The sequence below is a fragment of the Acinetobacter sp. ANC_7654 genome (assembly GCF_056779855.1).
In genome coordinates this window covers 345,763-403,433 of the sequence record NZ_JBWYIR010000001.1, presented here as the reverse complement: position 1 = coordinate 403,433, position 57,671 = coordinate 345,763, and the positions used below count along the sequence as shown (strand labels likewise).

Sequence of the window (57,671 nt, the reverse complement as noted above, 5' to 3'; positions counted from 1 at the left end):
ATGATGAATGGAATTTCAATTTTGCATCGAGAAAGTAAATGACGACCTTAAAAAATGATCGTTTTCTGCGTGCCTTATTACGTGAACCTGTGGACTGCACGCCAGTTTGGATGATGCGTCAGGCTGGTCGATATTTACCTGAATACCGTGCGACACGCGCAACTGCGGGTGATTTTCTTTCTTTATGCAAAAATAATGACTTTGCTTGTGAAGTGACTTTACAGCCGCTTCGTCGCTATGACTTAGATGCAGCCATCCTATTTTCAGATATTTTGACTATTCCTGATGCTTTGGGCTTAGGACTATATTTTGAAGCAGGGGAAGGACCAAAATTTAAGAAAACAGTCCGTACTGAGCAGGATGTAGCCCAATTACCAAAAATTGATGCTAAATCGGACTTAGACTATGTCATGAATGCAGTGTCGACAATCCGATCAGCATTAGGTGGCCAGGTACCGCTAATCGGGTTTTCTGGGAGTCCATGGACACTCGCGACGTATATGATCGAGGGTGGGTCGAGTAAAGATTTCCGTTACACCAAGCAAATGATGTATGCACAACCTGAAGTTTTACATGCCTTGTTAGATCATTTGGCTGATTCAGTCATAGATTATTTGAACGCACAGATTGAGGCAGGTGCGCAGGCGATTCAAATTTTTGACAGTTGGGGTGGTGCACTTGCACATCGAGAATATCAAGAATTTTCCCTCAATTATATGCACAAAATCGTGAAGGGTTTAAATCGTGAAAATGAAGGCCGCAAAGTACCAGTAATTTTATTTACCAAAGGTGGTGGTCAATGGTTAGAACCTATGATCGCAACTGGCGCAGATGCGTTTGGACTAGATTGGACAACCCCTTTAAATGTTGCACGTCAAACTGTTGCTGGTCGCGCTGCCCTACAAGGTAATTTAGACCCTGCAACATTATATGGCTCTCCTGCGAGTATCGAAAAGTCAGTAAAATTAATGCTCGATGATGCATATGCTGCTGGTGAAAAAACGGGTTATGTTGCAAACCTTGGACACGGTATCACCCAATGGGTAGATCCTGCGAATCCTAAAGTTTTCATTGATACGGTACATGAGTACAGCGCAAAATATTTAGGCTAAGCATTTAGGATGAATGTGTGAGCTTTTTAAAATCATTATTTGAGTTTCATTATAAGGCAGCATCCGCTGCCTTATTTGGTATTTTATTACTGCTAGCCTTTGCTTTGACGGCTTCGATAGGGCATCAAGAATATTATGGATTGTACCGATACGACTACCTCTTGATTTATGCAATGGTTATTCAGGTCTGTTTACTGCTTTTAAAGTTAGAGTCTTGGGCTGAAGCCAAAGTTATTGCAATTTTTCATATGGTGGCCATGGTCATGGAGATTTTCCTGACCCATCCACAGATTGCATCATGGCAATATCCGCAACCTGCGGTATTTAAGATTATGACCGTACCACTTTTTGCGGGATTTATGTATTCTGCCGTAGGCAGTTTTTTTGCTCGTTCACTCAGGCTCTATCGCGTAGAAATTGAGAACTTACCTAGTTTTTTCAATATGATGAGTTTAGCGATCTTGTCCTATTTAAACTTTATGACGAAGTTCTTTATCCCAGATATACGATACTTATTGTTTGCATGGAGCGTATTGATATTTTGGAAAACTAAAATAACGTTCAAGCTTAAATATCATGAAATGACCTTGCCAATGCTTCCTGTGCTTTTGTTGTTGGCATTTATTATTTGGATTGCTGAAAATATCAGTACTTTTTATCAAATTTGGTTGTATCCAACGCAAGTGGAACAGTGGCATATGGTGGGATGGGGGAAACTTGGCTCTTGGTATCTCCTATTAATGCTGAGTTTAGTATTGGTGTTAAAAATCCTAGGTGAACGGAATTCACAGGGTTTGTGGCGATTGAAGGGCGAATAAGTTAATTCATCAAAAAAACTCGATACTTGATGGCATTGGTAAGATTTGTTTTGCGTTCTTGGCTTGATATCGCTATGTTAAAGAAGTTCGTAAAAGAACAAAATTGAAACAATAAAGAACACTTGAGTACATCAAGTTTGGAGTGATGTTATGTATAAAAAATTAGCTTTAGCTGCGGTATTGGCAGTAGGATCAACAGCTGCATTTGCTGACCGTGATGTGGGTTGTGGTATCGGTTCACAAGTTTGGGCAGGTCAGTCTGGTAAAGTTGCAAAAATCTTAGCAGGTACGACCAACGGTTTATTTGCTAACCAATTATTCGGTATTACTTTCGGGACGTTAGGCTGTAGTGGTACAGGTACAGTAACAGCACAAGCAGTAACATTTACAAATGAAAATTCCGAAGCTCTTGCACGTGATATGGCGGTAGGTGAGGGGGAAAGTCTTAACGTCCTTGCAGAGCTTCTGAATATTAAATCTGAAGATAAAGCACGTTTCTTTGCAGTATCAAAAGAAAATTTCTCTGAAATTTATTCAGCGGACAATCAAGATGCATTCCAAGTCCTTGCATCTCTTCAAACTGTTATGTCTCAAGACGAAGTTTTAAAAGCTTACGTTTAATTGCGAAAACCCTGTCTTATGGCGGGGTTTTTTTGTTTCATCATTATTAAGTTCATTTTATGAAATTTGCTTTTTTTTCTGCCTTGATTGTCAGTAGCTTTCTGACACATGCATATACTTCTCCAGTTGAACAATATATTGCACAAGCACAACACCATCAGCTTGATAAAAATAAAACTTGGCAAAGATTAATGTATGCACATCAAGCGAAGAGTGAAGTCAGCTATTCAGGATTTTTTTTTAGTGCAAATGGTGCAGATAATTTAGAAGATGAGCTGAATGCAAATATTCGTGAATTATTTATAGATCGAGGACAAGATCAATCCATTATATGTCGTTTCCCAGCTCGCTCTGCATGGTTAATAGAACAACTGAAAATAAAACAAGAGGAGCTTCCTAAAGCAGATTGTCCTGCTCTAGAGGAATGGATTGGACAGATTAAACCGTATCAAGCAACATTGATTTATGCGACAGATTTCATGGGAAATCCAAGTTCGATGTTTGGTCATACCTTGCTACGTCTTGATCCTAAAGATCAAAAAGAGCTTAATCTTATTTCTTATGCAGTCAACTACGCTGCGACGGTCGAAAATAGTGATAGTTTTTCTTTTGCTTGGAAAGGCTTAACGGGTCAATATCCAGGTGAATATTCGTTAATGCCCTACTATCGAAAAGTAAAAGAGTATGGTGATTTCGAAAGCCGTGATTTGTGGGAATACGAATTAGCATTAAACCCAGAAGAAACCACACGTTTAGTACAACATATCTGGGAGTTAAAGCATGTCCAATTTCCCTATTATTTTATAAGTGATAATTGTGCCTACCGCTTATTGGGACTCATTGATTTGGTAAAACCCGATGCCAATCTACAAGCACAGTTTAGTCATATTGCAATTCCAGTCGAAACCATCAAAGCGGTGCAGCAGCAAGGCCTCATTAAAGATACTGTTTATCGCCCAGCACTTGAAACGCAGTTACTTCATCAAGCAAAACAACATGGTAATGACTTAGCACATTCGGCACATCAATTAACGCTGGTGCAACCAGCACAAATGCGTGAATTTTTAGCTCAATTTACGGCCAAGGATCAGGCGCGTATTCTTGAGATGGCATATGATCATTTGTATCTACAGCTCATTTCTCAAAAAATCGAAGCGAGTATTGCGCAACCTAAAATACGACAAATTTTGAGTTTAAGAAGCCAACTCCCTGTTGAAAAACAACGTACTGAAGTGGCAAGACCACGAATTGACCCTGTGGATGGGCATCATGCTCGAAAAACATCGATTGAATTTGGACGAGTGCAAGACGATACGTTTGTGCAGATCAACCATCGACAAGCCTATCACGATTTATCTGATCTTCAGGGGGGATACCGACTTGGAACGCAGTTGAAATTTCTTGAGGGGAGTCTTGAGTTTCGGAATGATCAACTCAAGTTGGCTGATTTGGATCTTTTAGAAGTGAATTCTTATAATCCAATTACGCCTTTTAAGACGCCGTTGAGTTGGGGATTTGGATTCGGTTGGAAACAACTCTCAATTGATGATTCTGGAAATTTCAGTGATACCGAGCAACATGGTGTTTTGAATCTATCAACACAGTTTGGATATAGTTGGGCAGATGCAGATCGTGAACACCTGTGTTATGCGCAGATGCAAAATCATATTCAAGCTGGAAAAAGTTTAGAAAAGGGTTGGAGATTGGGGCTAGGGCCAACTGTAGGTTGCCAAAGTTTATGGTCAGATCGAGTGAATAGTTTAGTGCAAGTTGAAATCCCTTTTTGGGAGGATCAGCAGGCTTGGCAGCTCGGACTAAGATCCTCACTTCATTATGCACCTAACTCGCAAAGTGCTATCTCTATTCACTGGAATTATCAATTACAAAAACAGCATGATTGGCATCAAACTAGTTTGGGATTTACGCGCTATTGGTAAATATACAGTACTAGGAAGTACTGTGCTGAAAGGTGAAGCTTGTTTTTAAACGATTACATTCACATAGTACTTTTTTACTTGCTCAACGACTTCAAATGTGCCAATGAATCCTGGTGGGATTACACCTGCTTGACCTGCCGAAACTTCGATAAAGTGATTTTTGTTTTGAGTGTGGATGCGAACTTTTCCTTCTATAATTTGAAAGAATTCTTGTTTATTGTCGGCAAATTGAATATTCCAAGCACCAACTTCACATTCCCAAATCCCACATTCCATATGCTCGTGTTCATAAAGACTGTAGGTGTGACGTTCGGGATTGCCTTGGACGAGACGATCAGGACGCGGGAAGTCGACTGATTTTTCTGCGTGTTGTTGACCTTGACCTGCAACATGAAGAGATGTCATATATTCACCTTAAGAAATTGAGCCTTGGAATACGGTCTAAAAAAAACCTCAACAGGGTTGAGGTTTTTATGAATTAATAACTTTCTGGAACAGCGCTCAGAAACTCGCGACGTTCATCTTTGTTAGTTTTAAAGTCCCCAACAAATGATACTGTACGAGTGGTTGACTCTTGTTTGCCTACACCACGCATCATCATACACATATGTGCTGAATCAATGACAACAGCTACGCCTCTAGCACCAGTCACTTGAGCCACAGCTTCAGCAATCTGTTGAGTTAGATTTTCTTGAATCTGTAGACGACGGGCAAACATTTCAGTAATACGTGCAAATTTAGATAAACCTAAAACTTGACCTTCTGGTAAGTAGGCAATATGCACACGTCCATAGAACGGCAGTAAATGATGTTCACAAAGCGAATAGAATTCGATGTTCTTGACCAAAACCATTTCACGGTTGTCTGAAGGGAAGACCGCATTGTTGGTCACTTCTTCAAGCGTTTGGCTATAACCTGACGTCAAATACGAAAAAGCTTTAGCAGCACGCATTGGTGTATCTTTAAGACCAGGACGAGTAAGATCTTCGCCAACGGCAGTTAAAATGTTGGCGTAGGATTGCTGCATAGACATATGACGTGTTCACTTACACAGATGTTGAACAAGGACGGCATTGTATCAGAAAACGATTACAATGCCGTATATTCAGAAAAAATTCCGATTATTGAGTAAATTTTGGATTCTTTTCTGCACGTTTAAGCAGAACTAAGACCGCGCCAGTGCCACCTTGTTTTTCAGGCGCACTGACAAAAGCCAAAACATCACGATGTTGTCTGAGCCAACTATTAACATAGGTTTTTAAAACAGCTTCAGGGCCTTTACCATGAACAATTTTAATGACGTTTTGATTTTGCTCTTTCGCTATCTGAATAATTTGCAATACAGCTGAACGTGCTTCTTCTACGGTACAGCCATGCAAATCAACTGCTTCAAACCAACGTAAATTTCCAGCTTTCAGATCTTCAAATACTTTGTGTTGTAAGGTCGCAATTCGATAACTGAGACTAGCCTGACTGCCAACTGGATTGAGCATGGCTTGAGTATCAGACATCACAGTTTCATCAGTATGCATTGGACCTTCAGCAGCAGCACGTTTTGCTAAGGTTTGAGCATCCAATTTCTTTTTGGCTGGTTTCTCAATTTTTGCAATATTGCCATGATCAATTTTTTGAACACCTTGCATTTGCTGACGAAAGAGTTCTAAATCTTCCTCATGCTCTTGTTCAACCGTCTTTTCAATAGGTTTAGGAGCTTCAACACGAGGAGCAGGATTACTGATTTGTTTCTTAAACTGTTTCAGTAAATTAAATTGATCTTTTGATAAAGAAGAATCATGTTTACTCATAACGTGCTTGTGACTTTAAAGTGGAAGAGGAATGAATGTGATTATAATCCGAAAATCCCTTAACTTTGTAGTGAGAAGTATTTAAGTTGATTTTAAGGTGTTGAATTAAGTGGAGATAACTTAAGGGATAAAGCAAAAAAAAGAGATTGATTATTAATCTAATTTATTTTGAATTTGTTCTAGCTATTGTTGTTGGCATTAATGGAGGCAAGAATGGATTCGGAAATCCATTCTTATGAGATTGAATTATTTTTAGTCGAACAATTTACCGCAGAATATTAGAGTTAAATATTCTGAGGTTCGCCAAACAATGCGGTAAAGGCATGATCAGGACGAGGCTGTTTCATAAAACTTTCACCCACAAGGAAAGTGTGAATGTCATTTTCTTGCATCATGGTGACATCCGCTGAGGTTGCAATGCCGCTTTCCGTCACTAATAAACGAGATGGTGCAAGTTGTTTTTTTAGACGAATTGATGTGTTCAAATCAACATCGAAAGTTTTTAAATTACGATTATTAACGCCTAATAAACAACGATCTGATAATTTGAGAGCACGTTCTAGTTCATATTCATCATGCACTTCAACCAGTACATCTAAATGATGTTCAAATGCAGTTTTCGACATTTCCTCAAGTTGTTGATCTGAAAGACATGCAACAATGAGAAGGATACAGTCTGCATGCAATGCGCGAGCTTCAATCACACCATAAGGATCGATTAAGAAATCTTTTCTTAGTGCAGGCAAATCACAGTGAGAACGAGCAATATGAATGTTCTCATCGGCACCTTGGAAGAAATCAATATCTGTAAGTACTGATAAACATGCCGCACCTGCTGATTGATACTGTTCAGCTATTTCAGCAGGATGGAAGTTTTCTCGAATAATGCCTTTAGATGGAGATGCTTTTTTGATTTCAGCAATGACAGCAGGACGTTTGTGCTGTAGTGCTTGAGCAAAACCGCGAACAGGGCTAGCGGCTTGAGCGAGTTCTTCGACGTCCTTATAACTACGTTGTTTTAATCGTGCAGCAAACTCTTCTTGTTTACGGTCAACAATTTTGCCAAGAATAGTATTCGCGATATCTAACATAAGAATGTCCTGACTTAATTAAGCTTCATAATGTTTTATTGTTTTTGTGAATTCAGAAAGCACATCCATCTTTTCAAGTGCCTGACCACCATAAATGATGTCATGTGCTAATGCCACACCTTGTTTATAACTCGAAGTTAAACCTGAGACATAAATACCAGCACCAGCATTTAATGCAATCATACTGGCCGCTTTTTCACCTTTCGGTGATTTTTTCTTACCTAGTGCATCTTTGATCAGTGCCAAACTTTCAGCAGAGCTATCAACAGATAAATGCGTCAATGTTTGAGACTCAATCTCTACATCCTCAGGGAGGATTTCCCATTCAGTAATTTCACCATTTTTTAACTCAGCAACATAGGTGGATGAAGCAAGACTGATTTCATCTAGCCCATCTTTAGAGTGAACAACCATGACGTGCTCAGCACCAAGTTGCTTAAGAACTTCAGCAATAGGTCGACATAATTCTGTTGAGAACACGCCAATTACAAAGCGCTTTACACCAGCCGGATTCGTAAGCGGGCCAAGTAAGTTGAAAATGCTTCTGAAGCCCAATTCTTTACGAGGACCTGCTGCATACTTCATTGCTTTATGATGGTTTGGAGCAAAGAGAAAACCCACACCCAAATCGCGGATACAGCGTTCAGTCTGTGCCATATTTAGGTCGAGATTAATACCAGCTTGTTCTAATAGATCTGACGAGCCTGATTTTGATGACACACCTCGGCCACCGTGTTTGGCAATCGTTGCACCTGCAGCTGCAATTACAAAACTTGATGCAGTTGATACATTAAACAGGTTTTGTCCATCACCACCCGTGCCAACAATATCGACTAAGTATGGAAGATCACTGACATCAATCTTGATCGCATATTCACGCATCACGCGTGCAGCAGCAGTAATTTCGTCAATACTTTCGCCTTTTAAACGTAAACCCATCATTAATGCACCGATTTGTGCATCAGTCGCTTCACCATCCATAATGGTGCGCATAACAGCTTCCATTTGAGGCTGTGTTAATTCAATATTTTTCGTAATGTTGTTTAATGCTTGTTGAATATTCATGTCTTGCTCTTACGCATAAATTTCTAAGAAGTTTTGGAAAATTTTGTGGCCATGTTGGCTGAGTATCGATTCTGGATGGAACTGAACACCTTCAACGGGAAGGGTTTTATGTTTCACACCCATAATTTCTTCCATAGAACCATCTTCTTCATTGGTCCAACACGTCACCTCTAAACATTCAGGTAAAGTCGCTTGATCAATGACTAAAGAGTGATAGCGAGTCGCTGAGAATGGAGAGGGTAGATTGCTAAAGATCCCTTGATCAGAGTGGTACATGTCAGATAAACGCCCGTGCATTACTTTTTTTGCACGAACAATATCTCCACCAAATGCTTGCCCGATACTTTGGTGACCTAAGCACACCCCAAGCAGTGGAATCTTGCCTGAAAAGTGTTGAATCGCTGGGATTGAAATACCTGCCTCAGAGGGAGAGCAGGGACCAGGTCCAATGACGAGATATTTTGGTTGCCATCGCTCAATATCCTCCAAAGTCACGGCATCATTACGGACCACTTTTACTTCCTGATTTAACTCGCCAAAATATTGGACGATGTTGTAGGTAAAAGAGTCATAGTTGTCGATCATCAGAAGCATTTTAAGCTTAACCTCTTGAAATTTATAATTTAACTTAATTTAGCTTTGTTATTCACATTGATAAGATGCATCACAGGGTGTTGACTGCATCCTTGTCTAGTAACTCAAAGCGATTAAGTGGCAGTTATCATAGCAGATTCTTTTATCAGCGCAGGTTAAATTTTGGGGTTCAAAACATCAGCAATATTGATCACTTAAATCAAATTAATGTGTGAATGAATGGTTCTAGGTGAATAGCGCTAATAAATGAAATATTGATCTGAATCTAAAAGCTCATACGTGTTATTCATAAGTTTTTTTAATCATTGTGTTTGATGAGTGAGATTTGTGTTAAAAACAAACAAACAAAATGCACTCAGTAAATTTATAATTTATAAGATTTAGTCTCGCGGTCGTTCACTTTTACATCATTTATCTAAGATATTTAATTTTACTGAACTAATATGATGCACAAAATTTAGATTTATCATGGCTCGATGTGTATTAATAAAGTTATGATTGAGTTGGATTATTTGTCTTCCAAATAAAAATAAAATATTAAAATTTTTTATTTAATGATATATAAAACAATGTGTTAAACGCATGTGTCTGAAAATTTGATCCATTTTTCTAATTTATAAAAATTTATAAAATATATCGTTTGGTAAATTAGGTAATTAAATCCCTGAATAAACTTGACTTTAAGTTTAATAATTAAACGATCATGCTCTGAGATGCACCATTTTGATACAGGTTGTAAATAAATATTTTTTATTGCGATGAACTGTGCCTGAATATGGTGCATTTAGTTTTAAGCACAGTATAATAGTCGCAAAGCAAAGTGAATAAAGCTGTTAATCTGATAAGGATTTCAAGATTTTAGCTTTGCTTTTAAAAGTTGGTACGGTAATTGCTTTAAAACTACCAACTACTAACACGCACTAAATGTGCAACAAAAAATCATCGGAGCAAAATGAGCATGGCGAACAAGGTCCTACAACTCATCCAAGAAAGTGGCGCAAAATGGGTAGACTTCCGTTTTACGGACACTAAGGGTAAAGAACAACATGTTACTTACCCAGCAGATACTATCGATGAAGATACTTTTGAAGATGGTAAAATGTTCGACGGTTCTTCAATTGCTGGTTGGAAAGGTATCGAAGCGTCTGACATGATCTTACGTCCAGATGCTGAAACAGGTTTTATCGACCCGTTTTTTGCAGAGCCAACTGTAGTGGTGACTTGTGATGTTATTGAGCCATCTACTGGTCAAGGTTATGACCGTGACCCACGTTCAATTGCTCGCCGTGCAGAAGAATATTTAAAATCTACTGGTATTGGTGATACTGCTTTCTTTGGTCCAGAACCAGAATTCTTCGTATTTGACGAAGTTAAATGGGACATCGATATGTCTGGTGCTCGCCATACATTAATCGCTGAAGAAGCTGCTTGGTCTACAGGTAATTCTTACGAATCAGGTAACTCAGGCCACCGTCCACGCGTTAAAGGTGGTTACTTCCCAGTGCCTCCAGTTGATTCTCACCACGATATGCGTGCAGAAATGTGTGCGAAAATTGAAGACATCATGGGGCCAGGTCGTGTAGAAGTACATCACCATGAAGTTGCATCTTGCCAATTAGAAATTGGTGTGAGCTTCAACACAATGGTTCGTAAAGCTGATGAAGTACAACAGTTTAAATATGCTGTTTGGAACGTTGCTCATCAATATGCTAAAACTGCAACGTTTATGCCTAAACCAATGGTTGGTGATAACGGTTCTGGTATGCACGTTCATATGTCAATTTCTAAAGACGGCAAGAACTTGTTTGCTGGTGATGAATATGCAGGCCTTTCAGAAATGGCATTGTATTTCATTGGCGGTATCATCAAGCACGCACGCTCATTAAATGCGATTACTAACCCTTCTACAAACTCGTATAAGCGTTTAGTGCCACATTATGAAGCGCCAATTATGCTTGCTTACTCAGCGCGTAACCGTTCAGCTTCTATCCGTATTCCATACGTTTCTAGCCCGAAAGGTAAACGTATTGAAGCACGTTTCCCAGATCCAATGATGAACCCGTACTTAGGTTTTGCTGCATTGTTAATGGCGGGTATCGACGGTATTCAAAACAAGATTCATCCAGGTGAAGCTTCAGACAAGAATTTGTATGATCTACCTCCTGAAGAAGAAGCAAAAATTCCTACAGTTGCACACAGCTTGGATATGGCTTTAGAAGCTCTTCAAGCGGATCACGATTACCTTCTTAAAGGTGGCGTATTCACTAAAGAAATGCTTGATGCTTACATTGAGCTTAAAACTGAAGAAGTTCGTCGTCTTAATACGACAACTCACCCAGTTGAATTTGATATGTACTACAGCCTGTAATTCGTTCACGAATTTCGCTGTAAAAAACCCGCGCAATGCGCGGGTTTTTTTGTGTTTTGAGTTAAAATAAATGTAGTCAAATATGAGAAATATTTCATGGCAAAGCCACGTAAAAAGCACACGGGATTTTTTCCTTGGAATGATCCAAGTGACCACGAAAAAGGATTTAAGCTCAATTTTTCTGAAGTGACCTATTTGGAAGTTGGCAGAACCATGGAAGGCTATAAACAGGCACAATTTCTTGAACTGAGAAATCCTGATTTGGCTTTACAATTTGATTATCCAAATGAATTTTATATCAGTGCCGAAGGTTTTATTTTAGTAAAAACAGCGCAAGGTAAATTTGAAGTGATTGCAAAATCAGACAGTGCTTGAATGTGTGTGTCTGCGCCTAAAAAATAAGATTTATTCCTTGTGATCATCCAAGTCATATTTGAGTAAGTTTTCACGCTCATAAGGTGCATCCTCAGCAGGATATCTTAAATTTTCAATATTTTGGCTCTTGGCGATAGACCATATAATACTCTCTCCAGCGGGGATATTAGAGCTGAAATTCTTATATAGTGGATTAGTATAAGCATCTGTTGCATTGATTATTTTCCAACCTTTGCTTTCTAAGGCTAGAATGATCTCGCCTAGAAACTGTCCATTAATCGCATTCGTATGGAGTAACAATACATGTTGAGGAGAGTGTTGAAGGGTTTGCAATGCGAGTGAGTCATAATATTCAGCTCGATCAAGAAGATGATCAATATAAGCACGCTTCAATCTTTTAATGTGTGACGTTTTTCCTGCTTTTAGATACGCTAGATATTTTTGATTATAAAACCAGTCACTTGCATCAATACTGACACCACCATGCTGGTAATGATTTTGTTTTAACCAGTTTTGGACTTGATCTCTTTTCGCAATATTATTGCCTTCTTTGAGATAGGGATATCTAAAAATTTTCCTATAGTTTTTTAAATCATGAAAAACCAATTCATTAATTTTAATGCTCTTGATGTAGTCTTTCGCCAAAATTTCAGGTTTATTTAAATTTTCGTGAAAAGCACTGTGATTGCCAACAATGTGTCCGTGTTTATCCCATTGACGTATTAAGTCTTTACCCGCATTGTCACCGATTTTGATGTAACTTGGGAAAATGATCGATTGAATATTTTTGGATTTTAAATGCGCTAGTATTTGTTGATTAATGTGTGGAGCAGTAGGATCGATAGTTGGATTTAATCCATCATCAAAACTCAGTGCTAATTGACGAGCATGAGCTTGGGAAAGAAATAACAGTGATATAAATAAGTACAAGCTAAATTTAAGCATGTTTAATGAAGTTGTTTACGAATGAATGTTTATAGCATTTTTTGGGGGAGTGCAGTATGAAATGTGTGAGTGTGATGCCTTAAACTAAACCATAGGTTTGGTGCATTCGTTCTAAAGCTTGGGTACACTTGAGAGTATAAAATAATGGTAGTCTGAAATATGCTTGAAAGCCGTCAATTTAATGATCAGGAAAAATTAATGTGTCCTGAGTTAAAAAAATGGTTGTACGCCTCAGGCTCACTTACCCAACAACTGACAGATTTAGCTGATGGAATATTTAAAGTCCAACGAATCCAAGAGCGATTTCAACGTTTAAATTTTCATGATGCCAGCTGGATGGGTGTATCTCATCAGCATACTTCTTGGGTTAGAGAGACTCATTTATTTGGTTCTGAGTGTGAACCGTGGGTAAAAGCGAAATCTATTTTCCCAATTACTAGTCTTCAAAAAAAAGCACGTCTCTTTCAACATATTGGAAATCAGCCTATAGGTCGATTCCTCTTCCAACGCACAGAACCGCAATGCCAACGTCGCGTGATCCTACTTGAGGATGGATGGACCAGACAGAGCTGTTATACTTGGCATGGCTGTAAATTTATTGTCCAAGAAACATTTTTACCAGCATTTGAACGTTTTATAAAAACTCATTGAGCTAGACTTTATGGCAACCGCACAAGCAATCACCTGGCGCGAGCGTTTAAGCGCTTATTACTATTTATGTCGTTTCGATAAGCCAATTGGTACTGAGTTAGTCCTGTGGCCCACCTTATGGGCGCTGTGGATTGCAGCTGGTGGAATACCTGATTTAGTGACACTGCTTGCCATCGTATGTGGCACTATATTTATGCGTGCAGCGGGTTGTGCCATTAATGATTTTGCTGATCGTAAAGTGGATGCACACGTAGAAAGAACCAAAAATCGTCCATTAGCCACAGGTGTGATTTCTGCAAAAGAAGCAGTTTGGGTGTTTATCGCACTGGTTGCTGCAAGTGCTTGTACATTGTTCTTCCTGCCTATTGAAACTTTTTATTGTGCCTTAATTGGGCTGGTACTTGCTTTCATCTATCCATTTATGAAGCGCTATACACATTTACCTCAAGTGGTACTGGGGATGGCATTCTCATGGGGTATACCGATGTCATTTACTGCAATGGGTAAGCCTTTGGATTGGACATGTTGGCTACTTTATTTCGGTAATTTGGCTTGGACTGTAGCTTATGATACTCAATATGCGATTACGGATCGCGAATATGATTTAAAGATTGGGGTTAAGTCGACGGCCATTTTGTTTGGAAAAAATGATATTAAAATTATCAGTTTATTGCAGGCGATTAGTGTCATTTTAATTGGTGCTGCACTATGGCTTGAACAGATACTTGTCCCTTTTGGATTAATCGCATTAGTGCTCGTGGTAGGTGATTTCATCTATCAATGGACCAAAACACGTGATAAAGATCCGCAATGGTGCTTCTGGGCATTTAGACATAACCGATGGGTAGGGGTGATGATCTTTATGGGGATTTTTATTGCATTAATTTAATCTTAACATTAAATAAAAATAAACTAATTAAGCATCCTAGTCGGATGCTTTTTTTTATGTTTAATTAAAAGTACTCATGGAGAGTGATAATAATGAATGGAAAGAATTATGAAGAGTACAATTAAAAAAACGGTTATCGCAATGTGCTGTACGGCAGCATTACTCTTAACAGCTTGTAATAGTGATGATGATAAAAATATTTTTCAAGAAAAAGTGTTTGTTGCTGAGAAAGCTTATCAAAAAGATAGTCTAGAGCAAGCTTCCAAAATCCAAATTATGACTTATTTAATGCCGAATGTTCTGGGTCAGAAAACTAAGGCTACAGCAATGGTCATGTTTCCTAAGACTGCTCAGCCAGCAGCAGGATGGCCAGTGGTGGTATGGGCACATGGAACAACTGGTGTTGGAGACGAATGTGCACCAAGCAATAATGTACTCAATTCGAATTTTGAAATTTTAGCGAACAATCTTCTTAAAGAAGGTTATGTCATTGTAGCCCCTGATTATGAAGGTTTGGGGGTTAAAGGGATTCATCCTTATCTTCATCTATCTAGTGCTGCACAATCTGCGATTCATGCAATAAAGTCAGTTCACCAAGCATATCCATCACGATTAAATAAATCTTGGATGTCTGTCGGCCAATCCCAAGGTGGTCATGCATCATTAGGAATTGCACAATATGCCAATAATGATCCGTATTACAAAGGGGCTGTAGCGACTGCTCCAGCATCCAGTTTGGGTTACATTATTACCCAAGTCGCACCAAATGCCATTTCAGCGATAGAAAGTCAAAATAGAGATTTGGCAATCGCTATTTATTCAGAGCTATTAGCTTATGCTGCTTATACAGGCGTAGGGATTAAAGCATATGAACCTAGATTTTCATTAGCAACGATATTCCAATCTAGGTCTCAAGCTGTGGCAGAGAAAGCTGAGGGGGCGACTGGTGAAAATGGCATATGCTTGATGCCATTAATTGATGAGTTTAGAACAGATATTAAGACTTATTTGGAATCAAATTCAACACAAAAAGTAATGGACTATCCTGGGTTAAAGGTTGGTTTTGAAAATGATCCAGTGGTGAGTAGTTTTTTAAGTAATAATCAGCCTGGAACTCAAAAACTCATGAAACCGGTTTATGTGGTTCAAGGTGAAAATGACACCGCTGTCCCATATCAAGTAACACAACAATTAGTAAATCAGTTAAATGGATTGGGGACTCAACCTCCAATTGTATTAGATATTGTGGCAGGAGCATCGCATACACAAGCGATTGTTGAGAAAAATGATGAGGTTGTTGATTTTATTAAATCGTATTTACCGGTGCGTTAAACGTGACTAGGTCAGCTAGGGTGTTGCATCTTAGTTGACACTTAAAGCTAAAGTTTTTTCTATGACTTTATTCTGTTATATTGCCTCGGACTCAATGACTCAGGTTTTGTCGATGACTTCATCAAAAAAGAAATTCACCACTAAATTTATTTTATTGGCAAGTCTAGGCCCCCTTATCCCGTTGCTTATCATTGCGATTGCTTTTTTTGCAGTAAAGAGTGATGCAAAAAACAAAGCAGAGTACGATCGTTTACGTGCAGAACAAGCCGCGCGAATTGAAGCTAGAGAAAAACAAGAGCAACTTGAGCAGAATGCTTCGTCTGTAGCGGAGCCTTTGAACTAATTATTTTTTAGCAAGAATGTCTTTTCTGAGACTTTGAATACTTGGGATACCGTTATAGCGAAATACTCGATATCCTGCTTCATAAAACATTTGATCGCGTTCAGCATCTTCTTGTTCCTTACCAAGATGACTGGGATCATCGAGCTCGATAATGGCGATAACTTTAAGCTGATCATCCAGTAAGACAAAGTCAGTCACTTTTCGATTAAATTTAGCTCGAATCTTTAGACTGGGGTTTGTGATTAAAGCGCTAAAAGCGACTTGAGCAAGCACATGGTATTGCGGAAAACTCTCTTTTAATCTAAAAAACATTTTACTTTCAAATGCGGTAATAATGCGTTTGGGGTAAAAGCGTTGTGGCTTTTTAAATAATTGTTGAAAGATAATGGTGAGCAGGGCAAGGGTTGCAATAACACCAATAATTAAGAAAGTAATTTGACTGGATTGAAACACAGGAATTCGTAAATAAAAGCACATATAAGAAAAAACCCACTCGATTGAGTGGGTTTTTAGAATCTTGGCTCTCCAACCTGGGCTCGAACCAGGGACCTGCGGATTAACAGTCCGTCGCTCTACCGACTGAGCTATTGGAGAATCTGGTACGCATTCTATGAGTCAAATGAAGAGAGGTCAAGCCTTAACATTGAAAAATATTAGAAATATGAATCAACTGATTTAAATTTAATCTAAGTGAAACGATCTATAGCTTTTTTAATAAATGGACATACTCTGCTTTGCTTTTCAGTGGATTCGCTTTACGGCATAAACTCATAAGTTCCATCATGGTTTGTTGTGATGATTCCACATTTACCTCGTTTTGAATTTTTTTAATCAGGAGTGTGTGTTCAGAGGATAATTCTGAAGTGCAGTGATACAGACGTTCATACATAAGTGCAGGGGCTACTTTATTATGTTCAGATTGCTGAGTGCATTGAAATATAAAGATGAGACTGCCAACAAGTAGAGACCAGAAAATCAGTGATTTAAGCCAAGGTGTATTCATTTTAGACTTTTTTATAAAATTAGAATAATTCTATAATAAATCAAAAAATTTAGGCATAAAAAAACCCAAGTCATTATGCTTGGGTTTTTAGAAACTTGGCTCTCCCACCTGGGCTCGAACCAGGGACCTGCGGATTAACAGTCCGTCGCTCTACCGACTGAGCTATGGGAGATTAGATTGGCTCTCCAACCTGGGCTCGAACCAGGGACCTGCGGATTAACAGTCCGTCGCTCTACCGACTGAGCTATTGGAGAATCTGATGCGCATTTTAGGGTTGAAATTACTAGTCGTCAACCAATTATTGTAAAGAAATGAATAGTTTGATTTATTAATACTCAAATTGATGTAAATAACAAAAAAACCATCCTAAAAGGATGGTTTTTTTAAACCTAATAAGACGGTTAAATCTTATTTTTCTACGCCAGCTTCTTGACCAGCATATTTTGCGTTAGCGTAATCCCAGTTCACTAAGCTTTCTAAGAAAGTAGAAATATACTTAGGACGAGCGTTACGGAAGTCGATGTAGTAAGCATGTTCCCAAACATCGATCGTTAGTACAGCTACTTTACCATGAGCAAGTGGAGTATCAGCATTTGAAGTTTTCATGATAGAAAGTTTACCATTTACTTCATCAGCAACTAACCAAGCCCAACCTGAACCGAATTGAGTTGTAGCAGCAGCAGCAAATTCTTCAGCAAATTTTTCGTAAGAACCGAAAGCTTCGTCGATTTTAGCAGCTAAAGCACCAGTCGCTTTACCGCCACCGTTTTTAGCCATACAGTTCCAGTAGAATGTGTGGTTCCAAACTTGTGCTGCGTTGTTGAAGATACCCGCTTTAGAAGCATCACCAGCAGAAGCTTTGATAATTTCTTCAAGCGTTTTACCTTCAAGATCAGTACCTGCAATAAGGTTGTTTAAATTAACAACGTAAGTATTGTGGTGTTTGTCGTGGTGGTATTCTAAAGTTTCTTTGCTGATGTGTGGAGCAAGATCTTCGTAACCGTACGGAAGAGCTGGTAAAGTAATCGTTGTCATGTTTTAAGTTCCTTGCATTGTGCTGGGTTTTACATCGAAGTGCACTTATTGTAATAGATTCTCACCATATTTTGCGCATTACTTATAAATAAGAATACAGAATAAAGCGTGAATTAATACGTATAAGCTCACTCCAATTTAAAACGCGTGGTTAAATCAAATTAAATAGGATTATTGAGTTCAACGTAATGATATTCAAGACCAAATTGTTCACAAATTGCTTGACCTAGTCGTTGAACACCATAACGTTCAGTCGCATGATGTCCACATGCGTAATAATGCACATCTAATTCTAAAGCTTGATAAAAGGTACGCTCACTAACTTCACCTGAAATATAAGCATCGCAATTTTGTTCGGCAGCTTTAGTGATAAAGTCTTGAGCACCGCCAGTACAAAATCCAACTTTTTGAATACTTGGTTTATCAGCCATCAAATGTATCGCATCATAATTAAGTTGTTGTGACACAAAAGCTTTGAACTCATCTGGGGTCATTGCATTTTTTAAATAGCCGATATTTCCAATGGGATGACGTTCACTCGGATCAAGTGCTTCAATTTGATCAAGATGAAGTAAATCTGCTATCGCAGCATTATTTCCCAAGCTAGGGTGGCTATCGAGAGGTAAATGATAAGCTAATAGTGAAATATCATGTTGAATGAGTGATTTAATTCGCTTGCCACGCATTCCTGTAATCGGAGATGGCTCACCTTTCCAAAAATAGCCATGGTGAACCAATAAAACATCAGCTTGCAGCTCGATTGCAGCATCAATGGCTGATTGAGAAGCCGATACAGCACAAACAATTCGCTTTACTTCTGTTTTACCTTCGATTTGCAGACCATTGGGAGCGTAATCTTTAAATTCATTGGCCTTTAGGGTCTGATCACACCATTGGATAATGTCGTTTAGCTTTGCCATAATGTTCTTAAGTCTGTGAAAATATAAAGATCAAAGCATATTTTTAATCTTAACTAAAGCCGAACAAAACTATTTTCACAATTTTAGGTATATAAATTTTTTTTGATTACAATATGCAGTCATAAAATACTTTTGTCATCAATAAATTAAAATTCTCAGAGGATATTAAAGTGCGCCGGTCCTTTACATGGTTACCATGGGTGTTACTCATCATTGTCATTATTAGTTTTGTCACATGGCAAAAACTAAATCAACCAAAGCCTCAAATAGCAGCTGATGGATATAAAATGCCAGCTGAAAAAGTAGAACCTTTGGTGGATACGACACGTTCTGGGGGAGTAGTGTCATACAATGCTGCGGTAAAGGTCGCAGCACCTGCAGTCGTTAATATTTTTACAACACAAACTGTAAAAAAAGTGGATCATCCGATTTTAAATGATCCTGTTTTTAGAGAATTTTTTGGTGGTCAATTACCTGAACGTTTTGGACAAGAACCAAATGAAAATAGTTTGGGTTCGGGGGTGATTGTTCGGCCTGATGGTTATATTCTGACTAATAATCATGTGATTGCACAGGCTGACCAGATTGTTGTGGCTTTGTATGATGGTCGTCGAGCAGAAGCCAAAGTAATTGGAACAGATCCTGATACGGATTTAGCAGTCATTAAAATCGAAATGGACAAACTGCCAGTGCTTCCTTTCAAACTGAGTGGAAATGAAGTTGGAGATGTTGTACTCGCAATTGGTAATCCATTTGGCGTGGGACAAACAGTTACGCAAGGGATCATATCTGCGACAGAACGTTCGGGATTGGGTATAAATTTCTATGAAGATTTTATTCAAACCGATGCTGCTATTAATCCAGGTAATTCTGGGGGAGCACTCATTGATGTTGCAGGTAATTTGATTGGGATTAATACTGCAATTTTCTCGCAATCGGGTGGTTCTTTAGGAATTGGTTTTGCTATTCCTGCTAAAGTCTGCCAGCAAGTTCTGAATTCAATATTAAAAGAAGGCAGAGTAATTCGAGGGTGGCTAGGTATTGGTTTGGCGAATCCGACGCAACCCGATGTATTACAACCTCGTGAGAAGGGTGTAATTGTGAGCAGCGTCTATGAGTCTGGTCCTGCAGATAAAGCTAAGATTAAAGTCGGTGATCGGATCATGAAAGTAAATGATCAGGAGATCAACAATCCATCACAATTGATTAATTATGTTGCAATGCAATCACCGAATACCTCTGCAAAAATTGAGATTTTACGTGAAGGTAAGAGCATCAATACTGAAGTGGTTATTGGTGAACGACCAGCTGAAACCAGCGATCGTAATAGCCAGTATATTCCATTACCTCGTCGTTAAATTAACAAGCCCCAGTAATATGGGGCTTTTTTATAATTCTTAGATTCTATATTGTTTCATACCTTTGAATGAATCTGAATAAATCTGCTATTTAATAATTAAATACGGTCATGCATTCCTAAGTGACGGTGAGATAGAGTTTTAACACATGCAAAATTGAATTCACTCAACAATGATTAAACAGTGTACGAAACAAAAAAAGCCAGTGGTTCACTGGCTTTTTTTGAGAATAAAATTAGCTTTCCTGTTGAATACCCGCAACCAACCAATCTTGACTAGAACCTGCTGGTTTAACGAAATGCCAAACTTCAGCAAACGGTTGTGGAAGGCTATTTAAGTCTTCACTTACCGTACCCGTGAAACGAACGCTGACAACGTATTGACCATTTTCAGTCGCAGAATCAACAACCATAGCATTCAGATTTGAAAACTCAGCTACGTCTTGATCTTGGTTACCCATAATATCGTTATACATCGATTGATAAAGATCAGGCGTCAAATAACGTTGAATCTCAGCAATATTACTTGCCGTATTCATTGATTGAATATGGTTGAAGCGTTGGCGTGCAATGCGTAAGAAAGCAGCTGGTTCAGTTCCGTCAGGTAGCTGACTTCCACTAGACATTGTTGCTGCACCAAAAGGAGCTTGTGGTGCTTGACCAAATGGCGCTTGAGATGCAGCTGTGCCACCGCCCACAGATTGACCAAAAATATTGGTATTGTCATTAGACACTGAAGGGCGAGGTGCAGCAGTTTGACCAAACGGTGCAGATTGTGGACCTGAACTGTTTGGTGCATAAGGGTTGTTAGCCGCTAATTTTTTTTTTGCTCCGAATTTACGGAAGATGAAGAACGCAGCAGCAGCAATAATCAACAACCATACCCAACTTGGGATACCACCATCTTCCTCAGGTTGTGCAGCAACTTCTGCTTGACTTGCTGGAACAGTATCATCATCTGCTAAAGCATTTGCTGCGACTGCACCAATTGCAGCACCAGCAACACCAGCAGCGACCATACCACCCACACCAGGACCAGACTTTTGAGGCGCAGTCGCTGGAGCAGCAGGTTGTTGGGCAGGAGTAGCTTGACGTGGTTGCTGATATGATTGGGTTGGAGCAGCAGAACGGCTCATACCATGGCTTTTACCACCACCAGCACGTTTTGCTTCTGCAAAAGGCGCTACCATGAGTGTCGCCATTAAAATACCCGCAACTAAACTACGCTGTCGAACTTCCATCTAAAATTCCTATTTTAAAAAGTTAATTTCACACTGTATTTATGCAGTCTTTTGGCTTAAATTTCAACTTAAACCTCAATTTTTTTCAGTATTCATACACAGTGTATAGTTAAATAAATTGATCAGCTGAATTAATGTTCATCCGCTAAGCTCATCGCTTCAGTTAAAGCTTCATGTAGACGGGCAACGGCGATAATGCGAACACCAGGAATATCCTTTTGTGGTGCATTCGCTCTAGGGACTATAATATATTTAAACCCGTGCTTAATTGCTTCCTTCAACCGTTCCTGCCCGTTAGGTACGGGACGAATCTCTCCCGATAATCCCACTTCGCCAAATACAGCCAATTGCTGAGGGAGTGCTTTTGCTCTCAAACTTGAAGCACAGGCCAATAAGACGGCGAGATCTGAACCCGTTTCAGTAATTTTTAAGCCACCAACAACATTCACATATACGTCTTGACCAGAAGTTTGAACACCACCATGACGGTGCATGACGGCGAGTAGCATATTCAAACGGTTTTGCTCAAGACCCAATGCAACACGGCGAGGTTGACCATGCGCGTCATCTACTAGGGCTTGCACTTCAACTAAGAGTGGACGTGTGCCTTCTCGACTAATCATGACGATAGAACCAGGAATCGCTTCATCATATCGGCTAAGAAAGATGGCTGAGGGATTGGCAACCTCTCTAAGCCCTTTATCAGTCATCCCAAAAACACCGAGTTCATTGACTGCACCAAAACGATTTTTAACAGCTCGAATCATTCGATAACGTGAATCAGATTGACCTTCAAAATAAAGTACGCAATCTACCATGTGTTCTAAAACACGAGGGCCAGCTAAAGCACCTTCTTTGGTCACATGACCCACAATAAATAAAGCTGTTCCGCTGTTCTTCGCAAAACGTGTCAGAAGGGCTGCAGATTCTCGAATTTGAGAAACGCCGCCTGGCGCAGACTGTAAAGTTTCAGTGTATAAAGTTTGAATCGAGTCTAAGATCGCGACAGCAGGTCGTTCATGCGCTAATACTTCGCAAATACGCTCTACGCACGTCTCAGCCATCACTTTTAATTGATCAGTTGGAAGATCCAAACGATTGGCACGTAATGCAACTTGAGATAAAGATTCCTCACCAGTGACATATAGGGCGGAACTTTTCGCGGCAGCCATATGGGTTGCCGTCTGCAAAAGAATTGTTGATTTACCAATACCAGGGTCACCACCGATCAGTACAACTGAACCAGTAACAAGCCCTCCGCCTAAAACGCGATCAAATTCTCCAATCCCTGTTGCTAAACGTGTTTCGTGAGAAACTGAAACTTGATTCAATGTAGTGATTGATGCTGCTTGACCAGCATAACCGCCTGCAATTTTTGGATTTGCGCGATGCGTAATCGCTGGGGCAATGGTGACTTCAACTAAACTGTTCCATTCTCCGCATTCTGAGCATTGACCTGCCCATTTAGGATGATCTGCGCCACATTGTTCACAGCGATATACACTTTTTGCTTTAGCCATAACTTGATATAGGTTTTGTGATTTTCTATATGCTGAGCATACTGAGTAAAGGTCGCGAAAACAAAAAAATATTGATCAAATTTAAAAACAATAAGACAAGTCATGACGTGTGCTTTAACGTGATATTGAATTAAAGCGATCATGAATTAATTTATACTCATATCAAGAATCGACTGAGTTATTTGATATGCGCTTGTACGCCCAACATATTGATGCCATCGCACGTGAAATACAGCGTGATGTGCTGTTTATTCATTTTGAGAATTACACGGATGATCAGAATGAGGAAGAAAATATTCGAGATCTTGTGATTACATGGCTTGAACAACATGAAATTGAATTTGAGCCATGTCTAGGTTTGTCAGGTGAGGATGAAATTGATAGCTATCTGGGTGACCTATATCTAGATATTCCTTTTGATGAGCAAAATAAGCAGTATCAGCTGGTTAAAAATTATCTTGAAGATGAACAAGGCAATATGATAATTGAACATGTTCTATTTTTTGTATTGAGCTTAGAGGTTGCGGAAGAAATTGCAAAGGATCAAGAGGAAAAACAAAATTTGAATGAGCAGAAATTTTCGTGAAAAGATAAAAAAGCCTCATCAATGAGGCTTTTTTATTGGTTTAATTCTATTAATTTGTTTAATAAAGCTCACCAGATTTTCGACGTTCAATAAAGTCTTTAGATTCTTTTGCAATGACTCCAGAAAGTAATAATAAGGCAATTAAGTTTGGTGCTGCCATTAACCCATTGAAGGTGTCTGCGAAAAGCCAAACTAAATCAAGTGTGACGACACAGCCTACAAATACCGAAGCAATATAAATGAGACGATAGATAAATACTGACTTTTCACCCAGTAAATAGGTGCAACATTTTTCACCGTAATAACTCCAACCTAAAATAGTTGAATAAGCAAAAAAGATGATTCCGAACGTAACAACCCAGCCCCCAAATCCTGGTAGTAATTTGTCAAAAACACTAATGGTCAAAACAGCCCCAGTTTGATCACCAAATGTTTGTCCTGCCATGATGAAACCCATAACAAGAACAATACCCGTAATTGAGCACACAATAATCGTATCAATGAATGTACCTGTCATTGAAACTAGGCCTTGACGGGCAGGGTGATCAGTTTTAGCTGCTGCCGCTGCAATTGGAGCAGAGCCCATACCAGCTTCGTTTGAAAATACACCACGGGCAACACCGTAACGAATCGCTGCACCGATGGCTCCACCTGCTGCTGCTTCACCTGTGAATGCATAGGTAAAGATCATTTTTAAAGCAGGAACAACTAATTCAAGGTTATTGAAAATAATAATTAGCCCGCCAATGACATAGCCTAGAGCCATGACTGGAACAATAACTGAGGATGCTTTGGAAATAGACTTAATACCGCCTAAAATCACCAATGCAGAGAAAATTGTAATAATGATGGCAGTGGTGAGCGTGCTTATACCCAAACTATTTTCTACTGCTAGTGCCACTGTGTTTGATTGAACTGAGCTACCAATACCAAAGGATGCTAATGTACCAAATAATGCGAAGAGGACTGCGAGCCACTTCCATTTCGCGCCAAGTCCTCGTTCAATGTAGTACATTGGACCACCAGACATTTCTCCTTTTTCATTTTTTACACGGTATTTGACCGCCAAAACACCTTCACCGTATTTGGTTGCCATACCGAAAAAAGCAGTCATCCACATCCAGAATACAGCACCCGGACCACCCAGTACACAAGCAGTCGCTACCCCTGCGATATTACCTGTACCAATCGTGGCTGAAAGTGCGGTCATGAGTGAGGCAAATTGTGAGATATCTCCCGAGTCTTTTTTATCTGGGTGTTTCCCGAACACTTGTTTAAATGCCAATGGAAGCATCCTGAATTGCCAAAAAAGTAGACGGAATGTTAAGAAAACACCTGTCCCAACAATCAGCACCAGCATATAAGGTCCCCAGACTAAGCCGCTGAGTGTTTCCATGATTGATTGTATTTCTTGCATAAATTACCTTCTTATTTTCCTGATTGTTTTTTACATGCATGATCAAGCAAGGGATATGCCATACTTTTGCGCGATCAAACACATCATTCCTTTTGATTATTTTTTGCACTTATATTTTTTACATATAACAACAAGATTTTCAATATTTTACTCAAAATAAGATAAATAAATATGATGAATAATTGATCATTCTGGTGATATATAAGAAAAATGAATTAATACTTTAAACTAATTAGAAAATATTGATCGTGCTAATTTTCTTTTTGAAATCTGATTTTTTTCAGTTAAGTTGTGCCGATTAATATATTTGGTGAATTTGAAAATGTCAGATCAAAATATAAATTCGCCTCAGCAAAATGGTGAATTACAACGAAGTCTATCCAATCGACATTTGCAGTTAATTGCAATTGGAGGCGCAATTGGAACAGGTTTGTTCATGGGCTCTGGGAAAACAATTAGCCTAGCTGGTCCTTCAATTCTTGTAATTTACATGATCATCGGTTTCATGGTTTTTTTAGTGATGCGAGCACTAGGCGAATTGTTGCTTTCAAATTTGCAATATAAGTCGTTTATAGATTTCGCCACGGATTTAATTGGACCATGGGCAGGTTACTTTGTGGGCTGGACCTACTGGCTGTGTTGGATCACCATCGGTATTGCAGATTTATCGGCGATCATTTATTACCTTCAGTTCTTCAATAATGGGATGCCTTTTAGCCCTGAAGAAGGGGTAATGATTAGCATCGCTGCAATCGTATTTATTATGGGATTGAATCTTGTTACAGTGAAACTGTTTGGTGAATTAGAATTCTGGTTTGCTTTAATCAAGATTATCGCAATTGTGGTTTTAATTGGCGTTGGCTTTTGGATGATATTTACAGGTTTCACTTCTACATCAGGTGAAATCGCAGCATTTAGCAATATTTGGTCAAACGGCGGGATCTTCCCAACAGGTGCAATCGGTTTCTTGGCAGGCTTCCAAATCGCAATTTTTGCTTTTGTGGGTGTAGAACTGGTGGGTACAACCGCAGCTGAAACTAAAGATCCTGAAACGAACTTGCCGAAAGCTGTCAACTCGATTCCTATTCGAATCATTATTTTCTATGTTTTGTCGTTGCTGGTGGTGATGTCGGTTACACCATGGAATAAGATTGATCCGAATATTTCCCCATTTGTAAACTTGTTTAGTCAAGCAGGTATTGCAGCCGCTGCTATTATTATGAATTTGGTTGTATTGTCTTCAGTGATGTCATCGATGAACAGTGGCGTATTCTCAACCAGCCGCATGCTGTTTGGCTTGTCGCGCGAGACTCAAGCTCCTGAAGCTTTTGGAAGACTGAATAAGCGAGCTGTGCCAGCGAATGCCTTGTATTTCTCAGCAGTATGTTTGTTACTAGGGGCAGCACTGCAATACTTCGTACCGAATACGGTGGAAGCATTTACTTTAGCGACAACACTTTCCACCATTTTATTTATTTGTGTATGGTTGATGATTATTTGGAGTTATGTGGTGTATTACAAAACACGCCCAGAACTTCATGCCAAATCGAAATTTAAACTACCAGGTGGATTGGTGACATGTGCGATTGTTGCTATATTCTTTGTTGGCATGATTGGAGTATTGGCTTTAGAAGATGATACTCGCCGTGCATTGATGGTGAGCCCGATTTGGTTTGTTATTCTGATCATTGGTTATTTTGGTTTTTATAAGAAAAAATAAAAACTTATAAATGATTTGCAATTTAGGTCAAAAGAAACGTCAGTAATTACTGGCGTTTTTTTATTTCTGTTATTAATCTGTTGCGTTAAATACTTTGGTGAATTAGATGATCAAGGTATACTTCTATAAATTTTACTGATAGGTGTAGGTATGCGTATTTTGATCGGAGTTATCAGTGCAGCCGTTGTTTCAATCTTGGCTGGATGTGGTCAGACTGGTGCATTACAACTACCCAGTGATCCAAACTATGACAAGCGAGCACAATATTTAATTTATAAAAACAATGATCGCCCAAGTCAGGATCAAGCTGAACCTAAAGCAGATGCTGCACCTACTCAAGATTAATATTCATTTATTTTTTTTCTCCAGCGCAATTTAGAAAGGATACATCCATGAGTTTCCCTCGCATTCAAGGGGTTTTGCACGCAGAACAATGTTCATTGGATCAACTTGCTCAGCAATTTGGTACACCACTTTATGTTTATTCAAAAGCAACTTTTGAAAAACATTATTTGGATATGGATCGTGCTTTTAACTTTATCGATCACCAAATTTGTTTTGCAGTGAAGTCAAACTCAAATATCGCAGTTCTAAATGTGTTGGCGAAACTTGGTTGCGGTTTTGATATCGTGACTGGAGGTGAATTAGCACGTGTTTTACGCGCAGGTGGTGACGCTTCTAAAATTGTCTTCTCTGGTTTGGGCAAGTCTGAAGCTGACATTCGTCAAGCATTAGAAGTGGGTATTGCTTGTTTTAATGTGGAATCATATGCAGAGCTTGACCGTATTCAAAAAGTTGCAGCAGAACTTAATGTAAAAGCTCCAATTTCACTTCGGGTAAATCCAGATGTTGATGCCAAAACACATCCATATATCTCGACTGGTCTTAAAGAAAATAAATTTGGTATTCCTTCTGATTCGGTATATGAAACTTATCAGTATGCAGCAAGTTTAAGTCACTTAGATATCGTAGGAATTGATTGTCATATTGGTTCACAATTGACTGAAACTCAACCTTTTGTTGATGCGCTAGATCGTGTAATGAACATGATTGAAGCATTGAAAAAATTAGGGATCAACCTCAAACATATTGATATTGGTGGTGGTCTTGGTGTGACTTATAAAAATGAAGTTCCACCGACAGTTGAAGAATATGCAAATGCTTTACGTCCTGCATTAGAAAAACTAGGTCTTAAAGTGTATATGGAGCCAGGGCGTAGTATTTCGGCGAATGCTGGCGTATTGGTGACGAAAGTTGATCTTTTAAAACCAACCAATCATCGCAATTTTGCAATTGTTGATGCAGCAATGAATGACTTGATTCGTCCTTCTTTGTACGAAGCTTGGATGGATATCCAAGAAGTTAATCAAAATTCGCAAACTGAGAAAAAAGTTTGGGATGTGGTTGGTGCGATCTGTGAAACAGGTGACTTCCTCGGTAAAGAGCGTGAACTTGCGATTCAAGCGAACGATCATTTAGCTGTTTTGGGTGCAGGTGCTTATGGTTTTGTGATGAGTTCAAATTACAACAGCCGAGGTCGTGCAGCAGAGGTGATGGTTGACGGTGATCAAGCACACTTAATTCGTCAACGCGAAACGATTGAGTCTCTGTGGGAACGTGAGTCCTTATTGCCTTAAGGAGACAATAGATGTTGCTAGAATTTACTAAAATGCATGGTCTAGGTAATGACTTCATGGTGGTTGATTTAATCAGCCAACGTGCTTATCTAGATCCTGTCATGATTCGCCGGTTGGCTGACCGTAATTTTGGCATTGGTTTTGATCAGTTATTAATTGTTGAAACACCAGACCATCCGAACGTTGATTTCAAATATCGCATTTTTAATGCGGATGGTTCTGAAGTTGAGCAATGTGGCAATGGGGTTCGTTGTTTTGCCAAATTTGTTCATGATCGTCATTTAACCAATAAAACTAAATTCAAAGTGCAAACAAAGGCGGGGATTGTCGAGCCTGAGTTGGGTGCGAATGGATGGGTTCGTGTGAACATGGGGTATCCGAAGTTCTTACCGAACCAAATCCCATTTTTAGCAGAAACGCCTGCTGCTTTATATGATTTAGCTTTAGCGGATAATGAGACGATCAGCATCGATGTGGTTAATATGGGAAATCCGCATGCAGTGACCATTGTGCCAGACGTGTTAACTGCTGATGTTGCTAAAATAGGCCCTCAAGTGGAATCTCACGAACGTTTTCCTGAGCGTGTAAATGCTGGATTTATGCAGATCGTTGATGAAAAACATGCTCGATTACGAGTTTTTGAACGTGGTGTGGGAGAAACATTAGCTTGTGGTACAGGTGCATGTGCTGCTGCTGTCTCAGGTATGCGCCGTGGTTTATTGTCTAGCAATGTGGAAATCGAACTTGCCGGCGGTAAATTGCTGATTGAATGGAAAGAGGGAGATGTGGTTTGGATGACTGGTCCAACTGCAACGGTCTATGAAGGTCGTTTGGATCTACGTTATTTTCAATAAAACTTATTTCCTGACTAAAAAGCCCTGAAATTCAGGGCTTTTTACTTTATGATTTGTTGGAATGCCCACGAGTATTGATGATTAGGCATCGATTCAATAGAGAGAAAACCAAATGCAATATGGCGCAATGCAATTGCTGTCAATGTGGTTGAAAGAGAGAAAGATTCAAAATCAATCTGAGCATACGCTTGAGGCGTATTTCCGTGATGTGTCTGGTTTTATTGACTTTTGTTATGAAAAGAAAATTGAATTAAATCAAGTTGAAGCATCTGATTTACGAGAATATATGGCTTATAAGGTTGAACAACATCAACTCAACAGTGCAAGTTTACAACGTCATTTAACAGCCATTCGTCAATTCATGAAATGGGCTGTGGAAGGGAAATATCTATCGAATAATCCCATTCATGATTTTAAGTTAAAAAGACAGCCAAGGCCTTTGCCGGGTATGGTTGATGTCGAAACGATTCAGCAAATTTTGGATCAACCTGCACCTGAATCCTCTCAAGATCATCTCTTGTGGTTAAGAGATAAAGCTATTTTGGAGCTGCTTTATTCAAGTGGTTTACGATTAGCCGAAGTACAAGGATTGAATATTCGAGATATCGATTTTACACGACAATTACTTCGAATTACGGGTAAGGGAAATAAAACTCGGGTTGTTCCTTTTGGTTTGAAAGCGAAAACGAGTTTAATCGAATGGCTTAAAGTCCATCGTATCTGGTGTGGGGAAATTGAGTTAGATTCCCCAGTTTTTATTACTAAAAAAGGGAGTCGATTGACGAATCGACAGATTGAAAATCGAGTCAAATTGCAAGCACAAAGAGCGGGCGTAAATGTGGATTTACATCCTCACTTACTGCGACACTGTTTTGCTAGTCATCTGCTTTCAAACAGTGGTGATTTACGAGCAGTTCAAGAAATGCTAGGTCATAGTAATTTATCTACGACACAAATTTATACTCAGTTAGATTTTGATCGTTTGGCTCAAGTCTATGATAAAGCTCACCCTAGAGCCCAAAAATCTTAATCCTCAGTATTAAGTATATTGAATATACTTAATACTGTACTGAATGATAAAGTTATCTGTTTAAAGTGCTGGTGTGTGTATAGGTATCATACGTGCGGGATTCACTTTTTGGAATGCGACTGCGATTTCAAATAAAGTCGGCTCATCAAATTCACGAGCAATAAACTCGATGTTAACATTCATAGGATAACTACTGCGACTTGAGTTGACTGATTTAGCAGGCATAGATAATGCAGGAAAACCACTAAACGGACTTAGGCGATTATTGGTACCTGTGGTCGGGCTACTTCCTAAATTACCAGCGAACCCAGTAATAGAAGGGTAGGCTAAAGCGTCGTATTGTACGCCTTTACGAGTACCATCTAGTTCAACATTATTTAAAGCGCTGTTCATGCGTAAGCGCACGAATGGACTTCTTTCAGTGGTGTTGCGCTCATAATTCTCAATATATGAAGCACTTGTTGGATCAGAATTATAGCCACTGAAGTTACGGATCATTAGTTCACTAGCGAGTAAATCTTCATACGATTGGTAAATACTTCTTGTGGTCTTTAGATATTCTGTAAGTGATATTTTAAATTCAGCACTTGAAAGACTCGAATAACGTGTCAAAATTGTATTTAGATCGCTTATTGTAACTATTTCTACAGTCGCTCCTGCCTCTTCAAGTTTAGTAATTGCGTTATCCATTGCTTCTTTAACGAGATTGTAGTCTTCTTTCTGTTGAGTGGTTGAACCTTCGGAAGGGTAAAGTGCTTGTACTATACCAATACGCTTTCCTTCAAGACTTACAGTGTCATGAGGAACGTAGCTATTCGGTTGATTAATCAATTCGCGGTAAGCAGACTCTGATTTTAGAAGAGGAGAAGTGCGTGCAAATTCACTACGTTGATTTGAACTTAATGAGCTATCGAATCCGATCATTGCATCCATTAATTTTGCACAGTCAATAGCTTGTCTACACATTGGTCCAGCAGTATCTTGAGTTGGTGCCAGTGGAATAATTCCATCTTGGCTCAAAAGACGTAAAGATGGTCGTAAACCGACAAGACCCTGTACTGATGAAGGCACACGAATTGACCCTCCCGTATCAGTTCCTATTCCCACCATTGCAAAACTTGCAGATATGGCAGCGCCAGTTCCTGATGATGAACCACCTGGGCCTTTACTTAAGTCATACACATTTTTAGTTTGATCACCTAGAGTTGATTTTCCACCAAAGCCGAAAGCGAACTCATCAAGATTGGCTTTTCCTAAAATGATTCCGCCATTTTCTTTGATATTTTTTATGATATAGGCATCATCATGTGGAAAATTATCTTTTAATGCTACAGAACCTGCTGTGTTCGCCATATCTACAGCATCAATATTGTCTTTAGCGAGTACAGTGACACAGTGAAGAGGTCCTGAAAGTTTCGAATTTTTTGCAAATTGTTGGTCGAGCACTTCTGCTTCTTTAAGTGCATTTGGGTTTAAAGAAATAATGCTATTGAGCTCTGGACCTTGTCGATCGTAAGCTGATATACGATTTAAATATCCTTGCACAACATCAACACAAGATGAACCTTTGCTTAAAATCGAGTTATGCAAATCACTAATGGTTGCTTCTACAGGATTAAACGGGACAGGAGGCGGCGTGTTAGAATTATTTGTGCTACTTTCATTGTCACCACAGGCTGTTAAGAAAGTTGCTATCGTGACAACAAGCAGAGTTTTTTTAAATGTGATCATGTGCATTCCCCAGATTAAGTTCAAACTGGTTAAGCAATGAATGTGCCACTCTAAAAATGAATGAAATTTACAGTTTTATGCTCCAGAAAATAGCTAATAACCATTGATATAAATAAAATGCGTTAATTTAATGCGAATAAAATTATTTGAAAAATAATGTATTGTTGGGATTGAGCTTTTGAAAGCTGCGCTTTTAAAAATAATTTTCCCTTGAACTTTAGCTTAAATTTTTCGAATTGAATTTTTTTAATACGATTTTTAAGGTATAACTTTAATAGATGGATTTAAGTTGTATACAAATTAAAAAATATTTTGCAGGAATGATTAGGTCAAGCCATGATTGACAATATTGATCAAAAGTATCAGCAACTCTCTTCAGCACAAAAAGACATTTTTGCAGGTTATGGTTTACGTCAGGTGAAACATTTTGTGGAAATCAATTTACCGATGATTGAGGCCGCTCTCCCCAACAATGCCTATGTGCAGGGTATTAATACTGAAGGAAAAATCCAAGCGATTGATCCAATAGCATCTAAGACTTATTTGTGGATTTCTGATCAGCAATGGCAAGAAAGACCTATTGCAGATCAAGGAGTTGATTTGAAAGAAGACTTTATTGAAGTTTGGAAAATTTTTGAACTAGAACAATATCCTATTATTGAATTGAGTCACGTCCATCGTGATTACTTGGCGGCGCTCAATCAAGTTTGAAAAAAATCATTTAAAAAACAGGGCTAATAATTTTAGCTCTGTTACTTTATAGAAAATTAAATTTACCCGTTTCCAACAACTCAATACATAAATATAAAATTATTGATTAAATAACGTTCAATTTTGTTTCATATATTTATTCTGCTCATTCGATTCAGTCAAATTCTTTACACTTGTCTAATAATTTTGAATTTTTTTGGAGAGGGGTAAATGATTAAATTTCATGAAAATAATATCCATGCCGCCATTTTTGATATGGATGGCACAATGTTTGATACGGAGCGACTTCGTTTTCAAACGTTGAAGCAAGCATCATTAGAACTCATTGGTGTCGAATTTACAGACGCCTATTTATTATCTTGTTTGGGTTTAAGTGCTCGTAGTGCCGAAAAACTGGCAAATCAGCAATATGGTCAAGAAGTACCGTATGCGGAAATCAGAAAGCGAGCAGATCAGCTAGAACTTGAGCATGTAAGAAAATACGGAGTGCCGATTAAATTTGGACTCATGCAAGTTCTTGAACGTTTAAGAAAGTCCAATCTGAAAATGGCAGTAGCAACTTCGAGTCGACGTGAAATAGCTGAAGAGTATTTAATCAATGCCAATGTATATAAGTTTTTCGACATTATCGTATGCGGCGATGAGGTTGATAATGGAAAACCACACCCAGAAATTTTCTTAAAAGCTGCTGAGCAACTGAACATTGATCCAACTTTATGTTTAATGTTTGAAGACTCAGAAAATGGAGTGATGTCGGCGTTTGAAGCGGGTGGATTAACGGTATTACTTCAAGATATCAAAGAACCTAATTCAACCATGCTCGAAAAAGCGAATTTCTTTTACGAAAGCATGCATGATTTTCTGGAAGATTTGAATCAATTTACACCAAAATTAAAAATGCCTGCTCTATTTGACTCTTTTCCTCAGACTTTAAATCAGCATGTCGTGGGGATACATGGTTTTGGGGCAATAGGTGGTGGCTATATTGCCCAAGTATTGTCTCATTGGGATGGATATACTCGACCAAAACAAATCTATGCTTCAACTCGGAATTCACTCTATAGAAATAGTGTGAATACTTTTGGTGGTTACAGTATTCGTTATGGGCAACACTCTCATGACGAGCGAATAGACAATATAACCGTCATAGATGCATCAAATATTGAAATGATGCAGCACATGTATATTGAATCAAGTTTAATTGCACTGTGTTTACCTGAAAAGGCAATCGAGCAAGAGGCTAAAACCATTGCTCAAGGGTTGTATGCGCGTTATATCCATTTTGAAGAACAGTTGAATCCTCTAACAGTTTTAATTGTTTTAAACAAAGTAGGCGCAAAATCATTAATTGAACAACAGATTTGTAGTGCTTTGCATGAAATTACGGATGCGAAGACAGTCAATATCATCATGTCGCAGCACTATTTTTGCGATACAGTAGTCAATCGAATGGTAGCTAAAATTACAGATCAAAAACTATTTAGACAGTTAAAAATCAAATACAATATTTTTAGACATGTGCAGCATGAGCATGATTTAGACGTGACGGATGTGGATGAAGGGACGCGTTTAAATGCTGAACAAGAACAATTGGCTACTCAGTATATTGACGATCTATACGAAAAATTCAAATCGGCGCATATTCTACAAAATCTAGAATTGATCTTATTTCATGCCGAAACAGATATGCCACTTTATGTGGAAAATAACAGTCCTTTATTGGCAAAAATGCGCCAAATGATTCTGGTTGAAGAGATTGAAGAGATACAGTTAATCAAAAATCGCATGTGGAATGGTGTGCATGCAATGACAGCATGGGCTGCAAGTTTTCGACAATATGAAACGATCGGGATTGCACTGTCTGATGAGCAAATTTCTAAATTTATGTTGGCAGTACTCCATGAAGTTAAAGTTGGATTAAAGGATCTACTACCACATCGAAAAGAAAATTTAGAACTATTGGCAAAGAGTTTTATCGACTCTTGTGAGACGGCTTATAAAGACCCATGTGATCGAGTGGCGCGAGACCCATATCGTAAGTTAGGTTTTGGTGAGCGGGTACTATCTTCATTGGCATACAATTTTCAACGTGGTAAGCCTTATCAGGAAATTTTCAAAGGGCTTGTATTGGGTTATGCATACGTTATATTGAAGCAAAATCAACGACTTGAAGGTGTGATTCGATATTTTGCGCAGCAACTTAGTCAAACTGAATTGGAGCTTGAGGATCAATTGTATTTACAGGAAGAGCTGAAACGAAGACTCAAAATTTGTGATCCTAAATTGAGTGAATCAGTGGATCAGCATGTACTTTTAGAAAAAATTTTGAATGAAAAAATCGAGGTTGAAAAAACTTAAAGCATTGAAGATTTAACTTTTTAACTTGATCAAAATGGATAATCGGTCCGATCTGAAAAGTCAGTCGGATCGATTGCTTAATGGTATTAAATTGATTGCAGGGGCAGTTGATAGCTTTGTTTAATGATTTGACTGGGTAAATCCGTTTTCACACTGGTAATCCCATTTTTTTTGGTTAAGTGTTCTGACTGAAATTTACGATAGTTCTCCAAATCAGGTACGACAACTTTTAACATCGCATCACATTCGCCCAAAATAATATAGCACTCCATGACTTGAGGGAGTTCTTTCATCGCTTCAATAAAAGTATCGATGGTTTCAGCGTCTTGTCCCACCAACCAAATACGCGAAAATAGAATAAGTTGTAATCCGATTTTTTGAGGATCAACAATGGTTGTGTATTGCTGGATGACTCCAGCATCTTCGAGAATTTTTACGCGTCTTAAACAAGAGGATGGTGATAAGCCAATCTCTTTGGCTAAATCATTATTTTGAATTCGACCGTTGGTTTGAAGTTCATGAATGATACTTTTATCGATACGATCTAATTTAACTGAAATTGATTTAGATATTATTTTCATATATTGGAATTAAATTCTAAAAATTAAAGAATAAATAGAATATTTGAAATCCTATTTTATGTAAATTCGAAGATACTTTTTTTTCATTTTCATTAATGATGGAAGAAAGAAAATGTCTACCTATTGGTTATTTGCTTTGACAGTTATCCCTCTTATTTTTACGCCTGGTCCGGATATGTTATTTATTCTGTCACAGGTAATGGGTAAAAATGCGAAAGCAGGCGTTATGGCGACTTTAGGGGTGTGTTTGGGTTATTTCGTCCATTCTTTTTTAGTCGTTGTGGGTATTGCGGCTATCATTATTTCTTTCCCTATTATTTTTGAAACGATCAAATGGTTAGGAATCTGTTATTTGCTTTATTTGGCATTTAATTTGATTCGATCTGCGCTTAATCACAAAAATATTGAAATTAAACAAAGTCAGGTCATTAGTCCGATTCGACGCGGTTTTATAACATCCTTACTTAATCCTAAAGGTATGCTTATTTATTTTGCGATTTTGCCTCAATTTATTAACCAGCATACCTCTTCGATTATGGGACAGGGGATTGTCTTATCCCTAATCTTCATTGGATTATGCTTAATTATTTATTCATCATTGAGTTTTGTATTTGCATTTTTGACACAGAAAACAGGGATAAATGAAAAACGTCAAAAATGGATTGATGGTGGTTCGGGAGTGATGCTTTCATTGGCAGCAACATGGCTCATTGTGAATTAACATTAAAAAAGCGCAAACTAATGTTTGCGCTTTCTATTCAAATAGAATTAACTTTGGTTAAATTATACTCAAAAAGAATAGCTGTTATTGTAATTTTTGCTGTCTGTTATGACATTTTTTACCTCAAATTTGGTGACTCACGCCAACGCTTTTCAACGTAAAATAAGAGTCTACAGCATCAATTCAACTGATGTAGTTAATAAATTAAAAAAATATTAAAAATCAAAGTTTAATTTTTTACAAAAATATTGAAAAGCTGACAAATTTATTAACAAAATAATTTTGTGAACGCTCCGTTCAACGAAAATTACGCTTTTTTACAGCAGTTTTGTGAATTGTGACTTGACCGAAATGCCAAACACATTGCAAGATAGGACACCTAAAAATTTTAAATGAAGAGTTATTATAACTTTTCTGAATATTTACTTCTGTTAAAACAGCCGAGGATTACATGAAGGCTCTTGTTGCTGTAAAACGTGTGGTTGATGCCAACGTTAAAGTTCGCGTAAAGCCGGACAATAGTGGGGTTGACCTTACTAACGTTAAAATGTCAATTAACCCATTCTGTGAAATCGCAGTGGAAGAAGCGGTTCGCTTAAAAGAAAAAGGAACTGTTTCAGAAATCGTTGTTGTTTCTATTGGTCCTAAAGAAGCGCAAGAACAAATCCGTTCTGCAATGGCGCTTGGTGCAGACCGCGGTATCCTAGTTGAAGCTGATGATAGCCAACTTGGTGCTTTAGAAGTTGCGAAGATTCTTAAAGGCGTTGTAGACGCTGAACAGCCACAACTTATCCTTCTTGGTAAACAAGCAATTGATGACGACTCTAACCAAGTTGGTCAGATGCTTGGTGCATTACTTGGTGCTGGTCAAGGTACATTTGCTTCAGAAGTTAAAGTTGAAGGCGATAAAGTACAAGTGACTCGTGAAATCGACGGTGGTTTACAAACTGTTGAACTAGCACTTCCAGCGATCATTACGACTGACTTACGTTTGAATGAGCCACGTTATGCTGCTCTACCAAACATCATGAAAGCACGTAAGAAACCGCTTGATACTAAATCTCCTGCAGATTTTGGTGTTAATCCTGCAACTAAGCTTAAGACTGTTAAAGTTGAAGCGCCTGCTGAACGTAAAGCTGGTGTTCAAGTGAAGTCTGTTGATGAGCTTGTTGAAAAACTAAAAAATGAAGCGAAAGTGATCTAATACAGAAGGATAAAAATCATGAGTATTTTAGTAATCGCTGAGCACGACAACAAAGCACTTAACGGTGCAACTTTAAACGTTGTAGCTGCGGCTCAAAAAATCGGTGGTGATATCACTGTATTAGTTGCTGGTTCAGGCGCTCAAGCAGTTGCTGATGAAGCTGCTAAAGTTGCTGGTGTAAGCAAAGTTCTTTTAGCTGACGATGCTGCATATGCAAACCAATTGGCTGAAAATGTAGCGAAGCTTGTTGCTTCAATTGGTACAGGTTATTCACACATTCTTGCGGCGTCTACAACGACGGGCAAAAACGTACTTCCACGTGCTGCAGCACTTCTTGATGTAAGTATGATTACTGACATTATTGCAGTTGATGGTCCTAAAACTTTCAAGCGTCCAATCTATGCTGGTAACGCGATTGCAACTGTAGAGTCTGGTGAATCAGTTGTTGTTGGTACAGTTCGTGGTACAGCGTTTGATGCAGTTGCTGCTGAAGGTGGATCTGCTGCGGTTGAAGCTGCAACTTCTACTGGTGATGCGGGTATTTCTAAGTTCGTATCTGAAGAAATCGTAAAATCAGAACGTCCAGAATTAACAGCAGCTCGCATTGTTGTATCTGGTGGACGTGGTGTAGGTTCTGGTGAGAACTACCATAAAGTACTTGATCCATTAGCTGATAAGCTTGGTGCAGCTCAAGGTGCATCTCGTGCAGCAGTAGATGCTGGTTTCGTTCCAAACGATATGCAAGTTGGTCAAACGGGTAAAATCGTTGCGCCAGACCTTTATATTGCTGTAGGTATCTCTGGTGCGATTCAGCACTTGGCAGGTATGAAAGATTCTAAGGTGATCGTTGCGATCAACAAAGATGAAGAAGCTCCAATTAATGCAGTAGCTGACTACTGGTTAGTAGGTGACTTAAATACAGTGGTTCCAGAATTAGTTTCTAAAATCTAATTCAGCATTGCTGTACGAATGCTCTGATCGAGTAATGATTCATTTCATTTTACTTGGTCAGGGCATTTTTATATTTAATCATAAAAAAATCTCATAAAACAAAATTATAGATTATTCTCATCAAGGGATCAGAATTTACCGTTTTATATGTTTTTTGTAATTGTGATATGATTCGCCATCATTTTTTAAGCTCATTCATACTTTCAATGTATTAATGAGGGAGTTTGTGTTTTGCTGGTCGACACCCGAATAACATTACCGCTTGTTCTAATCGCGGTCTCATGTTTAATTTTTCCATTATTTAATCAAGTCCATTTCAATGTGTTTGGTATGGAAGACGTGCGTCTGATTGAAAATTTACAGGCTCTTTTATTGTTGTCCTTTGCAGTTATTAGCTATTTTTACATAAAGCCTTTACAGCTTAGAGAAGGTAAGAAGGAGTTTTGGCTTTGGGCTGTTTGCTGGTGGGTTTTATTGTTTGGTCGTAGTACCAGTTGGGGGCGAGATTATTTCCCTGATGTCCCAAAAATCTATTTTCGAGGTATCTCAATTGTATTGATTGGGTCTGTGGTTTTTCCACTATTGAACCAAAAATTACGCACAGAGATTGTGAACAAGTTTAAGACAGCTATTATCCCAGTTTGGGCCTTGGTTTTGGCTGTGATTGGGCTCGTTGTTTCTGATGCGATAGAGCATCATCGCTTTATAGGGATGCTCCTGCTCACAGAAAATAGTAATGAAAGCTTACTCGAAGAGCTGTATGAGTTTCCGTTGATTTTAAGCTTATTTGCAATTTCTTTTAGTTTAATGAAAGCGGACAAGCGCGAACTTCATCATTGAAGAATATTCATGTATTTATAAAGATCCTTACGAGGATCTTTTTTATGTATAAGTAGCAAAAAAGTGATTTTTATCATTCATTTTAGGGCAATACTGTTTAAGAATTTTGTGTTGAAAATTTAGTCATTTTTATGAATAAAATTAAACAGATCATCCATAAAATTTAGGGACAAAAATACGGATTTGTGCTATAATTTTCGGCTGAGTTTTAGAATTTAGCTCCATAGATTTTGGGCTAATTTTTTGCAAGATTGATTATATAAATCGAGCAGTTTCTTCAAGCTGTTTGTAATAAGGAGTATGCATGAGCGTATCGGAAATTCGACCGATTGCCATTGAGGATGAACTGAAGAGCTCATATCTCGACTATGCTATGAGTGTCATTGTCTCTCGTGCACTACCAGACGTTAGAGATGGTTTAAAGCCAGTTCATCGCCGTGTTCTTTATGCGATGCATGAGCTTGGAAATGATTATAACAAAGCTTACAAAAAATCAGCGCGTGTCGTTGGTGATGTAATCGGTAAATACCACCCTCATGGTGACTCTGCTGTATACGAAACAATCGTTCGTATGGCACAAGATTTCAGTTTACGTTATCAGTTGGTTGATGGTCAGGGTAACTTCGGCTCTGTTGATGGTGACAGTGCAGCAGCGATGCGTTATACCGAAGTGCGTATGCGTAAATTAACGCATGAACTGTTAGCTGATTTAGAAAAAGATACAGTAGAGTGGGAAGATAACTACGACGGTTCAGAGCGTATCCCACAAGTTATGCCAACTCGTGTGCCAAATTTACTCATTAATGGTGTCACGGGTATTGCTGTAGGTATGGCAACCAATATGGCGCCGCATAATATGACTGAAGTGGTCAATGCGTGCTTAGCCTATGCCAATAATCCGAATATCAGTATTGAAGGATTGATGGAACATATTTCGGGTCCAGACTTTCCTACAGGCGGCATCATCTACGGTAAATCGGGTATTGTTGATGCTTACCGTACTGGTAAAGGTCGTTTATTTATTCGTGGTAAGTATCATTTAGAAGAAGACCAAAAAACAGGTCGTACGACGATTGTATTCACTGAAATTCCATATCAAGTGAACAAAGCAAAAACGATTGAACGTATTGCTGAACTTGTGAAAGAGAAGAAGCTCGAAGGTATTTCAGAGTTACGCGACGAATCTGATAAAGAAGGGATGCGTATTGCAATTGACTTAAAGCGTGGCGAAAACGCTGAAGTAATTGTTAATAATTTATTCCAAAATACTCAGCTTCAAAATTCATTCAGTATTAATATGGTTTGCTTGGATAATGGCCAGCCAAAGCTGATGAATTTAAAAGACATCATTGCTGCTTTCATTCGCCATCGTCAAGAAGTTGTAACACGTCGTACGATGTTCGAATTACGTAAAGCGCGTGAACGTGGTCATATCTTGGAAGGTTTAACGGTTGCTTTAGCAAATATTGATGCCATCATCGAAACCATTAAAACCTCTGCGAATCCGCAAGAAGCACGTGAACGTTTGCAAGCAGGGGAATGGTCTGCAGGTGGTGTAGTTGCTTTATTGGAAAAAGCAGGTTCAGTTTCTGTTCGCCCAGATGAGATTGAGGGTGAAGATCCTAATAAACCGTTTGGATTATCTGGCAATATTTATCGTCTCTCGCCGACTCAAGTGGGTGCAATTTTAGAATTACGTTTGCATCGTTTAACTGGTTTAGAACAAGATAAGCTGCATGCAGAATATTCTGAAATTTTGGCACAAATTGCGGAGTTGACAGCAATTCTTAATGATTTTGAATTGTTGATGAACGTGATTCGTGAAGAGCTTGCACTTATTCTTCAGCAATACGGTGATGAGCGTCGTACTGCGATTGTAGAATCTCGTGTAGATTTCTCTCGTGAGGATTTAATTCCAGAAGAACAAGTTGTTTTAACCGTTTCTCAATCAGGCTATGCGAAAACACAGCCACTTTCTGATTATGCTGCGCAACGTCGTGGTGGGCGTGGTAAATCAGCAACGTCTATGAAAGAAGATGATTACATTCAACATTTGATTGTGACATCTAACCATGCAACAGTTTTATGCTTTACCAATGTTGGCAAAGTCTATCGCTTAAAAGTTTTTGAAGTGCCTCAAGCTTCTCGTGGTGCAAAAGGTCGTCCTATGGTGAACTTATTGCCATTAGATGAAAATGAGACAATTACTGCTATTCTGCCAGTGATTGATGCACCGAAGAAATTTAAAGAACGTCTAGCCGATTTCCGTCAGTTTGTTAAATCTCATCAAGCTCAATTACAGCAAAACGAAATCATTGCTGCACACTATGATGCATTAGAAAAATCATTTGCTGATCTAGCAGATGGTGACGATCTATCGGACGAATTGCGTACACATCTGAAAGAGTTAGGAGTTGAATTATCAACTACAGATCTTGATGATGAAGTAGTAGTTGAATTTGCTGAGCTTGCAGAAAACTTACGTAAAAACTTCTATGTCTTTATGGCAACTGAATACGGTACGATCAAGCGAGTTGAACTTGAGCAGTTCTCTAATGTACGTTCAAATGGTTTACGTGCAATCGAGTTAGCTGGAGATGACCGTTTAATTGGTGTTGCGATTACTGACGGTGAACAACAAATTATGTTGTTCTCGAATGAAGGTAAAGCGATTCGATTTGCAGAAACTGATGTACGTGCAATGGGTCGTTCTGCGAAAGGTGTACGTGGTATGCGTGTCACCATTGGATTGGCTCAAGCGGAAGAAATTGAAGACAATGATGTAGATTCAGAAGATGAAGATACGGATTCTAATTTCTTAAGCCGTATTGTTTCATTAGTTGTTGTCCCGGCAACAGGTGAAGTGCTATGTGCTTCAGCTAATGGTTACGGTAAGCGTACGCCAGTGGATGACTTCCCGACCAAGAAACGTGGTGGTAAAGGCGTCATTGCGATCAAGACATCTGATCGTAATGGTGAGCTGGTTGGTGCCGTAGCGATCGATGTCAGTAAAGAAGTCATGCTGATTTCTGATGGTGGTACGCTAGTACGTACTCGTGCATCTGAAATTGCTCAGACGGGTCGTAATGCACAAGGTGTACGTTTAATCCGCTTAGGTGAAAACGAGACATTGGTTGGTGTTGAAGCGATTGAAGCTGTTGAGGAAGATGATTTTATAGAATCAGTTGAAGGTGAAGAGGCTTCAATTGAATCTAATGAATCAGTAGATACTCAAGAAATTGATACGACTGATAGCGATGAAAAATCTACAGATGAATAATTTGTAGGAATTAAAAAAGGACGCTGAAGCGTCCTTTTTTAATTAACAATAGTCTAAAAAAGAATTTTAATTAAAAATGAAACTTAAATTTAATTATAGCTTGCTGATTGTAATAGCACTGTTTATAACAGCATGTAGTAAACCCTTTCATTTCAGCTGAATGAAGGAGAGAGGGGAATCTGAGGAATATTGTTCATAAACAAAACATTCAGCTGTAAATACTGATGCGCTTTATGATGCAGTTCGAGATAAAAATAATGAAATGGTTGTTGAAATTGTAGATCAAGATATAAAAGATGGATTTTTATTACACAGTCATTTTAAAAGAGTCAGCTATGAATGGTATGGTGAGATGTTTTAATTGTTCGCATGAAATGAAAGACAATACAACGAAATAGTCATAATAAATTTTGTCAGATTGAGAGCTGTTGTAGTGAGCGATTTAAACTTACTAACTACGGTGTCTCTCAAAATATAGTAAACATAAATCTCTGATAAATGTAGAGCTTATTGAAAAAATAGCTTTAGTGTGAAAACAAGATTGAAATTATTTAAGTTGAATATACTGCAAGCTATGGTTATCTGTGGTTAAATGCCATCATTTTATTGTGTTTCACTCTGAAAGGAAAAATCATGCGCGCGTACAACTTCTGTGCTGGTCCTGCTGCATTACCTACTGCTGTATTAGAAAAAGCTCAAGCTGAGATGCTTGATTGGCAGGGTAAGGGCCTATCAATCATGGAAATGAGTCATCGTAGTGCAGACTACGTCGCTGTTGCTGAAAAAGCAGAAGCAGACTTACGCAAGTTGATGAATATTCCTGAGAACTACAAAGTGCTTTTCTTACAGGGTGGTGCTTCTCTACAATTCTCTGCGATTCCATTGAATCTATTAGGGAAAAATAACAAAGCAGATTATATCCATACTGGCATTTGGTCTGAAAAAGCTTTAAAAGAAGCAAAACGTTATGGCGAAATTAACGTGATCGAAGCTGGTATTAAAGATGCAGATGGTAATCTTGCAATTTCTGATCAAAGTACATGGAATTTATCTGCTGATGCTGCCTATGTTCATTATGCAGATAACGAAACGATTGGTGGTATTCAATTTAAAAATATCCCAACTACGGATAAACCACTGGTTGCAGATTTATCTTCTAGTATTTTGTCGGCACCAATTGATGTTTCAAAATTCGGTCTTATTTACGCGGGTGCGCAAAAAAATATCGGTCCTGCTGGTTTAACATTGGTAATCATTCGCGATGATTTATTAGATCAAGCAAAAGAAGAAATTCCGAGCATCTTGAAGTATTCAGCGCAAGCGAAGAACGATTCTATGGTGAATACACCTTCTACTTATGCTTGGTATTTATCAGGCTTAGTATTTGAATGGTTGCTTGAACAGGGTGGTGTAGAGGCAATTCATCAAGTGAACCAGCAAAAAGCTGAATTATTGTATGGTTATATTGATTCAAGTGACTTCTATGCAAATCCAATTGCGAAAGAATATCGTTCAATTATGAATGTGCCATTTACATTGGCGAAGCCTGAACTTGAAAAGCAATTCCTGAAAGAAGCAGAGGAAAATAATTTATTAAATCTTGCAGGACATCGTTCAGTAGGTGGTATGCGTGCGAGTATTTACAATGCAGTGCCACTTGAAGGTGTACAAGCTCTTGTGAAATTTATGGATGATTTTGCGAAGCGTAACGCTTAAAATCAGTTCGTAAAAAAGCCTGTCATATGACAGGCTTTTTTATGTGTCTAAAACGTAGATGAAAGTAATCAACGCTAATTTATTAAAATGCTGGAATAAGATTGGTAAAGTGGAAAATAAAAGCAGCGAGGAAAACACCTAAGAAAAAGAAACAGTAAGCACCCTTGTCTACACGAATACGAGGGCGTGCTTGTTCCATTAAGCCTGTTGATTGTTCCGGTATAATTTTCATCTAGGAGCCTAAATATTACTTTATAGTTAAATCCTATTTATTTGATGTATTTTTAGCATAAATATTCGCCTGAATCCATATATTTCCACGAATATATTGACCAATTTCGAAATTTTTATAATTCTCATCCTTAGTCGCGATACGAATAAGTGTAGCAGGTTGGTTTTCTTCCAAAATAAGTGTTACATCATAAAGTTGATAAAATTGATCGTTGAACTGCATTTGGGTCTTGCCAACCACTTTTCCTTGGAACCAGGCCTCATCTTCCTGACCCATGGTTTCACCGTACAAGTAAGCCACCATTTTCGAAAAATCGACCGTTACAGGTTCTTTATCGGCATCTGATTTAGGTTCCCAAGCATCAATCAGCTGCTGTAAATTATCTGGCGCTACACCATTGTGTTCACTCAAAATTTCATTTAAAGCACGATGGTGTTTAATTGAAGCTGGATCATCCACAACAATTTGTTCTTGATCAGCAACTTTTTCTAGCTCATAAGCCCACGCATTTAATTGGACTTTATAAGATTGATTTTTTTGGTATTGAATTTGGTTAACACTGTATAAGCTATCAAAAGCATAAACCACACTATTATCACTAACTTTTAATTGTAACACTGCTTGCGTGTTGGACTTACATGTAATGATGCGTTCAATCGTCGCGTTCAACGTATAAGGACTATCAAAAGTAGGGAAGGCTGTTTTGACTGCTTTAGGTTTATTGTCTTCTACAGCAATGACTTGAACCAATTGGATAGGTTGTTGTTTAGGTCCTTGAATTAGCCAAACATTCGGATCCATATCTTGTTCTTCAGCACAAATCCCCATCGGCATGACAGGTGCATTTAGTGCTTCACTCAACCATTTTGGAACCTGAACAGTCGGATCATCAGTTAACAGCGCCCAATGTTCTACATGGCTACCAAAGCTTTGATCTTCTATCGTAATAATTTCAGGTTTGTTTTGATTGTTCATATGCTCATTCTAAGATTGAGTGAATTACTTTATGTAATATCGAGGATAATTGATATTTTTCAAGTCTTGAATTGTTTTTTCTTTATGCAATCCAAAAGTTTAACGTGGCATAAATGAAAAAGAGCACCTAAGTGCTCTATGGGAATCATGAGTTAGAACTTAAATGTAACATCTGCAATGAATTGACGACCGATTTCAGGACTTGGTGTTGGTGTCACTGAGGATGTATTGGAAGAAAAATACTCATTTTTACGGTTAAGTACATTATTAATGGTTAAACCAAAAATAGTTTGCGTATTCTTTGAACTCGGTATTGTGTAGGTAGTACGCATATCCCAATTCAAAGCATTTTTCGTTTTGTATGCAGTGTAAGTGTCATATTTCATACCATCGAGTTCATAGACGAATTCAGTTTTACTGGTACTCAGGGTTTTTTTCATACCTGGTGTCCCTGCACGATAGCTAAGATAATGATTAATATTTAAAGGAATATTATTAAAACCAATATTCCAATCTAGTCTAACTGTCCATGGAGTATTGAAATTATCAGTGGGTTTATCTTCAGCATTAATCAGTTTGCCATCATAATAAATTTGTGATGTACCTGTGTAGTAGTTGCTTTCATAGCTATCAAAATTACGATTTGTATCTGTCATATCGGCATTTAGGCTTAAATAATGCACAGAATTTTTAAATACAAGTCGTTTAATATTTTTTAAAGAGAAAGTTAATATTTCAGCTTCAGATTTTCCTGAGTTGTTATAAGACTTATTACCTTGCTGCTGGCGTAATTGGTCTTTGTTCTCTCGCTGAACATATTTTAAACCAGTATTGATGTTCCAAATATTGGTGTTAAAAGCAAATACAGATTCATCTGAAAACGGCGTATCCAGCTCTGACCTTGATTTGAAGGATGGCATAAACGTCGGGTCGAGTTCCCAATCTTCAGAAAGACTATTTCTCTTAAATTTTGTCTGTAATCGACCTCGTTGAGCTTGTAATTCGTTGGCGAATGCGTTTAAACCATAATAGCGATTCCAACCAGCCGTGATAAATAATTGATCATTGCCAAATGGCTTCAAAACAAATGAACTACGAGGTGCAATATTGGTGTTTTGAGTCAGTGAATCATAATCAGCTCGTAAGCCTAAACTAGATTGAATAAATGGATTAACATAAATTGAATCTTCGAGATATGCATGCCAACGATCTTGGCGTACATTGATTTGTCCTGCATCATATTTAAATCGTTGCGTTAAATATTGCCCGTCAATTGAATTGCCTTCGTCACAAGCATCATAACGACGACCATCAGAAGCGTAACAGTTTAAGTTTTCAATATTTTTGGAAGAGATAGTAGTTGTGTAATAATTATTAGAAACTTCAGGTCTTTCCCAATACGCTTCATAATGACCATAACCTGCACCCATTTTGAATTGGTGTGATGAGTTCGCAAAGTTTATTGGTTCAAATAGGGCTTTGATTGAGTATTCGAGTTTTTTTTCTTCTTGTGATAATGAACCATAGTTTCCATAAGATTGCGTACTTAAATTAGGATTCCAATTCTTTGTTGAAGATCGAGCCCACACATACGCATCCTGCTCTGCCTTTCGCGAGTTTTTTTGTGTTTGATAATTAAGTTGTTGTTCTAACCGAACAGCATTTAATTTATTTTTTAAATTGATATAAATACTTTGACTATCAGATATTTGCGTGTTTTCTGAGTTTAAAAATGTAGCATTGAAGTACTCACCTTTATTTTCAAATAGCTGAGTTCCTATTTTTAATGAGGTTTTATCTGAAGGTGTATAGAAGAGTTCGACACCATAATTGCTCGCAGCACGTGTTTGGTCTAATTCTGCTGGCTCAATAAAATTCGTTTTTAATGGAATTAAGGAATGTCGAAAAGAGCCAAAAGCATTGAAACCTAATTGGTCTGTGAGATTACCATACAGTGTTGCACTGACTCCTTGTTTAGTAAAGAAAGGTTGATTTTTTTCACTGTTGGAGGTTTCAAATTCCTGTTGGCTTTCTGGATTAGGAAAGTTGATTTTAGACCAAGAATCAGATGTATAATCATAGGTAATATTACCGTGAATTTTGCCTATCTCAGTTTTTGGTGCGCAGGTTTCTGCACTCACTACACCGCCAGTAAATTCACCATATTCAGCGCTCACATTGCTATCAAGCAGTTTAATATTACAAATCAGGTCTGCATTGACTGCAACAGCTTGACTAGAGCCGAGTAGTTCATTATTTGAGTTCGATGTTGTTGCACCCACAGGGTTAATATTATTGTTGATGCTCATCCCATTGATTAGAAATTTATTTTCATAGGGTAAACCGCCATTGATGCTAATTTCGGCTGGGCTAAGTTCACCTTGTTGTAAGCCACTTTTAAAATTATTACCAAATTGCACATTAGGATTTACTTTTAAAAAATCAGTAATGTTCTTAGAACTATTGGGTGTCTTGTCTAAGTCATCCTTCGTATAAAGGTTTTTTCCAACTTCTTGTTGCTCAGTTGCATTCGTTACAATTGTATTGAGTTTGATTGAATCATCATTAGCTGTTGAATTTATTTCTGTTTCATTTGCACAAACTGTAGTTGAGAGAATCGTAAGAATGGCTAAATTTAATTTTGAGCGTACAAATGACATGATTTAACATTGAGAGAATAAAAACGATAGCGATTATCATTTAATAATACTTATTTCACAATATTAATGATAATAATTATCAATACTATATTACGATTAACATAATATAAAAAAGCGATAGTTAAAAATTGGAACAAAAAGCCCCAATACTTTTCAATTAAGATCAATCCACAGGATGATCAAGATTTCTAAAATATTGGGGTATTTAAAGATTTTTACTCTGAAACGAGTGTTTCAAGTAAATGGGGCGCTAATTTATTTAAAATATAGCAGAATAATTCAGCTGTTTTCTGTGTGTCATACAAAGCAGAGTGGGCTTCTTTACCATCAAACTCGATGCCAGCTTGAATACATGATTTAGCCAAAACAGTTTGTCCGAACATCACAGCACTCAAAGTCACCGTATCAAAAACCGAGAAACTATGAAATGGATTTTGATTCTTAGTTCCAGTACGTGCAATTGCCGCTTTTAAAAAACCAAGATCAAAATGAGCATTGTGTCCAACTAGCACAGCATGTGTGCATTGTTGTTGTTTGCGTACCTCATTAATTGCTTTAAACATACGTTTAAGTGCAGACTTTTCATCTTCTGCCATCGCTACACGCATTGGATTAAAAGGATCAATGCCAATGAAGTCGAGTGAGCGACGATCTAAATTTGCACCTTCAAATGGATTGATGTGTGCATGATGCGCTTGACCAGGTACAAACTTTCCAGACTCGTCGTAAATGATTGGAATACATGCTATTTCGAGCAATGCATCAGTATCTGCATTAAAACCAGCTGTTTCCACGTCAACAACCACGGGTAGGAACCCGCGGAAGCGTTGACCGATGACAGGTAATGTTTCAGTGGTCACACTTTTCTCCATTGAATTGTTTTACCTGCATAAAGAGGAATGATCTGTTCGCCATCTAAATATTCAAGGCTTTCAGGAATCACTTGATCTTCTTTGATCAATGTAATGGTTTCAGTATTACGAGGTAAACCATAGAAATCCGCACCAAAGAATGAAGCGAAACCTTCAAGACGTTCAATTTTACCTACCTGATCGAATGCTTGAGCATACAATTCAATTGCAGTTGGAGCGCTATAGCATCCCGCACATCCACAGGCATTTTCTTTCGCATTTTTAGAATGCGGAGCGCTGTCAGTACCTAAGAAAAATTTAGGGTTGCCACTTGTTGCGACTTCTAACAAAGTTTGCTGATGTGTCTGGCGTTTTAAAATTGGCAAACAATAGAAATGCGGTTTAACACCACCAACCAACATGTCATTGCGATTGAATAACAAATGTTGTGGTGTAATCGTCGCTGCCACATTGCGATCTTGCTCAAGTACAAAATGTGCAGCTTCGCTTGTGGTGATATGTTCTAAAACTAATTTCAATTTTGGAAATTGTTTAAGCAGCGGTGCTAAAACTTCATCTAAGAAACGTTTTTCACGATCGAAAATATCAACATGATGATGTGTTACTTCGCCGTGGAGTAAGAGAGGAACCTGATGTTCTTCCAGTTGTTCAATGACGCTATACACTTTACGTATATCACTAACGCCATTATCAGAATTTGTGGTTGCTCCAGCAGGGTAAAGCTTAATTGCATTTACATATGGAGAGTTTTTAATTTTTTGTACTTCTTCAGGAGAAGTATGATCCGTAAAGTAGAGCACCATACGAGGATCGAATTTTACATTTTCAGGAACATGCGCCATGATTCTTTCACGATAGGCATGTGCCTCTTCCACAGTTTTTACAGGTGGAACTGTATTTGGCATACAGATTGCGCGATGAAATTGCTTCGCCAAATCAGGAACAGTACGTTGAAGTGCTAAACCATCTCTTAAATGAGCGTGCCAATCATCTGGCTGGATTAAAGTGATCGTATTCAAGGCAAGTCTTACTGAAAAAATAACATAGATGATAATCGATATTGCTTGAAATTGATAACGACAAAAGCCGATAAAAGGGGTTTTACATCTATTTGTGCTGATTAATATAAAAATGAAGCATACGTTAGATGAATGAGTCATTATCCATCTAGGGAACAATAATAGATTTTCACGTCCAAATAAAAAACCGCGCTCAAAGCGCGGTTTTTTGGGACTAAACTAAATCTTAGTTTTTGTCTTTAAGTTGTGGAACAGCAGAACCTGTACCGACAGCAAGTAAACCTGCACCAGTATAGATTCCTAACTTAGCGCGTGTATCTGTAATGTCTAGGTTACGCATGGTTAATTGACCAATACGATCCATTGGCGTGAATACAGAATCACCTTTTTCCATAGTTAAGCGTTCAGCTTCGTATGTAAGGTTCTCAGATTCAGTGTTCATAATGGTGTAATCGTTACCACGACGAAGTTCTAAAGTCACAGTACCTGTGATTGCTTTAGCAACCCAACGTTGCGCAGTTTCACGAAGCATAAGCGCTTGTGAGTCGAACCAACGACCTTGGTAAAGTAAACGACCTAAACGTAAACCGTTGATGCGGTACTGTTCAATGGTATCTTCGTTATGAATACCAGTCACAAGACGTTCGTAAGCAATATGCAGAAGCGCCATACCCGGAGCTTCATAAATACCACGAGATTTCGCTTCGATGATACGGTTTTCGATTTGGTCAGACATACCTAGACCATGACGACCACCGATACGGTTCGCTTCAAGAATTAACTCAACTGGATCTTCAATACGTTGACCGTTAAGAGCAACAGGGAAGCCTTCTTCAAATGTGATTGAAACTTCTTCAGGTGCAATTTCAACGTCTTCTTTCCAGAATGCAACACCCATAATTGGTTCAACGATTTTGATACCAGCATCAAGATACTCAAGATCTTTCGCTTCGTGAGTTGCACCAAGCATGTTTGAGTCTGTTGAGTATGCTTTTTCTTTTGACATTTTATAGTCAAAACCGTTGTCGATGAGGAACTGTGACATTTCTGCACGGCCACCAAGTTCATCGATAAATGTTTGGTCTAACCAAGGTTTGTAAATTTTAAGTGCTGGGTTCGTTAATAGACCATAACGGTAGAAACGCTCAATGTCGTTACCTTTATAAGTAGATCCGTCACCCCAAATGTTGACGTCATCTTCTTTCATCGCAGTAACAAGCATTGTACCTGTGACTGCACGACCAAGTGGCGTTGTATTGAAGTAAGGTACACCACCTGTAGAAATATGGAATGCACCACATTGAATTGCTGCAATACCTTCTAATGCAAGTTGTAAACGGCAATCCACTAAGCGTGCTTTAACAGCGCCATAAGCTTCAGCTTTCTTTGGAATAGCATCGTAATCATCTTCATCTGGCTGACCTAAGTTTGCTGTATACGCATAAGGTTCAGCACCTTTTTGCTTCATCCACAATAAAGCAGCAGAAGTATCAAGACCACCAGAGAAGGCAATACCAACTTTTTTGCCTACAGGTACATTCTGTAAGATAGTTGCATTATCAGACATTGTTCATCCTAACGATAGAATATAGGCACCTAGAAAATTGGTAACCTGAAAAATATATTTCTTCAATTATAGCACTTTTCGTTGGTAATTTTTTTTAAAAAAAGATACGTGGTGCAAAAATATTTGAATAAATAGCAATATTTCGTCAAAACTCAAAAGTAATAAGCAAGTCTTAATCTAATTCATGATTCCTCTTGAAAATAACACAGCGTATTTGTAAAGATTTTTATGCATCAATTTATTTTATTGCAATTTTTCAATGCGAACTTAATGAAAAATATTTTTTGTAAGTGATTGAATATTAATATCTAATTCAATAGTTGGTAATTTATTATAGAAAAAGAAAAAAAATTGCCATAAACAGTTATGAAAAAAGAAGTATAGTTTTATGCAACAAGTTGCAAAGCCCATAAAATAAGGAATTGCCATGACAACTCGCTATGCAAATATATTAAAACCTCTTGATCTTGGTTTCACTACCCTAAAAAATCGTGTCGTGATGGGATCGATGCATACCGGTCTAGAAGATCGTTTTTATAATTATCCTAAATTAGCAGCATATTTTGGTGAGCGTGCTAAAGGGGGCGTAGGTCTCATCATTACAGGTGGTATTTCCCCTAACCGTCAGGGCTGGCTGCTTCCAGCTGGTGGCACAATGAATACCTTAGGTGATGTTGCCCCACACCGATTAGTGACACATGCAGTTCATAAACATGGTGCAAAAATTTTAATGCAAATTTTGCATTCAGGGCGTTATGGTTATCAACCATTTGTGGTTTCTGCAAGCCCAATAAAATCGCCGATCTCACCATTTAAACCACGTCAGATGTCAGAAAAACAAATTCTGGATACGATTCAAGATTATGCGGCTACAGCAAGTATCGCGAAAAAAGCTGGCTATGATGGTGTCGAAATCATGGGATCAGAAGGCTATTTGCTGAACCAATTTATGAGTCGTCATGTCAATCAGCGTACAGACCAATGGGGCGGGGAAATAGAAAACCGTATGCGCTTTGCAGTTGAAATTGTTAAGGCAATTCGCGCGAAAGTTGGCGAAAAATTTATCATTTGTTTCCGTTTATCTATGCTCGATTTAGTTCATGACGGTAATACAATGAATGAAGTGATCACGGTTGCTAAAGCGCTAGAAGAAGCGGGTATCACATTATTGAATACAGGTATTGGTTGGCATGAAGCTCGTGTTCCAACAATTGTAACCTCTGTTCCTCGTGCGGCATTTGTAGATTATACCGCAGAGGTGAAAAAACATGTGTCTGTGCCTGTGATTGCATCCAACCGAATCAATATGCCTGAAACTGCCGAAGCTATTTTGGCTGAAGGTAAAGCCGACATGATTCAAATGGCTCGTCCATTATTGGCGGATGCTTTCTGGGTGAATAAAACGGCAACTAATCGTGTTGATGAAATCAATACGTGTATTGCGTGTAATCAGGCTTGTTTGGATCATACTTTCAAAAATAAACGTGCCACATGTTTAGTGAATCCACGTGCAGCCTATGAAACTGAACTGGTTTATTTAAAAACCAAGAAGCCAAAAAAAGTAGCTGTTGTGGGTGGTGGTGTAGCTGGAATGTCGGCAGCGACTGTTGCTGCCAGTCGTGGTCATCTAGTTACTTTATTTGAAGCCACTAATGATGTAGGGGGACAATTCAACTTAGCGAAAGTTGTTCCTGGGAAAGAAGAATTTCATGAAACCATTCGCTATTTTAAAGTCCAAATTGAGCGTACTGGGGTTGAACTTCGTTTAAATACTAAAGTTAATCGTGAACAGCTTGAGCGTGAAGGCTTTGATGAAGTGATTGTTGCGACAGGCGTTGTACCACGTGCATTGAAGATCGAAGGAAGTGATGCACCACAAGTTTTATCTTATGCAGAAGTATTAAGAGGTGCGCCTGTGGGTCAAAAGGTAGCAGTAATTGGTGCTGGTGGTATTGGATTTGATGTGTCAGAGTTTTTATTAAAACCTGAACATCAGCCACAGCCACAACCTTTGGCAGAATGGAAACGTGAGTGGGGAGTTGATCCACATGTTCAGTATGTTTCTGAAGGTGGTTTACAACCTGCTGAAGTGGATCATCCAGTTCGCGAAATATATTTATTGCAACGTAAGACAACGCCTTTGGGTATAGGATTAGGTAAAACCTCTGGTTGGGTTCATCGTGCCCAATTAAAAAAACATCATGTGAAAATGTTGCGTGGCGTTCAATATAAATCAGTGAGTGATGAAGGTCTGTGGATCGAAGTTGGTGGGCATGATCAATTATTACGAGTCGATACTATCGTTGTTTGTGCAGGGCAAGAATCTGTTAAAGAGATTATGCCATCAGAGACTGAAACAACTTTAGCGAAATATCATATTATTGGTGGTGCAAAGCTTGCTGCTGAGCTTGACGCTAAGCGTGCGATTCGTGAAGGTGCTGAAATTGCAGCCAAAATTTAATAAATTTGAATCATTTGGTGAAACTATATTCACTTGAATGGTTTGATTGTAATTTTTACTTGTCATGATATGAAAAGCTTCGTATTATGGCGCACATGGAAGCGTGGCAGAGCGGTTTAATGCACCGGTCTTGAAAACCGACGAGGGTGTGAGTCCTCCGTGAGTTCGAATCTCACCGCTTCCGCCAAATTCAAAAACCCTGGCTAATGTCAGGGTTTTTTTATGAGCGAAATAATCGTGCATCATTGCATCATTGCATCATTGCATCATTGCATCATATTGAATATTTAGAATTATGACGGGATCATGACAGAATTTGTCTAAATCAAAAATTTCATAATATCGCTTTAATATATATAAATATTTTAAAAATTATTAATTTTATAGAGTAATTAAACTAAATTTTTTAAAATTCATAGTTACAAAAAAATACATGAATAATTAATTAATAATAAATAAAGAGTTAAAGATAAATTTACAAATGTGAAATGGTTTTAATGAAAATGGCAAAATGTGACTTTATTTACACTTATTTATAATGTAATACCATGCTTTTGCAATTTTTTGCATATCAATCGACATTTTTAAACATCCCACCATTCCCCGAATTAGAGTAAGACTAATGAAAAAAATCGCATTATTTTCAGCAGTTTTATTAGCTACGATTGCACAAGCAAATGCAGCTGATGGAACAATTACAATCAACGGTTTAGTTACAGATAAGACTTGTGACATTGTAACGCCACAAGGCAAAAACTTTACTGTGACTCTACCTACAGTTTCAAAACAAACGCTCGCTACAGCTGGTGAAGTCGCTGGTCGTACACCGTTCACGATCAATCTAAGTGATTGTTCAGAAGGTAAAGTCGCAACTTATTTCGAACCTGGTGCAACGGTCGATTTCAACACTGGTCGTTTAAATAACCAAGATGCTAATGGTGCTAAAAACGTACAAGTTCAATTGTTAGGAAGCAACAACCAACCTATTTTAGTTCAGCAGGCTGGTGCGAACGGTGCGCAAACTAACTCTCAGTGGGTTGATGTTGTCGATGGTGGAACTGCTGCACTTGACTACTATGCAGAATACTATGCGACTGGTGCTTCTACAGCAGGTCCTGTAACTACTTCAGTTCAATACACGATTATTTATCAATAATTTGTTTTTAAAATAGAGTTAAGTTATTGATTAACTTGACTCTAATCAAATGTATTAAGTAGAGATCAATTGCATGCTAGGTTCATTTAAAAATATAACAATGACGTTGGGGCTATTGGCTTCGACAAGTTTTGCTCATGCTGAAATCATTATTCATGGAACAAGAGCAATATACCCAGCAGATGCAAGAGAAATCACACTACAGGTCAGTAACAATGGTGATAAACCATCATTGGTACAAGCATGGATTGATGAGGGTGATCCAAAGAGTAAGCCTGAACAATCTAAAGCTCCCTTTATTATTACACCGCCAATCTCGCGTGTTGATCCCACCAAGAGTCAATCGCTTCGAATCACGGCTTTGCCAAATGCAAAATCATTAAGTGGTGAGCAAGAAACTGTGTTTTGGTTGAATGTTTTAGATATTCCGCCTAAACCTAAAGCCAATGCTCAAAGCACGGAACCAGATAACTTTTTACAACTGGCAATACGCTCAAGAATTAAATTATTTTATCGACCAACAAATTTGAAAGATAAGGTTGCAGAAGCTCCAGCAAAATTACAATGGAAGCAAGTGGGTAATCAACTCCAGGTGATTAATCCAACGGCTTATCACGTCACAATCACATCGATATTAAGTCAACAAACTAATGGAAAATTGGTGGATTTGATGAAAGAAGGGATCATGGTGAGCCCCAAATCAAGTGAAAATATAAATCTAAAGTCAGCTATCACTCATAGTAAGTTGAGTTTTACAACGATTAATGATTTTGGTGGGCGTATTCAGACAGATTTGAAATTAAATCCCTAAATTAATGAATCAATATTCCTATTAAATATTAATAGGTAGGCAAAAATATGCTGATCCGTAACCAAAAACAAGATGATGAAAAAAAACTTCCTACAATTATGATTGTTTTGGGGGCTATAACGTTCGGATTTACTTATTTAACGCCAGCACATGGTGAAGAGATTTCAAACGAATCATCAGCGGATGGTGTGGAATTTGACTCATCTTTTTTGATTGGTGAAAACGCACAATCAATTAATACAGATAGGTTTAAGTTTGGAAATCCTATTTTGCCAGGTGAATATAATGTTGATGTTTACGTAAATGGTAACTGGTATCGTAAGCATCGAGTTGTATTCAAGAATGAATTAAATAATAAATCAGCAAATGCTTATACGTGTTTTGATGCAAAAACATTAATGCAGTTTGGTGTCAAAAAAGAGATTTTAAACTTTGAGCCGTCTAATTCTACTTCGACATCTTGTCAGCGTATTGAAAATTGGGTGAAAAATGCATTTTATGAGTTTGATTCTGCTCGTTTAAGACTAGATATTTCTATCCCTCAAATTGCGATGCAACAAAATGCTCAGGGCTACATCGACCCAAGTGCTTGGGATCGAGGGATTAATGCTGGATTTATTTCATACAGTGCCTCAGCATATAAAACAAAAAATAACTCTGAAACCAATCCTGAGATTAACAATGCCTTCATGTCTTTGGCAACTGGTGCAAATTTAGGTGGGTGGCAACTCCGTCATAATGGTCAATGGAAATGGTCTGATCACGAAGATCAGGGGCGTAATAAAAGTAGTTACGATGCAGTCACGACTTATGTACTACGTGCCTTTCCCCAATATCGAGGTATGTTGACACTCGGTGATTATTTTACCAATGGTGAATTATTTGATTCTGTAGGTTATCGCGGTCTAGATTTCACAAGTGATGAACGGATGTTACCCAATAGCATGACGGGTTATGCGCCCCGAATTCGTGGTAATGCTCGTACGAATGCTAAAATCGAAATTAAACAACAAGGTCAAATTATTTATCAAACTACAGTTGCACCGGGTAGTTTTGAAATTAATGATCTTTATCCCACTGGCTTTGGTGGTGAATTAGAAGTTTCAGTCATTGAATCTGACGGTCAAATTCAGCGCTTTTCTGTACCTTATGCATCAGTTGTACAAATGCTAAGACCTGGTATGAATCGTTATTCATTTACGATAGGTGAGTTTAGAGATAAGGATATTGATTTAGATCCATGGGTTGGTCAGGCAAAATATCAACATGGGATCAATAACTATATTACAGCCTATACAGGGCTACAATTTTCTGAAAATTATCAGGCATATTTAGTCGGTACAGCTTTTGCGACACCAATTGGTGCGATTGCAATTGATATCACGCAACCTGATGCTAAGTTTGATCGAAGAAAAGATCAAACTGGACAAAGTTATCGTTTGAGTTACAGCAAATTAATTAGCCCGACGAATACGAATTTAACTTTGGCTGCTTATCGTTATTCAACTGAAAACTTTTTGAAACTACGAGATGCCTTTTTAATCCAAGATTTGGATGAA

Annotated in this window: 51 protein-coding genes and 4 tRNA genes (1 of these 55 running past the window's edge); 30 read left to right on the top strand and 25 right to left on the bottom strand. The window is 38.2% G+C overall.

Annotated elements, in window-relative coordinates:
* Positions 1-38: 38 nt before the first annotated feature.
* From hemE to AC1M86_RS01940, 4 genes are all read left to right on the top strand, one after another.
* Complete coding sequence (gene hemE / locus AC1M86_RS01955; protein WP_481607120.1) at positions 39-1,112, top strand: uroporphyrinogen decarboxylase; 1,074 nt, start codon at positions 39-41, stop codon at positions 1,110-1,112.
* 17 nt (positions 1,113-1,129) lie between these two features.
* Positions 1,130-1,930: a DUF817 family protein gene (locus AC1M86_RS01950; RefSeq protein ID WP_481607119.1), complete on the top strand. Its 801-nt coding sequence runs from the start codon at positions 1,130-1,132 to the stop codon at positions 1,928-1,930.
* 150 nt (positions 1,931-2,080) lie between these two features.
* Positions 2,081-2,551, top strand: a complete 471-nt coding sequence (locus AC1M86_RS01945) for a DUF3015 family protein (protein ID WP_481586570.1) — start codon at positions 2,081-2,083, stop codon at positions 2,549-2,551.
* Positions 2,552-2,610: 59 nt separating this feature from the next.
* A complete protein-coding gene (locus AC1M86_RS01940) occupies positions 2,611-4,488 on the top strand; it encodes an Lnb N-terminal periplasmic domain-containing protein (RefSeq protein ID WP_481607118.1) in 1,878 nt (625 codons plus the stop codon).
* A 45-nt stretch (positions 4,489-4,533) separates the two neighbouring features.
* Here the strand turns inward: AC1M86_RS01940 and AC1M86_RS01935 are convergent, their stop codons facing one another.
* The 6 genes from AC1M86_RS01935 to AC1M86_RS01910 all read right to left on the bottom strand — a co-directional run bounded on the left by AC1M86_RS01935 (position 4,534) and on the right by AC1M86_RS01910 (position 9,043).
* Positions 4,534-4,893, bottom strand: coding sequence for a cupin domain-containing protein (locus tag AC1M86_RS01935; RefSeq protein ID WP_481593179.1), 360 nt, complete (start codon positions 4,891-4,893; stop codon positions 4,534-4,536).
* Positions 4,894-4,966: 73 nt separating this feature from the next.
* The gene (gene folE / locus AC1M86_RS01930) at positions 4,967-5,515 is read right to left on the bottom strand and encodes a GTP cyclohydrolase I FolE (RefSeq protein WP_171076769.1); all 549 of its coding nucleotides are present in this window, start codon (positions 5,513-5,515) and stop codon (positions 4,967-4,969) included.
* 94 nt (positions 5,516-5,609) lie between these two features.
* A complete protein-coding gene (locus AC1M86_RS01925) occupies positions 5,610-6,293 on the bottom strand; it encodes a Smr/MutS family protein (RefSeq protein WP_481607117.1) in 684 nt (227 codons plus the stop codon).
* Positions 6,294-6,577: 284 nt separating this feature from the next.
* Complete coding sequence (gene trpC, locus AC1M86_RS01920; protein WP_481607116.1) at positions 6,578-7,384, bottom strand: indole-3-glycerol phosphate synthase TrpC; 807 nt, start codon at positions 7,382-7,384, stop codon at positions 6,578-6,580.
* Between the two features lie 18 nt (positions 7,385-7,402).
* The gene (trpD, locus tag AC1M86_RS01915) at positions 7,403-8,449 is read right to left on the bottom strand and encodes an anthranilate phosphoribosyltransferase (RefSeq protein ID WP_035266991.1); all 1,047 of its coding nucleotides are present in this window, start codon (positions 8,447-8,449) and stop codon (positions 7,403-7,405) included.
* A gap of 9 nt (positions 8,450-8,458) precedes the next feature.
* Positions 8,459-9,043, bottom strand: coding sequence for an anthranilate synthase component II (locus AC1M86_RS01910; protein WP_092765952.1), 585 nt, complete (start codon positions 9,041-9,043; stop codon positions 8,459-8,461).
* A gap of 952 nt (positions 9,044-9,995) precedes the next feature.
* Between AC1M86_RS01910 and glnA the strand changes: the two genes are divergently transcribed.
* Together glnA and AC1M86_RS01900 are read left to right on the top strand one after the other, a co-directional pair.
* Positions 9,996-11,411 carry a type I glutamate--ammonia ligase gene (glnA, locus tag AC1M86_RS01905; RefSeq protein WP_171076768.1) on the top strand — a complete coding sequence of 472 codons (1,416 nt, stop codon included), beginning with the start codon at positions 9,996-9,998 and terminating at the stop codon, positions 11,409-11,411.
* Positions 11,412-11,507: 96 nt separating this feature from the next.
* Positions 11,508-11,786 carry a hypothetical protein gene (locus AC1M86_RS01900; protein WP_180028688.1) on the top strand — a complete coding sequence of 93 codons (279 nt, stop codon included), beginning with the start codon at positions 11,508-11,510 and terminating at the stop codon, positions 11,784-11,786.
* Positions 11,787-11,816: 30 nt separating this feature from the next.
* On the opposite strand, the gene AC1M86_RS01895 is transcribed toward AC1M86_RS01900, so the two are convergent.
* Positions 11,817-12,731 (bottom strand): polysaccharide deacetylase family protein, encoded by a 915-nt coding sequence (locus AC1M86_RS01895; RefSeq protein ID WP_481607115.1) that lies wholly within the window; start codon positions 12,729-12,731, stop codon positions 11,817-11,819.
* A gap of 159 nt (positions 12,732-12,890) precedes the next feature.
* Here AC1M86_RS01895 and AC1M86_RS01890 point away from each other — a divergent pair, with 159 nt between their 5' ends.
* The 4 genes from AC1M86_RS01890 (at position 12,891) to AC1M86_RS01875 (ending at position 15,946) form a co-directional block, all read left to right on the top strand.
* The gene (locus AC1M86_RS01890; RefSeq protein ID WP_481607114.1) at positions 12,891-13,382 is read left to right on the top strand and encodes a chorismate--pyruvate lyase family protein; all 492 of its coding nucleotides are present in this window, start codon (positions 12,891-12,893) and stop codon (positions 13,380-13,382) included.
* 10 nt (positions 13,383-13,392) lie between these two features.
* A complete protein-coding gene (ubiA, locus tag AC1M86_RS01885; RefSeq protein WP_481607113.1) occupies positions 13,393-14,271 on the top strand; it encodes a 4-hydroxybenzoate octaprenyltransferase in 879 nt (292 codons plus the stop codon).
* A 108-nt stretch (positions 14,272-14,379) separates the two neighbouring features.
* The gene (locus AC1M86_RS01880; protein ID WP_481607112.1) at positions 14,380-15,603 is read left to right on the top strand and encodes an alpha/beta hydrolase family protein; all 1,224 of its coding nucleotides are present in this window, start codon (positions 14,380-14,382) and stop codon (positions 15,601-15,603) included.
* 112 nt (positions 15,604-15,715) lie between these two features.
* Positions 15,716-15,946 carry a hypothetical protein gene (locus AC1M86_RS01875; protein WP_051586562.1) on the top strand — a complete coding sequence of 77 codons (231 nt, stop codon included), beginning with the start codon at positions 15,716-15,718 and terminating at the stop codon, positions 15,944-15,946.
* Here the strand turns inward: AC1M86_RS01875 and AC1M86_RS01870 are convergent, their stop codons facing one another.
* The 7 genes from AC1M86_RS01870 to AC1M86_RS01840 all read right to left on the bottom strand — a co-directional run bounded on the left by AC1M86_RS01870 (position 15,947) and on the right by AC1M86_RS01840 (position 18,904).
* The gene (locus AC1M86_RS01870; protein WP_481607111.1) at positions 15,947-16,399 is read right to left on the bottom strand and encodes a DUF2726 domain-containing protein; all 453 of its coding nucleotides are present in this window, start codon (positions 16,397-16,399) and stop codon (positions 15,947-15,949) included.
* A 65-nt stretch (positions 16,400-16,464) separates the two neighbouring features.
* A tRNA-Asn gene (locus AC1M86_RS01865) sits at positions 16,465-16,540 on the bottom strand.
* 106 nt (positions 16,541-16,646) lie between these two features.
* Positions 16,647-16,949 (bottom strand): hypothetical protein, encoded by a 303-nt coding sequence (locus tag AC1M86_RS01860; RefSeq protein ID WP_481607110.1) that lies wholly within the window; start codon positions 16,947-16,949, stop codon positions 16,647-16,649.
* A 96-nt stretch (positions 16,950-17,045) separates the two neighbouring features.
* Positions 17,046-17,121: transfer RNA gene (locus AC1M86_RS01855), tRNA-Asn, on the bottom strand.
* Positions 17,122-17,127: 6 nt separating this feature from the next.
* Positions 17,128-17,203, bottom strand: a tRNA-Asn gene (locus tag AC1M86_RS01850).
* A gap of 154 nt (positions 17,204-17,357) precedes the next feature.
* Positions 17,358-17,984: a superoxide dismutase gene (locus tag AC1M86_RS01845; protein ID WP_092765960.1), complete on the bottom strand. Its 627-nt coding sequence runs from the start codon at positions 17,982-17,984 to the stop codon at positions 17,358-17,360.
* A 161-nt stretch (positions 17,985-18,145) separates the two neighbouring features.
* Positions 18,146-18,904 carry a Nif3-like dinuclear metal center hexameric protein gene (locus AC1M86_RS01840; RefSeq protein ID WP_481588532.1) on the bottom strand — a complete coding sequence of 253 codons (759 nt, stop codon included), beginning with the start codon at positions 18,902-18,904 and terminating at the stop codon, positions 18,146-18,148.
* A 170-nt stretch (positions 18,905-19,074) separates the two neighbouring features.
* Here AC1M86_RS01840 and AC1M86_RS01835 point away from each other — a divergent pair, with 170 nt between their 5' ends.
* Complete coding sequence (locus AC1M86_RS01835; protein WP_180028696.1) at positions 19,075-20,262, top strand: trypsin-like peptidase domain-containing protein; 1,188 nt, start codon at positions 19,075-19,077, stop codon at positions 20,260-20,262.
* Between the two features lie 235 nt (positions 20,263-20,497).
* Here AC1M86_RS01835 and AC1M86_RS01830 read toward each other — a convergent pair whose 3' ends face one another.
* Entirely contained in the window at positions 20,498-21,502 is a 1,005-nt protein-coding gene (locus tag AC1M86_RS01830) for a Tim44 domain-containing protein (RefSeq protein ID WP_481596768.1), read from the bottom strand.
* A gap of 131 nt (positions 21,503-21,633) precedes the next feature.
* Positions 21,634-23,022 (bottom strand): DNA repair protein RadA, encoded by a 1,389-nt coding sequence (radA, locus tag AC1M86_RS01825; RefSeq protein ID WP_035267023.1) that lies wholly within the window; start codon positions 23,020-23,022, stop codon positions 21,634-21,636.
* Positions 23,023-23,209: 187 nt separating this feature from the next.
* Between radA and AC1M86_RS01820 the strand changes: the two genes are divergently transcribed.
* Positions 23,210-23,608 (top strand): hypothetical protein, encoded by a 399-nt coding sequence (locus tag AC1M86_RS01820; protein ID WP_481589700.1) that lies wholly within the window; start codon positions 23,210-23,212, stop codon positions 23,606-23,608.
* 58 nt (positions 23,609-23,666) lie between these two features.
* Here AC1M86_RS01820 and AC1M86_RS01815 read toward each other — a convergent pair whose 3' ends face one another.
* Positions 23,667-25,025 carry an alanine/glycine:cation symporter family protein gene (locus tag AC1M86_RS01815; protein ID WP_481607109.1) on the bottom strand — a complete coding sequence of 453 codons (1,359 nt, stop codon included), beginning with the start codon at positions 25,023-25,025 and terminating at the stop codon, positions 23,667-23,669.
* 322 nt (positions 25,026-25,347) lie between these two features.
* Between AC1M86_RS01815 and AC1M86_RS01810 the strand changes: the two genes are divergently transcribed.
* The 5 genes from AC1M86_RS01810 (at position 25,348) to AC1M86_RS01790 (ending at position 30,266) form a co-directional block, all read left to right on the top strand.
* Entirely contained in the window at positions 25,348-26,745 is a 1,398-nt protein-coding gene (locus tag AC1M86_RS01810) for an amino acid permease (RefSeq protein WP_481607108.1), read from the top strand.
* A 150-nt stretch (positions 26,746-26,895) separates the two neighbouring features.
* Positions 26,896-27,090: an LPS translocon maturation chaperone LptM gene (gene lptM, locus AC1M86_RS01805; RefSeq protein ID WP_092765967.1), complete on the top strand. Its 195-nt coding sequence runs from the start codon at positions 26,896-26,898 to the stop codon at positions 27,088-27,090.
* A gap of 47 nt (positions 27,091-27,137) precedes the next feature.
* Entirely contained in the window at positions 27,138-28,382 is a 1,245-nt protein-coding gene (gene lysA / locus AC1M86_RS01800) for a diaminopimelate decarboxylase (RefSeq protein ID WP_481607107.1), read from the top strand.
* 11 nt (positions 28,383-28,393) lie between these two features.
* Positions 28,394-29,236 carry a diaminopimelate epimerase gene (dapF, locus tag AC1M86_RS01795; protein WP_481607106.1) on the top strand — a complete coding sequence of 281 codons (843 nt, stop codon included), beginning with the start codon at positions 28,394-28,396 and terminating at the stop codon, positions 29,234-29,236.
* 112 nt (positions 29,237-29,348) lie between these two features.
* Positions 29,349-30,266, top strand: a complete 918-nt coding sequence (locus AC1M86_RS01790; RefSeq protein WP_481607105.1) for a tyrosine recombinase XerC — start codon at positions 29,349-29,351, stop codon at positions 30,264-30,266.
* Positions 30,267-30,326: 60 nt separating this feature from the next.
* Here the strand turns inward: AC1M86_RS01790 and AC1M86_RS01785 are convergent, their stop codons facing one another.
* Positions 30,327-31,997, bottom strand: coding sequence for an amidase (locus AC1M86_RS01785; RefSeq protein ID WP_481607104.1), 1,671 nt, complete (start codon positions 31,995-31,997; stop codon positions 30,327-30,329).
* A gap of 336 nt (positions 31,998-32,333) precedes the next feature.
* Between AC1M86_RS01785 and AC1M86_RS01780 the strand changes: the two genes are divergently transcribed.
* Positions 32,334-32,708 carry a hypothetical protein gene (locus tag AC1M86_RS01780; RefSeq protein ID WP_481588525.1) on the top strand — a complete coding sequence of 125 codons (375 nt, stop codon included), beginning with the start codon at positions 32,334-32,336 and terminating at the stop codon, positions 32,706-32,708.
* Positions 32,709-32,918: 210 nt separating this feature from the next.
* Positions 32,919-35,066 carry a bifunctional mannitol-1-phosphate dehydrogenase/phosphatase gene (mtlD, locus tag AC1M86_RS01775; RefSeq protein ID WP_481607103.1) on the top strand — a complete coding sequence of 716 codons (2,148 nt, stop codon included), beginning with the start codon at positions 32,919-32,921 and terminating at the stop codon, positions 35,064-35,066.
* Between the two features lie 86 nt (positions 35,067-35,152).
* Here the strand turns inward: mtlD and AC1M86_RS01770 are convergent, their stop codons facing one another.
* Complete coding sequence (locus AC1M86_RS01770; RefSeq protein ID WP_092765973.1) at positions 35,153-35,647, bottom strand: Lrp/AsnC family transcriptional regulator; 495 nt, start codon at positions 35,645-35,647, stop codon at positions 35,153-35,155.
* Positions 35,648-35,759: 112 nt separating this feature from the next.
* On the opposite strand from AC1M86_RS01770, the gene AC1M86_RS01765 reads away from it, so the two are divergent.
* The 6 genes from AC1M86_RS01765 (at position 35,760) to serC (ending at position 44,359) form a co-directional block, all read left to right on the top strand.
* Positions 35,760-36,368, top strand: a complete 609-nt coding sequence (locus tag AC1M86_RS01765; protein WP_035266421.1) for a LysE family translocator — start codon at positions 35,760-35,762, stop codon at positions 36,366-36,368.
* 451 nt (positions 36,369-36,819) lie between these two features.
* A complete protein-coding gene (locus AC1M86_RS01760; RefSeq protein WP_035266425.1) occupies positions 36,820-37,572 on the top strand; it encodes an electron transfer flavoprotein subunit beta/FixA family protein in 753 nt (250 codons plus the stop codon).
* Positions 37,573-37,590: 18 nt separating this feature from the next.
* Complete coding sequence (locus AC1M86_RS01755; RefSeq protein ID WP_092765976.1) at positions 37,591-38,523, top strand: FAD-binding protein; 933 nt, start codon at positions 37,591-37,593, stop codon at positions 38,521-38,523.
* A 231-nt stretch (positions 38,524-38,754) separates the two neighbouring features.
* Entirely contained in the window at positions 38,755-39,363 is a 609-nt protein-coding gene (locus tag AC1M86_RS01750; protein ID WP_035266431.1) for a hypothetical protein, read from the top strand.
* A gap of 304 nt (positions 39,364-39,667) precedes the next feature.
* Positions 39,668-42,643 carry a DNA gyrase subunit A gene (gene gyrA / locus AC1M86_RS01745; protein WP_092765977.1) on the top strand — a complete coding sequence of 992 codons (2,976 nt, stop codon included), beginning with the start codon at positions 39,668-39,670 and terminating at the stop codon, positions 42,641-42,643.
* A 633-nt stretch (positions 42,644-43,276) separates the two neighbouring features.
* Positions 43,277-44,359 carry a 3-phosphoserine/phosphohydroxythreonine transaminase gene (serC, locus tag AC1M86_RS01740; protein ID WP_092765978.1) on the top strand — a complete coding sequence of 361 codons (1,083 nt, stop codon included), beginning with the start codon at positions 43,277-43,279 and terminating at the stop codon, positions 44,357-44,359.
* A gap of 82 nt (positions 44,360-44,441) precedes the next feature.
* Here serC and AC1M86_RS01735 read toward each other — a convergent pair whose 3' ends face one another.
* From AC1M86_RS01735 to argG, 6 genes are all read right to left on the bottom strand, one after another.
* Positions 44,442-44,591, bottom strand: a complete 150-nt coding sequence (locus AC1M86_RS01735) for a hypothetical protein (RefSeq protein WP_171076764.1) — start codon at positions 44,589-44,591, stop codon at positions 44,442-44,444.
* 33 nt (positions 44,592-44,624) lie between these two features.
* A complete protein-coding gene (locus AC1M86_RS01730; RefSeq protein WP_035266435.1) occupies positions 44,625-45,566 on the bottom strand; it encodes a hypothetical protein in 942 nt (313 codons plus the stop codon).
* Positions 45,567-45,718: 152 nt separating this feature from the next.
* Positions 45,719-48,226: a TonB-dependent receptor gene (locus AC1M86_RS01725; protein ID WP_481607102.1), complete on the bottom strand. Its 2,508-nt coding sequence runs from the start codon at positions 48,224-48,226 to the stop codon at positions 45,719-45,721.
* Positions 48,227-48,441: 215 nt separating this feature from the next.
* Entirely contained in the window at positions 48,442-49,098 is a 657-nt protein-coding gene (rnt, locus tag AC1M86_RS01720) for a ribonuclease T (protein ID WP_035266446.1), read from the bottom strand.
* Entirely contained in the window at positions 49,083-50,117 is a 1,035-nt protein-coding gene (pyrC, locus tag AC1M86_RS01715; RefSeq protein WP_035266516.1) for a dihydroorotase, read from the bottom strand. The genes rnt and pyrC overlap by 16 nt, the downstream gene beginning before the upstream one ends.
* Positions 50,118-50,343: 226 nt before the next feature.
* Positions 50,344-51,684: an argininosuccinate synthase gene (gene argG / locus AC1M86_RS01710; RefSeq protein WP_092765981.1), complete on the bottom strand. Its 1,341-nt coding sequence runs from the start codon at positions 51,682-51,684 to the stop codon at positions 50,344-50,346.
* 427 nt (positions 51,685-52,111) lie between these two features.
* On the opposite strand from argG, the gene AC1M86_RS01705 reads away from it, so the two are divergent.
* The 5 genes from AC1M86_RS01705 to AC1M86_RS01685 form a co-directional block, all read left to right on the top strand.
* Entirely contained in the window at positions 52,112-54,145 is a 2,034-nt protein-coding gene (locus AC1M86_RS01705; protein WP_481607101.1) for an oxidoreductase, read from the top strand.
* Between the two features lie 97 nt (positions 54,146-54,242).
* A tRNA-Ser gene (locus AC1M86_RS01700) sits at positions 54,243-54,332 on the top strand.
* Positions 54,333-54,767: 435 nt separating this feature from the next.
* Positions 54,768-55,301, top strand: coding sequence for a fimbrial protein (locus tag AC1M86_RS01695; RefSeq protein ID WP_035266450.1), 534 nt, complete (start codon positions 54,768-54,770; stop codon positions 55,299-55,301).
* Between the two features lie 100 nt (positions 55,302-55,401).
* A complete protein-coding gene (locus AC1M86_RS01690) occupies positions 55,402-56,112 on the top strand; it encodes a fimbrial biogenesis chaperone (protein ID WP_481607138.1) in 711 nt (236 codons plus the stop codon).
* A 98-nt stretch (positions 56,113-56,210) separates the two neighbouring features.
* Positions 56,211-57,671 carry the 5' portion of a fimbria/pilus outer membrane usher protein gene (locus AC1M86_RS01685; RefSeq protein ID WP_481607137.1) on the top strand. It continues 1,053 nt past the right edge of the window, so 1,461 of the gene's 2,514 nt are visible here — the first part of the coding sequence; its start codon is at positions 56,211-56,213; its stop codon lies beyond the right edge, outside the window.

What these genes read in the sequence shown, in the direction of transcription:
- AC1M86_RS01875 (WP_051586562.1), top strand. Translation starts at nt 15,716, where the DNA reads ATGACTTCATCAAAAAAGAAATTCACCACTAAATTTATTTTATTGGCA.
- lptM (WP_092765967.1), top strand. Translation starts at nt 26,896, where the DNA reads ATGCGTATTTTGATCGGAGTTATCAGTGCAGCCGTTGTTTCAATCTTG.
- AC1M86_RS01860 (WP_481607110.1), bottom strand. Translation starts at nt 16,949, where the DNA reads ATGAATACACCTTGGCTTAAATCACTGATTTTCTGGTCTCTACTTGTT.
- AC1M86_RS01845 (WP_092765960.1), bottom strand. Translation starts at nt 17,984, where the DNA reads ATGACAACGATTACTTTACCAGCTCTTCCGTACGGTTACGAAGATCTT.
- AC1M86_RS01890 (WP_481607114.1), top strand. Translation starts at nt 12,891, where the DNA reads ATGCTTGAAAGCCGTCAATTTAATGATCAGGAAAAATTAATGTGTCCT.
- hemE (WP_481607120.1), top strand. Translation starts at nt 39, where the DNA reads ATGACGACCTTAAAAAATGATCGTTTTCTGCGTGCCTTATTACGTGAA.
- radA (WP_035267023.1), bottom strand. Translation starts at nt 23,022, where the DNA reads ATGGCTAAAGCAAAAAGTGTATATCGCTGTGAACAATGTGGCGCAGAT.
- gyrA (WP_092765977.1), top strand. Translation starts at nt 39,668, where the DNA reads ATGAGCGTATCGGAAATTCGACCGATTGCCATTGAGGATGAACTGAAG.
- AC1M86_RS01895 (WP_481607115.1), bottom strand. Translation starts at nt 12,731, where the DNA reads ATGCTTAAATTTAGCTTGTACTTATTTATATCACTGTTATTTCTTTCC.
- AC1M86_RS01785 (WP_481607104.1), bottom strand. Translation starts at nt 31,997, where the DNA reads ATGATCACATTTAAAAAAACTCTGCTTGTTGTCACGATAGCAACTTTC.
- AC1M86_RS01935 (WP_481593179.1), bottom strand. Translation starts at nt 4,893, where the DNA reads ATGACATCTCTTCATGTTGCAGGTCAAGGTCAACAACACGCAGAAAAA.
- AC1M86_RS01945 (WP_481586570.1), top strand. Translation starts at nt 2,081, where the DNA reads ATGTATAAAAAATTAGCTTTAGCTGCGGTATTGGCAGTAGGATCAACA.
- argG (WP_092765981.1), bottom strand. Translation starts at nt 51,684, where the DNA reads ATGTCTGATAATGCAACTATCTTACAGAATGTACCTGTAGGCAAAAAA.
- AC1M86_RS01910 (WP_092765952.1), bottom strand. Translation starts at nt 9,043, where the DNA reads ATGCTTCTGATGATCGACAACTATGACTCTTTTACCTACAACATCGTC.
- trpC (WP_481607116.1), bottom strand. Translation starts at nt 7,384, where the DNA reads ATGTTAGATATCGCGAATACTATTCTTGGCAAAATTGTTGACCGTAAA.
- AC1M86_RS01735 (WP_171076764.1), bottom strand. Translation starts at nt 44,591, where the DNA reads ATGAAAATTATACCGGAACAATCAACAGGCTTAATGGAACAAGCACGC.
- folE (WP_171076769.1), bottom strand. Translation starts at nt 5,515, where the DNA reads ATGCAGCAATCCTACGCCAACATTTTAACTGCCGTTGGCGAAGATCTT.
- AC1M86_RS01770 (WP_092765973.1), bottom strand. Translation starts at nt 35,647, where the DNA reads ATGAAAATAATATCTAAATCAATTTCAGTTAAATTAGATCGTATCGAT.
- serC (WP_092765978.1), top strand. Translation starts at nt 43,277, where the DNA reads ATGCGCGCGTACAACTTCTGTGCTGGTCCTGCTGCATTACCTACTGCT.
- AC1M86_RS01880 (WP_481607112.1), top strand. Translation starts at nt 14,380, where the DNA reads ATGAAGAGTACAATTAAAAAAACGGTTATCGCAATGTGCTGTACGGCA.
- AC1M86_RS01840 (WP_481588532.1), bottom strand. Translation starts at nt 18,904, where the DNA reads ATGGCAAAGCTAAACGACATTATCCAATGGTGTGATCAGACCCTAAAG.
- AC1M86_RS01790 (WP_481607105.1), top strand. Translation starts at nt 29,349, where the DNA reads ATGCAATATGGCGCAATGCAATTGCTGTCAATGTGGTTGAAAGAGAGA.
- mtlD (WP_481607103.1), top strand. Translation starts at nt 32,919, where the DNA reads ATGATTAAATTTCATGAAAATAATATCCATGCCGCCATTTTTGATATG.
- lysA (WP_481607107.1), top strand. Translation starts at nt 27,138, where the DNA reads ATGAGTTTCCCTCGCATTCAAGGGGTTTTGCACGCAGAACAATGTTCA.
- glnA (WP_171076768.1), top strand. Translation starts at nt 9,996, where the DNA reads ATGAGCATGGCGAACAAGGTCCTACAACTCATCCAAGAAAGTGGCGCA.
- trpD (WP_035266991.1), bottom strand. Translation starts at nt 8,449, where the DNA reads ATGAATATTCAACAAGCATTAAACAACATTACGAAAAATATTGAATTA.
- AC1M86_RS01760 (WP_035266425.1), top strand. Translation starts at nt 36,820, where the DNA reads ATGAAGGCTCTTGTTGCTGTAAAACGTGTGGTTGATGCCAACGTTAAA.
- AC1M86_RS01925 (WP_481607117.1), bottom strand. Translation starts at nt 6,293, where the DNA reads ATGAGTAAACATGATTCTTCTTTATCAAAAGATCAATTTAATTTACTG.
- AC1M86_RS01690 (WP_481607138.1), top strand. Translation starts at nt 55,402, where the DNA reads ATGACGTTGGGGCTATTGGCTTCGACAAGTTTTGCTCATGCTGAAATC.
- AC1M86_RS01830 (WP_481596768.1), bottom strand. Translation starts at nt 21,502, where the DNA reads ATGGAAGTTCGACAGCGTAGTTTAGTTGCGGGTATTTTAATGGCGACA.
- ubiA (WP_481607113.1), top strand. Translation starts at nt 13,393, where the DNA reads ATGGCAACCGCACAAGCAATCACCTGGCGCGAGCGTTTAAGCGCTTAT.
- AC1M86_RS01810 (WP_481607108.1), top strand. Translation starts at nt 25,348, where the DNA reads ATGTCAGATCAAAATATAAATTCGCCTCAGCAAAATGGTGAATTACAA.
- AC1M86_RS01705 (WP_481607101.1), top strand. Translation starts at nt 52,112, where the DNA reads ATGACAACTCGCTATGCAAATATATTAAAACCTCTTGATCTTGGTTTC.
- AC1M86_RS01730 (WP_035266435.1), bottom strand. Translation starts at nt 45,566, where the DNA reads ATGAACAATCAAAACAAACCTGAAATTATTACGATAGAAGATCAAAGC.
- AC1M86_RS01765 (WP_035266421.1), top strand. Translation starts at nt 35,760, where the DNA reads ATGTCTACCTATTGGTTATTTGCTTTGACAGTTATCCCTCTTATTTTT.
- AC1M86_RS01695 (WP_035266450.1), top strand. Translation starts at nt 54,768, where the DNA reads ATGAAAAAAATCGCATTATTTTCAGCAGTTTTATTAGCTACGATTGCA.
- AC1M86_RS01755 (WP_092765976.1), top strand. Translation starts at nt 37,591, where the DNA reads ATGAGTATTTTAGTAATCGCTGAGCACGACAACAAAGCACTTAACGGT.
- AC1M86_RS01820 (WP_481589700.1), top strand. Translation starts at nt 23,210, where the DNA reads ATGCGCTTGTACGCCCAACATATTGATGCCATCGCACGTGAAATACAG.
- AC1M86_RS01780 (WP_481588525.1), top strand. Translation starts at nt 32,334, where the DNA reads ATGATTGACAATATTGATCAAAAGTATCAGCAACTCTCTTCAGCACAA.
- AC1M86_RS01940 (WP_481607118.1), top strand. Translation starts at nt 2,611, where the DNA reads ATGAAATTTGCTTTTTTTTCTGCCTTGATTGTCAGTAGCTTTCTGACA.
- rnt (WP_035266446.1), bottom strand. Translation starts at nt 49,098, where the DNA reads ATGGAGAAAAGTGTGACCACTGAAACATTACCTGTCATCGGTCAACGC.
- AC1M86_RS01725 (WP_481607102.1), bottom strand. Translation starts at nt 48,226, where the DNA reads ATGTCATTTGTACGCTCAAAATTAAATTTAGCCATTCTTACGATTCTC.
- AC1M86_RS01900 (WP_180028688.1), top strand. Translation starts at nt 11,508, where the DNA reads ATGGCAAAGCCACGTAAAAAGCACACGGGATTTTTTCCTTGGAATGAT.
- AC1M86_RS01815 (WP_481607109.1), bottom strand. Translation starts at nt 25,025, where the DNA reads ATGCAAGAAATACAATCAATCATGGAAACACTCAGCGGCTTAGTCTGG.
- dapF (WP_481607106.1), top strand. Translation starts at nt 28,394, where the DNA reads ATGTTGCTAGAATTTACTAAAATGCATGGTCTAGGTAATGACTTCATG.